The following is a 57,671-nucleotide window of genomic DNA, read 5'->3' as shown; positions in this document are numbered from 1 at the left end:
GTTCATGATCGGGACGACCTGGGAGTGGAATACCAGGAGGGCAGTGCAGGCGCAGTCATCGGTTCCCTGTGCGATATCTTTTTGGGGCAGCCCCTGCGTGGAGCGGTGGAGCTGATGCGCGATGACCCGGGTCGGGTCTGCGCGCTTCTCCAAAGAACTACTGGATTCTTGAAGGCGAAATCATGAGCCGACTCCTCATTCCACGATTGTCCACCGGACAGGCGAGCGAGCTGCTCGTGAATCACGCCCGTGCTCTCGAGGAAGGGGCGTCGCCCGAGACACTGGTCAGACTCGACGTATCGGGTACGCCGAATCCGACCGGCGGCTCTCCTGCCCCCATTGAGGACATCGAGCACTGGCGTCGGGAGATCATCGACCGGATCGATGGGGTCGATACGCGTTCCCGAGCCGGCCGCGATGCGCTCGGTGTCGCGTTGGGACAGGCGATCGAGGAGGTGATCCATCCGATTCCAGCGGATGCTGCGCATGACGGCATATGGTCGTACCTGTCCTTGGCGGTCTTCCCCGATGTCGTCAACAGGCGCTGGCCGGGGGAGCGGAAGGACGGTCAGTTCATCCTGCCCGCCGAGCAGTGGATCGGTCACCAGACGACGACCCGTGACCGCAACTACCTGAAGCTCTCCTGGCGCCGGTGGATCATTCTGGGTGAGGTCATGGAAGAGGCCAGGCCGCGACTGGGCGAGAATGAGTTCGGGGCGATCCTCGAGGAACGCACTGCGGTGGCCAGGAACCGACGGCTGGTTGTGGCCGCGGCGCGCACGATCATCCAGCGCGGTTCGAAATACCCGGGTGGACGTACGGAGTTCTCCCGTCAGCTCATGAAGCGGATCGCTGAGCGAACAGGACCACTGCTGCTCGATATCCGATCGGATGAGGAGATCCTCTCGGTCGTGGATGCCGAGGCCGATGCCTGCTTCAGGTCCGTCCAGTACAGGGGAGCGCGGCGGGCAGTTGTCTGAGGGGTTCGAGGGAGCCCTCTTCCGGGGTGGGGCATGGGTGCCGAATCCGGAGGTTCATGCAGAACCGGGCGGCGCCAAGTAAAATCCCCGGATGGAAGAAGGGCCGTGGAGTTGGGTGCGCACAAACCTCTGGAGGGGGGGGCGGTGCACCTCGGAAGATTCCTTCCCCCGTCTGGGTTCTTCCGACCTGGCTCGTGCCATTTCAGCGTGAGGGCCAGCTGAGGTAGAGGGTGTCGAGGATGGTTTGGGCTGCGGGTGCGATCCCGTCGTGGACGTGCAGAATTTTCCCGACGATATTGACGTTCATTTCGTGGAGCAGTCCAAGCGTTTCGATGACTTCTGCGATGAATTTCCTGTTGATTATTTGCAGGCGCTGGGCGCTGGCGGGTGCGGCCATCATGGTGGTGAGGCGGGCTTCGATCACCTCGTGGCTGCGATGAAAGATCGGGCGGGCTTCAGGTCGCTCCTCGATATCCCGAACGACTTCTCGACCCGCCAGAGCTCGTGATAGTCGCCAATGACTTCCGTCGCGGAGATTCGGGTGGCTGGCATGTTCATGACACGGCTTTTCAACCCGACCAGCCGACAAGCCGGGTCGAGGGCCTCCGCGGCGAGGGCCTTCTTGCCGTTCAGGGTTTTCACGAACCGCGGGCTCTTGACCGCCTCGATGCCGTTGATGACAGCAACAGCCCTGCTGGTCGTCTTCGCGGGTTGCTGGTGTCTTTGGCGGCCCGCTTCCGGTCCGTCCCGGGGCTCGTGTCGAGGGGAGGCGCGCGCCGACCACGGCAGGCGGTGCTCTCTCTGCGCGCAGAAACGGGGGCGCCGACCGGCCGGCGCCCCCGTGACGGACCCCGCCTCGCGGCGGGACGCCGTCGGCTCAGTCGATCCTCGTCTCCGAGCGGTCGGCCGTCCACTCGATGTGGAAGTGGCCCTCGTCGTCGACGCGCTCGTAGGTGTGCGAGCCGAAGAAGTCGCGCTGGGCCTGCGTGAGGGCGGCGTTCACGCGCGGGGCGCGGGCCATGTCGTAGTAGGCCAGGGTTGCGCTGAACACCGGGGCCGGGACGCCCGACTCCGCCGCCGTGGCCACGACGCGCCGCCACGCGTCCTGGTTGGCGGCCATCTCGGGGGCCACCGAGGAGGCGCACATGAGCGAGACGAGGCCCGGGTCGGCGGTGTACTCCCTGCGGATGCGCTCCAGCAGGGCGGCGCGGATGATGCAGCCGTCGCGCCAGATCCTCGCGGCCTCGGCCACGTCGATGTCCCAGCCGAACTCCCTGCCGCCGGTGCGGATCTCGTCGAAGCCCTGCGAGTAGCTGACGACCTTCGAGCACCACAGCGCCCTGTGGACGTCCTCGATGAAGGCCTCCCGGTCGTCCACGCGGACGGCGCCGTCGGGGCCCTGGAGGGCGGCCCGGCCGGCGGCGCGCAGCTCGTCGTGGCTGGACTCGGCGCGGGCGAACACGGCCTCGGCGATGCCGTTGGCGGGCACGCCGAGCTCGAGGGCGGTCTGGACGGTCCACGTGCCGGTGCCCTTCATCCGGGCCCGGTCCTTGATGATCTCGACCAGGTCCCTGCCGGTGCGCGGGTCCTTGGCGCGCAGCACCTCGGCGGTGATCTCGATGAGATAGCTCGACAGGTCGCCGGTGTTCCAGCGCGCGAAGACGTCGGCGCACTGCGCGTTCGACAGGCCGGCGCCGCGCAGCAGCTGGTAGGCCTCGCCGATGACCTGCATGTCGGAGTACTCGATGCCGTTGTGGATCATCTTGACGAAGTGGCCGGCTCCGTCGGGGCCCATCCAGGCGCAGCAGGGCTCGCCCTCGTAGTGCGCCGAGATCGTCTCGAGCATCGGGCCGATGATCCGGTACGACTCGGGCGTGCCGCCGGGCATGATGGCCGGGCCGGTCAGGGCGCCGTGCTCGCCGCCAGAGATGCCGGCGCCGACGAAGTGGAAGCCCTTGGCCGAGATCTCCCTCTCCCGGCGGATGGTGTCGCGGAAGTACGCGTTGCCGCCGTCCATGATGATGTCGCCGGGCGACAGCAGCGGCAGCAGGGTCCCGATCGTGGCATCGGTCGGGGCGCCGGCCTTGACCATGAGGATGATCGAGCGGGGGGCGCGAAGCGAGGCCACGAACTCCTCGGGGGTCTCGGACGCGAGGAAACTCCCCTCCGAGCCGTGGTCCTCGACGAGGGCCCGGGTCTTGTCGCCGCTGCGGTTGTACACGGCCACGGTGTAGCCGTGGTGGGCGAGGTTGCGGGCCAGGTTCGAGCCCATCACCGCCATGCCGACGACGCCGATGTCCGCCTTGGTGGGCTGTTCCGTCATTGGACCTCCTTGTGTCGTGCGGGTCGCTTCCGGGGAGCGTCCCATACCCATGGTCATCCTGCCATCGTGCGTAGTCGCCGTGCGGGGGTTGCCATGCCCTTGCCGGCGTGCCGGTCATTGTCAACGCCCCGTCCGAACCGTAAGGTTCATCCGTGAGCGACGTGCGCGGTGACGGCGGATCCTTCGAGCTTCCCAAGCAGACGACGATCTACGACGTCGCGAAGGCGGCCGGGGTGAGCCCGTCCACGGTCTCGCGCACGTTCAGCCGTCCCGGACGGGTCTCGAACCGCACCGCCGCGCACATCCGCAGGGTCGCCGCCGAGCTCGGCTACCGCACCGACCGCGTCCACCAGCAGGCCGCGCCGACCCACACGCACATGATCGGCCTGGCCGTCACCGACGTCACGAACCCCTTCTTCTTCCCGCTGCTGCGCGGCGCCGAGCAGGTCTGCACCGAGCACGGCTATGCGCTCATGCTCTTCGACGCCCAGGAGTCCGGTTCCCGCGAGCGCGAGATCTTCGAGCGCGCGCTGCCCGTCCTGGACGGTGTCGTCATCGCCAGTTCGCGCCTGTCCGACACCGCCCTGCGGGGCTTCGCCAAGAAGGCGCCCACCGTCATCCTCAACCGCGTCGTCACCGGTCTGCCCTGCGTCGTGAGCGACTACGAGCGCGGCGTGCGCAGGGCCCTCGAGCACCTGGCCGGGCTGGGCCACCGCCGCGTCGCCTACATCGCCGGGCCGCCCGCCTCGTGGGCGGACGGGGCCCGGTGGCGGGCCTTCCACGAGGCGGCCGCCGAGCTGGGCATGGTCGACTGCCGCCTCGGCCCCGTCATGCCGACAGTGCGCGGCGGGGAGCAGGTGCTGCCCCAGGTCCACGAGCACAAGGTGAGCGCCGTCATCGCCTACAACGACCTCATCGCCATCGGCATCCTGCGCGGCACGGCCGCCGCCGGGGTGCGTGTGCCCGACCGCCTCAGCGTCATCGGCTTCGACAACATCTTCGCCTCCGACCTGGTCACCCCGCGCCTCACCTCGATCGCCTCGCCGCTCGGCCTCGTCGGCGAGAAGGCGGCCCGCAGCGTCATCTCACTCATCGAGCACCACGACGAGTCGGCCGACTTCGTGGAGCCGCTCGTCATGCCGATGCGGCTCATCGAGCGCTCCTCCACCGGGCCCGCCCGCGCCTGAGGGCCCCGCTCAGGCCGGCCAGGCGCTCGTGACCGTGAAGGGCCCGTCGGCGCCGTCGATCCGCCCCGAGCGCAGCCGGTAGAGCACCTCGCCGGCGTCGGGGATCACCGTGACGCCCTCGCGCCCCGCCCACTCGGCCGGGTCGATCGTGTCCGGGTCGCGGTAGCCCAGGTTGACCGACTCGCAGACCCGCCGGGGGATGCCGGTGGCCAGCGTGACCCGCACCCGGTCGGCCTCGACGCCCGCGGCGGGGTCGTAGGAGCCCAGGCCGCGCAGATGGGTCGAGTGGGCCAGGACGCCCCACGGCAGCCCGGAGAAGCGGTCCCACTGCTTCACGAAGTAGTCGCGGCAGTGGTAGCCGATCTCGCCGATCTCGTGGTGCACCTGGCTGATCTCGGTGATGTGGGGGCGTGGAGGACGACCTCGCCGCCGGCCGCGACGGCCGGCTCCACCTTGTAGAAGCCCTTGGCCGCGGTCCAGATGTCGTGGTAGCGGTCGGGGATGAGGCTCAGCACCGTGCGCATCGGCTCGTCCACGTACTCCACGTGGGTCCTGGCGCCGACCCCGGCCTGGACGCCCCAGGCCTCCTCTGGCGTACCGAACGAGACCGACTCCAGGTCGGTGGTGTGCGAGCGGACGACGAAGGCGATGCAGCGGCGCTGCCCGGGGATCATCGCGGCGCCCTCGTTGATCATGGCGCGCACCGGCGTGACGGCCGGGGTGCCGATGATGTGCGAGCTCGTGATGAGCGCCCCCACCCAGTGGGTGCGCGAGATGAAGCCCTCCTGGGCGACGCCGGGGATGAAGTACTTGTTGCCGCCCGACATGCCGACGACCTCGTGGGGCAGGACGGGGCCGATGACGATCTTCACGTCGGCGTCGACGACGCGACGGTTGATGAGCACGTCGCAGCCGGTCGACAGGAGGCCGTCGCTCAGCTCGGCGATGCGCGCGCCGCCGATGCGCCCGACCCGCACGAGCATCGAGGGGTCCCGCCACTCGTGGTTGACGATCGTCATCCGCGGGTAGACCTCGGCCGGGTCGGCGTCCGGATCGCCGGTGGTCCACTCGGCGATCGCCGCCGGGCCCATGTACTCGTGGGTGCCCAGCGCGATGACGCAGACCAGCTCCCGGGCGCGGTCGACGAGCTCCCGGTGGACGATCCGCAGCAGCCGGGGCAGCGGGCACGAGCGGGTGTCGTCGGGGGTGACGAGGGCGACCGACCGGCCGTCGACGTCGAGCCCGGCGAGCTGCTCGGAGAGGAAGGCCTCGAGCTCCTCGTCGCCGACCGTGCAGCCGGCCCCACCGATCGTCCGACACCCCATCGTCCCGCTCCTCCTCGTGCGCTCCTCCCGGGCGGTCGGCCCGTGCGGGACCCGCGGACGGCGCCGGCCCGTCCTCACGCTAACCCCGGGCCGGGGCCGGGCGCGAGCCGGCGGGCCCCGCCGCGCATCCGGCGAGCAACCGCTGGCAACGTCTCGACGCAATCCGGGGCAACACGGGGCGGCGACGGAGCCGCGGGCGGCAGCATGGCCGCATGGCCTCACCGTTGACCCTCAATGACGACCGTCTCCTCCCGCCCGACCCCGGGACGCGCGGGATCGCGCGCCGGATCTACGCGACCACCCGCGAACTGCCGATCATCTCGCCCCACGGCCACGTCCCGCCGCGCTGGATCGCCCGCGACGAGCACTTCGGCAACCCCGCCAGGCTGCTGATCACACCCGACCACTACATCAACCGCGTCCTCCACGCGAACGGCGTGGAGCTGTCCGAGCTCGGCGTGGGCCGCGGCGAGGAGATGACCGAGGCCGACAACCGCAGGGCCTTCCGTCTGCTGTGCGAGCACTGGACCGACCTCAACGGCACCGCGATGCGCTACTGGCTGACCGACCAGCTCGTGGGCATCTTCGGCGTCCGCGTGCGCCCCGCCGCAGAGACCGCCGACGCCATCTACGACACGATCGCCGCCCGGCTCGACGAGCCGGGCTTCCGGCCCCGCCGGCTCATGGACGCCTTCCGGATCCGCTTCCTCGCCACCACCGACGACCCCTGCGACGACCTCGGGATGCACGCCGAGATCGCCGCCGACGAGGAGTTCTCCGCGAGGCACCGCGTCGTGCCGACCTTCCGCCCCGACCGCTACCTCGAGCCGGCTCGCCCGGACTGGAACGAGCTCGTCGACGCCCTCGGCGGCGCCGCCGGCGTCGACGTCGGCACCCTGGACGGCTACACGCGGGCCATGGCAGAGCGCCGCCGCTACTTCAAGGAGCACGGCGCCGTGAGCTCCGACCACTCGCACGCCGACCTGGGCACGCTCATCCTGCCCGCCGACGAGGCGGCCCGGCTCTACGACCGGGCCCGCCGCGGCCTGGCCACCGCCGACGAGGCCCTCGCCCTGCGCCGCCACCTGTTCACCGACCAGGCCCGGATGGCCTGCGAGGACGGCCTCGTGATGACCGTGCACCCGGCCGTCGCCCGCAACCACGACGCCGACGCCCTCGCCCGCTACGGCGCCGACGTCGGGGGCGACATCCCCCTCGCCCTCGAGGCGACCCGCGCACTGGGGCCGCTGCTGAACGCCTACGGCAACCACCCCGGCCTCCACCTCGTCCTCTTCACCCTCGACGAGGACGTCTACAGCCGCGAGTTCGCGCCGCTGGCCGCTTGGTACCGCAGCGTCCACCTCGGCGTGCCGTGGTGGTTCGTCGACGCGCCGGAGTCGATCATGCGCTTCAAGCGCGGCGTCACCGAGATGGCCGGCTTCAGCCGCATCAGCGGCATGGTCGACGACACCCGCGCCTTCTGCTCCATCCCGGCCCGCCACGACATGAGCCGCCGGCTGGACGCCGCGCACCTGGCCGACCTCGTCGCCACCCACCGCTTGGACGAGGACGAGGCGATCGAGCAGGCCGGGGCCCTGGTCGTCGACAACCAGGTGCGGATCTTCAAGCTGGACCGCTGAGCGCCGCCCGCGCCCCCTCGGCCGTCCCCCGACGGCGTCCCGCGGGTCCGGGGGCCGCCGCTGCCGGCGGCGCCGGGGCGGGCCGGCCCCGCGCCCGGTCAGGAGCGGGCGCCGAACTCCTGCGCGGCCAGCGCCCGCAGCGCCGCGTCCCGGCGCTCGGAGATCGTGCGGCGCACCGACTCGGACGGCCGCGTCGCATCGGTCCACTCGTCGACGCGGGCGATGAACTCGCGGGTGGCCAGCGGCGCCGGCCACAGCCAGGTGAGCACGGCGTTCGAGACGGCGTGGCCCCGCCCGGCCCAGATGCCCGACCTCGCGCCGATCAGCTCGGCCACCTCGAGGTACTTCTCGGCGTAGGGGGCGAGCAGCTCGTCCTGGCCGTACTGCATGAACTGGCGGCAGATGTGCAGGTGCGTGGCGTTCGGCACGTCCTCGACCGCCGTCGCGAGCTCCCAGGCCCGGGCCTTGGCGCCGGCGTCGGCCATCGCCGCCCGGGCGCCGGCGGCGCGCTCGGCCCCGGAGATCGTCCGGTCGGCGGCGGTCTCCGCCTCGATGCGCGCGTCGTCGACGGCGCCCATCCGGGCCAGGCTCGTGAGGATCGCCCAGCGGCGGTCCTGGTCGACGGCCAGCCCCAGCGGCAGCTCCTCGTTGGCGAGCCATCCGGCGATGAGATCGGCGCCCTGCGGGGTGCTCACCGCCGACACGAGGGCGTCGGCGAGGGCCAGCTGGTGCTCGCCGCCGGGGGACGCCTCCTTCAGCCGGGCGGCGATGCCGGCCACGAGCGCCTCCCCGTTGACCTCCCGCTGGGCCGGCGCCGTGTAGGCGGTCGCCGCGATGCCGGCCCGGGACAGCGCCGTGGTGACGGCCGTCATGTCGGACTCCGCGCCCGCGCCGTCGACGACCATCGCGATGAACTCGGCCGCGGCCAGCTGCGCGTCGCGCGTCATGTCCCAGACCGTGTTCCACACGAGGGCGCGGGCCAGCGGATCGGCGATGCGGGCGACCCCTCCGAGGGCCGTGGCCAGCGACTCGTCGTCGAGGCGCACCTTGGCGTAGTCGAGGTCGCGGTCGTTGAGCAGCACGAGCGCGGGGCGCCGGCGCCCGACGAGCGCGGCGATCGGCGTGCTCGGGCCGTGCACGTCCGTCTCGGGGGAGTCGACGGCCACGAGCGCCCCGTCGGAGAACTCGTAGCAGCCGATCGCCAGGTGGTGGGTGCGCAGCGTCCCGTGCCCGTCCGGGGCGCTCTGCTCGACGGCGAAGGAGGTGATGGTCCCGTCGTCGACGGTGATCCCGCTCGACAGCGTGTTGACCCCGCTCGTGGACAGCCACTGCTCGGAGAACGACGACAGGTCCTTGCCGCCGGCACGCTCCAGCGCCTCCAGCAGGTCGGAGAGGCTCGCGTTGTCGAAGGCGTGATCGGCCAGGTACTGGCGCACCCCGGCCAGGAAGGCGTCCTCGCCGACGTAGGCGACGAGCTGCTTGAGCACCGAGGCGCCCTTGGCGTAGGTGATGCCGTCGAAGTTCTGCTCGACGGCCTCCAGGTCGACCATGTCGGCGGCGATCGGGTGCGTCGTGGGCAGCTGGTCGGCGGTGTAGGCCCAGGCCTTGCGGGCGTTGGCGAAGCTCACCCACGGGTCGGTGCCGCCGTGGCGCTGCGCGATGCGCTCCTGGCAGTGGTAGGCGCTCCACTCGGCGAAGCTCTCGTTGAGCCACAGGTCGTCCCACCAGCGCATGGTCACGAGGTCGCCGAACCACATGTGGGCCAGCTCGTGCAGGAGCGTGTTGTCGCGCGTCTCGTACGAGGCGCTCGTCACCTTCGAGCGGAACAGGTACTCGTCGCGGATCGTCACGGCGCCCGCGTTCTCCATGGCGCCGGCGTTGTACTCGGGGACGAACAGCTGGTCGTACTTGTCGAAGGCGTACGGGCGGCCGAAGTCCTGCTCGTAGACCTCGAAGCCGCGCTGGACCGTCTCGCGGATGCGCTCGGCGTCCAGGTGGGGCGCCATCGAGGCGCGGCAGACGATGTCGGCGTCCAGCGTGCCCTTGGCCGACTCGATCGTGCCGTGGTCGACGTGGTACTCGCCGGCGATGAGCGCCGTGATGTACGTGGAGATGCGCGGGGTCGGGGGGAAGTCCCAGATCATCGCGCCGATCGGGTCGGGGCCGAAGGGCTCGGGCGCGGGGGAGTTGGACCTCACCGTCCAGCCGGCCGGGGCGCGCACGACGAGCCGGAAGGTCGCCTTGAGGTCCGGCTGCTCGAAGCAGGCGTACATGCGGCGGGCGTCGGCCGTCTCGAACTGCGTGTAGAGGTAGACCCTGCCGTCGGCCGGGTCGACGAAGCGGTGCAGGCCCTCGCCGGTGCGCGAGTAGCGGCAGATCGCCGTGACGGTCAGCTCGTGCTCGCCCGCCCCCGGCTCCAGGGGAAGGCGCGAGCCCGCGAAGTCCGCCGGGTCGAGGGCCTCGCCGTCCAGGGCGGCCGAGACGACCTCATCGGCGATGAGGTCGATCCACGTGCTCGTCCCGGTGCTCGTGAAGCGCACGGTGCTCGTCGACAGGAAGGTCTCCTCGGGCTCGGGCAGCTCCACGGCCCCGACCCCGTGGCCGGTGAGGTCGACGGTGACCTCGTACGACGTCGTCGACAGCGCAGCCGAGCGGGCGGCGGCCTCGTCCCTCGTGATGTTGGCGGGGTTCATCGGATGGCTCTCCCAACTGTCGGTGCGTGGCGGCGGCACGGCCCCGGCCGCACCGCCTGCTCCCACGAAGGCTAACGCGGCGCCCCGGCTCAGGGTCCGGTCAGGGGCGGTTGTCCGCGCTCGGCATGACGTGTCGCTTGCGCGCGGGACGCCGAGGCGGTTCAGTGGTGTCCATGACCGCCACGTCGACTCCCGCCCCCCAGACCATCGGCTTCTGGTTCGACCCCCTGTGCCCGTGGGCATGGCTGGCGAGTCGCTGGATGCTCGAGGTCGAGACGGTGCGGCCCGTGCGCACCGAGTTCCACGTGATGAGCCTGTCCGTCCTCAACGAGGGCCGCGACCTCGACCCCGCCGACCAGGACGAGATGGACCGCGGCTGGATCGGCGTGCGCGCCGCCATCGGCGTCGAGCGGATCCACGGCCAGGAGGGGCTGCGCGCCTTCTACACCGAGCTCGGCACCCGCTACCACCTCAAGGGGGAGACGAAGGGCGACGCCGCCGTCGTGCGCGGCGCGCTCGAGGCCCTCGACCTCGACGCCTCGATCGCCGAGCGGGCGACCACCGACGAGTGGGACGAGGCCCTGCGCGCGAGCCACCACGCGGGCATGGACCCGGTCGGCTCCGACGTCGGCACCCCGGTGCTCCACATCAATGGCAAGGCCATGTTCGGGCCCGTCATCAGCCCCGCCCCCCGCGGCGAGGAGGCCGGCCGCCTCTTCGACGGCGTGAACCTCATGACCGCCTACGACGGCTTCTTCGAGCTCAAGCGCAGCCGCACCGTCGGCCCGATCCTCGACTGACGGCCCCGGGCGGGTGCGCGCCCGATCCCGTGAGGAAGCTGTGCACCGGCCATGGAATGGCCGTGGCACGCGCCGGGCCGGGCGAGCCTGACGCGATGAACCACATCGGTGTGTTTTCATCTGAGCGAGCCGGACGGGGGATCGACGGGGGGTTTCCTCCGCCGGGCTTGCTTGACCGATTCCTCCCACCGATGGAACAGGTGACTCGAGTGAGCAGTGCGACTCTGACGTACGGGCCCGCCCGACGGGCGATCGAGCCGTTCGACGAGGCCTTCATCGAGGCCACCCACGGCTACACGGCGCGCCGGGCCATGCCGAATCCCGAGACGCGCGACGAATGGGACGCCTTCCTGGCGCAGTTGCGGGTCGACGAGGACGACTACGCGGCCCGCCGCAACACCCGCGGCCTGCAGGCGGTGCTCGACCGCATCCTCGGCTTCGGCCGGGGCGGACGCGCCCAGCGCCTCGAGGTGGACGCCGACGAGCTGCTCGCCTCCGAGCTCGTGCGGCTCGCCGCGCTGGATCCCCGCTGGGGCTTCCTGCAGATGTCCCGCACCGCGAGCGGCGTCGTCGTCCCGCAGCACATGGTCGTCGGCCCCGGCGGCGTCTTCCTCCTCAACGCCAAGAACCATCCAGGCGCCAAGCTCTTCGTCGAGGGCGACGTCTTCCGCGTCAACGGCCAGGACCGCCCCTACATCTCGACGAGCCGCCAGAACGCCTCGCGCGCCATGGACCTCATGAGCCGCGACTCGGGCATCGACTTGGGCGTCACCGGCGTCCTCGTCCCGGTCAAGGACCGCCGCCTCGTCATCCAGCAGGCCCCCGACGACGTCGCCGTCATCGAGCGCAACGGCCTCGCCGAGTGGCTGCTCAACAAGCCCGAGGAGCTGTCCGAGCACCGGGTCATCACCAGCTACACGATCGTCAGCGAGGTCACCGGCTGGGGCGTCCTCGGCGACCGCTGAGCGCCCGGGCCGGAGCCGGTGGGCATGATTGTCCCCATGGACACCGACGAAGAGCCCGACGCCGTCCCCGCCGACGGCACCGTCCCCGCCCCGGCCCAGGCCGGCCCCGCCCGTCAGCGCCGGCACGCCGAGCTCGTCGGCCTCATCGACGACGCCCAGCAGGCCTACTACGGCCGCGACGCCCCCGTGCTCACCGATGCCGCCTACGACGCGATGATGGTCGAGCTCGAGCGCCTCGAGAACGAGTTCCCCGAACTGCGCACGCCCGACAGCCCCACCCAGCGCGTCGGCGCCCCCCATGAGGTCACCGACTTCGCCCCCGTCGAGCATCCCCAGCAGATGCTCAGCCTCGACGACGTCTTCAGCGTCGACGAGCTGCGCGAGTGGATGGCGCGTACCGTCGAGGCCCTCGGCGCCGAGCCCGTCTGGCTGTGCGAGGTGAAGATCGACGGCCTGGCCGTCGACCTCCAGTACGTCGACGGCGCGCTCGCCACGGCCGCCACCCGCGGCGACGGGCGCGTCGGTGAGGACATCACGCCGAACGCCCGCACCATCGAGGCGATCCCGCGCCGCCTCGACGCCTCCGCGCCGGCGCCCCCGCCGGCCCTCCTCGAGGCCCGCGGCGAGGTCTTCTTCCCGGTCGAGGACTTCACCGCCCTCAACGCCGAACTGGAGCGGGCCGGCAAGCAGGTCTTCGCCAACCCGCGCAACGCAGCCGCCGGCTCGCTGCGTCAGAAGGACCCCTCGGTCACCGCCCGCCGCCCGCTCTCGATGATCTGCCACGGCGTCGGCGCCCACACCGGGCTCGACGTCGATCGCCAGAGCCGGGTCTACGAGGCCTTCCGGGCCTGGGGGCTGCCGGTGAGCCCCTACTACGAGTGCGTCGCCGGCACCGACGCGGTGCTCGAGTTCATCGCCCACTTCGGCGAGCACCGCCACGACCTGCTCCACGAGATCGACGGCGTCGTCGTCAAGGTCGACGACCTTGCCGCCCAGGCCCGGCTCGGGGCCACGAGCCGGGCCCCCCGCTGGGCGATCGCCTACAAGTACCCGCCCGAGGAGGTCAACACCCGGCTGCGCGACATCCGCGTCAACGTCGGGCGCACCGGCCGCGTCACGCCCTACGGCGTCATGGACCCGGTGCGCGTCGCCGGGTCGACGGTGGCCATGGCCACCCTGCACAACGCCTTCGAGGTGCGCCGCAAGGGCGTGCTCATCGGCGACATGGTCGTCCTGCGCAAGGCCGGCGACGTCATCCCCGAGATCGTCGGGCCCGTCGTCGAGCTGCGCACCGGCGCCGAGACCGAGTTCGTCATGCCGACGCACTGCCCCGAGTGCGGCGTCGAGCTGCGCCCCGAGCAGGAGTCCGACAAGGACATCCGCTGCCCCAATCAACGGTCCTGCCCGGCCCAGCTGCGCGAGCGCCTCAGCGCGGCCGCCTCTCGCAATGCCCTCGACATCGAGGGGCTGGGCGACGAGGGCGCCGCAGCCCTCCTCGCGGCCGGGGTGCTCGACGACGAGTCCCGCCTGTTCGACCTCACCGCCGACGACCTGGTGCGGGTCGAGGTCTTCACCCGCGCTGCGACGCGCAAGGAGCTGACCGGCGAGAGGGCCGCCCCGGCCCCCGGCGTCGTCGACGGGAGGGTGCTGTCGGCCGTCGGCGTCAAGCTCCTCGCCAACCTCGAGGCCGCCAAGGGGCAGCCGCTGTGGCGGGTGCTCGTGGCCCTGTCCATCCGCCACGTCGGGCCCGCCGCCGCCCGCGCGCTGGCCGCCCGCTTCGGCTCGATGGCGGCCATCCGCGCCGCGAGCGCCGAGGAGCTGGCCGACACCGAGGGCGTCGGCGCGGTCATCGCCGCCTCACTGCGCGCCTGGTTCGAGGTCGACTGGCACCGGCGGATCGTCGAGGCCTGGGCAGCCGCCGGCGTGCGCATGGCCGACGAGGAGCCCGGCCGGCCCGTCGACGACCGGACGCTCTCCGGGCTCACCGTCGTCGTCACCGGCACGCTCGAGGGCTTCACCCGCGAGGGGGCCAAGGAGGCGATCGTCGCCCGCGGCGGCCGGGCCGCCGGCTCGGTCAGCAGGAGGACCGACTTCGTCGTCGTCGGCGCCGGCGCCGGGTCGAAGGCCGCCAGGGCCGCCGAGCTGGGCCGGCCCGTCCTCGACGAGGCGGGCTTCCGCACGCTGCTCGAGAAGGGGCCGGCGGGGCTGGCGGGGAAGGGGCCGTCGGCTCAGAAGTAGGTGATGTTGTACGGGGCCCGGTCGGTGGCGAACAGGACGCGCAGCGCCGCGACCCGCTCCGGGTCGCCCTCGATGAGACCGGCGGCGGCCATCGCCACCGGATCGGCCAGCCCGAGGTAGAGGCTGCCCAGCGTCGCGATGCCCAGGCTCACCTCGGGCCGGGCCCCGGTCGGGGCCGCCTCGGCGCCCTCGGGCGAGACGTCGAGCGCGAAGACGCCCCCGCTGAGGCCGAGCGGATCGCGCACCTCCATCGTGAGACGCCCGCAGCCGTCCCAGCCGCGCGCCCTCAGGGCCCCGGGCACGTCGAGGATGCGCAGCCACGTGAGGTCCTCGCGGCTCGTCCGGGCCAGCCGCCGCGGGTCGTCCAGCGCCCACGGCAGCGGCGAGTTCGGGTTCAGGTGGGGCGCGCTCACCGAGCGCGCCAGGTCGATGGACGCCAGGTAGCGCCACAGGGCCAGCTCGGCGCTCTCGTGCGCGGCGATCATCTCGACCACCTCGACGTCGAGGGCGTAGTCGCCGTGCCCGCCGGCGGGACCCCGCCGGAGCGTGAAGGTGACGACGCCGTCGGGCGCGCCCCGCCCGTCCCAGTGCGCCGCGGCGTGGACGCCCTCGATGCGGCCGTTGGTCAGCGCCGACCAGACGCCGGTGGCGTGGTCGTTGCACCAGGCCGGACGTGAGTGCGAGCCCCGCGAGGCGGCGTGGAAGAGGGCGAAGACCCGGTCCATGACCTCCGGCGCCGCGTCGAGGTCGAGCTCGTGCACGGCGCCGGGCCGTGCCGGCGCGCGCAGCCCGTGGCCGGGGCCCGTGCGCAGGGTGGCGCCGACCGTCTCGGTCGCCGGCCCGAAGCCGAACCGCCGGTAGATGGTCGCCTCGGTTGCGGTGAGCGCCGCCAGGGTCAGGCCCCGCCCGGCCGCCTCGGTGAGGTCGGCGCGCATGAGGGCGGTGAGCAGGCCGTTGCGGCGCGCGCTCGGGCGCACCGTCACGTCGGTGATGAGATCGGCTCGCTCCAAGTGCCCGCGGCCGGTGTTGATCGTCCCGTCGAAGCTCGCGAAGGTGGCGTAGGGGGTGCGGCGCGCCACGCCGGGCTCGGGCCCGGTGGGCCATGCGCCGCGCAGTCGGGCCCCGTCGGCGCACAGGCCCCGCCACCAGCGCCGCGCGCCGTCCTCGTCGACGGGCGGATTGCCGAAGGCCCGGCTCATGACGTGCTCCCAGCGCCGGGCGTCGTCGGTCAGCGCGCCGGTCGCCGCCATGGTCTCGATGGTGCAGTCGATCACCCGGACAGGGTACCGGCCCCGGCTCGGACGGGCGCTCAGCCCCAGAGCAGCCAGGCCAGCGTCGTGTCGTCGGGCCCGGCCGCGCACAGCCAGGCGCGGGTCGCGCCGACCAGTTCCGGCAGCGGCCAGGGCATCCGCGCGCCGATGTCCCAGCCCGCGGGCGCCAGGCCCAGGGCCGCGCAGCACAGGGCGGCGTCGGCGGCGCGCCCGGGGTCCAGCGACCAGGGAAGGCCGCTGTGCAGGCGGGGGAGCACCTGCCACAGCTGCGGCGGGGCGTCCGGCTCGCGGGCCGCGGCCGCCGAGAGCATCCGGCAGAGATCGTCGTCGCGGTCCAGCGGAGGGGGAGGCGCCGCGACGCCGGCACGGGCCAGCACCGGGGCGGCCCCCAGCCAGGCCAGCAGCGGGCCGGGCGCGGGCGGCAGCGCGGAGAGCCGCTCGGCCACCGCGCCGAGCCGGTCCGGGTCGGACCCTGCGGCGGCCAGCAGGGGGACGATTCCGAGCGCCTCGGCGGGGGAGCCGGGCCGGTCCAGCCGCTCGTCGGCCCACGCCCGGAGGAAGCCGACGGCCCGGTCGTGGTGGAGCCCGTGACGGGCGTCGGCCCATGCGACGATCATCGCCTGCGCGGCGCCGGCCGTGCGCGCCTCGGAGCCGACGAGCCGGCGCGCCCGGCGCGTCGCGGTCGCGTCGACCGACCGCGCCCAGGCGAGCCGCAGCCGGGCGTCGACCCCGGGCCCGGCGACGGTGAAGCGGTGCACTCCGGGCGCGGCCTCGAGGAGGCTGCCCTCCTCGTCGGCCGAGATCGTGCCGGGCCCGCTCACCGCGGCGTCGGGCAGCCCGATCCGCACCGGCTCGCCCTCGGCCACGTCGAGCCGGTGGGGCAGCCAGGCGGGCAGGGCGGCCAGCGCGCCGGCGCGGTGCGGGTGCACGTCGATCGTCCAGGCGCTCACCCAGGACCGGCCGGCGGCCAGCTCGAGGCCCGCCGGCGTCAGCGCCAGGCCGGGGCCCGCCGCGCGGACCTGCCCGCGCGTCTGGACGGCCGCGACGACGAGCCCGTCGGAGGGGCGCTCGTCCAGCAGGGCGAGGCCGGTGCCCCCGCCCGGCCAGGCCGGGCAGGCGAAGGCGCCGCGCCAGCCGACGACCGGCCCCTCCACCGCGGCGTCGGCGCCGCGGGCGGTGATCGTGAGGCGGGCGCTGAGCGTCCGGTCGGCCGTCAGACGGAGCCGTGCGTCGGCGTCCGGCGAGCTCCAGCGCCAGGTCGCCTCGTCGGCGTCCACGACGAGCCCTCCGGGGCGCCATGGCGGGCCTATCGTGAGGGTCGCCGTGCCGACGGGGCGGTCCTGCTCGCGATCCGTGACGCGCACCCGGGCGGTCGTGCAGTCCAGACGCAGGTGCTCCCAGTCCAGCGCCCCCGCCGCCGTTCCCGGTGCTCTCGTCGCGTTCATCACCTCACCCTATGCGCGGCGCCCCCGCGCGAGCGGCGTCGCACGAAGTAGACGATGGACACGAAGTAGACGATGAACGAGTCGGCGGTGACGCCCGCGCTTCCCGCGCGAGCGGCGTCGCGGGGCGGGACGGGGAGCGCGGTGCCCCCAGGGCCCGTGGACCCGCGCCGAGGTGGGCGCCGGCCCGCGCCGGGACGGCCCGTGGGCCCCGTCGGCGCCCGGGCCCGGGCGGCGTCGTGCGGTAGTCTTCTGCTGTGCGCGCACCGGGGGCGCGACCGCGCGCCCGCCGGACGAGGAGCACCGCGACGGGGCACGGAGCGCACCGGCACGGGTGCGGCCGCGGGGTGCGGCGCAGACGGGGTGTGGCGCAGTTGGCAGCGCGCCTGCTTTGGGAGCAGGAAGTCGCCGGTTCGAGTCCGGTCACCCCGACGGGGCCGTCGGGCCCGCCCCGGGCGGCGGATCCCCGGCGCGTCGAGCCGGGCCGGCGCCGACGGGTGCCCGGCGGTCTGCGCCCGCACCCGGTTCGAGCCGTTGCCCCGCGCCGTTCGGGTCGTGCCCCGTGTCGTCGTGCCCGTGCTGTTGTCCCGTGCGGTCCGGGCCCTGCCCGGGCCGCGGGAGGGTCGGCGCCTCGGAGGATGCGGCGCGCGTCGCCGCAGGCCGGGACGCGTCGGCTACGATAGACCCGTCGGCTCGGACTCGGCCGGGTCGACGACCGGCCCCACGGGGCCACGCGAACGTAGCTCAATGGCAGAGCCCCAGTCCTCCAAACTGGCTACGCGGGTTCGATTCCCGTCGTTCGCTCGTACACGGCCCGCCCGGCCGCGCCCTCCACGGGCGGCTGACCTGCACGCACAACGGATCCGGGCGCGGCGCCCCGCGGCGCATCCGTCGCGATCCCCGTCCCCGAGCGGATTCTTGGTGCTCATCGCCCCTCTGGCTAAGATTGGCGGGCGTCCGTGCGCACGCCCACGAGCATGTCCGCGCCATGGCGCGCACATACGTCCCATGTATCAGGAGTCCCCAGTGCCGAGCACCGTCGAGCAATTGAACCCGACCCGGGTGAAGCTCACCATCGAACTGCCCTTCGCCGATCTCCAGCCGAGGATCGACGAGGCCTACAGGCAGATCGCCCAGCAGATCAACCTGCCCGGCTTCCGCCGCGGCAAGGTGCCGCCGCGCCTGATCGATCAGCGCTTCGGCCGCGGCACGGTGCTCCAGGAGGCCGTCAACAACGCCATTCCCGACGCCTACTCGGCCGCCGTCGCCGAGCACGAGATCGCCCCGCTGGGCAACCCGCAGATCGAGCTGACCAGGCTCGACGACGGTGATGTCGCGGAGATCACCGCCGAGGTCGACGTGCGTCCCGAGTTCGACATGCCCGACTTCGCGACGGTCTCGGTCGAGATCGAGCCCGTCGAGGTCACCGACGCCGACGTCGACGAGCGCGTCGAGCTGCTGCGTCAGCGCTTCGGCACCCTCAAGGTCGTCGACCGGGCCGCCGCCGACGGCGACGTCGTCCTCATCGACCTGTCCGCGACCCGCGACGGCGAGGCCATCGCTGACGCCGAGACGAAGGGCATGCAATACCGCATCGGCGCCGGCGGCATGGTCGAGGGCCTCGACGAGGCCCTCGTCGGCCTGTCCGCCGGCGAGAGCAGGACCTTCTCCTCGAGGCTCGTCGGAGGTCCCCACCGCGACGAGGACGCCGATGTCACGGTGACCGTGACGAAGGTCAACGAGCAGGAGCTGCCCGAGCTCGACGACGACTTCGCCCAGCTCGTCTCCGAGTTCGACACCGTCGACGAGATGGTCGCCGACGTCCGCGAGAACCTCGTGCGCCTCGCCCGTCTCGACCAGGCCAGCACGGCCCGCGACAAGGTTCTCGAGGCCGTCATCGGCGGGCTCGACTTCGAGCTTCCGCCCGCCGTCCTCGAGAACGACGTCAAGGCCTACCACGAGCAGATCGAGGGCCAGCTCAACGCCGCCGGCCTGACCGTCGAGCAGTACCTCGCCGACGCCGAGGACGAGGACGCGGAGAACGCCGAGGAGTTCTGGAGGCAGATCGACGAGCGCGCCGAGCAGGGCCTGCGCGCCCAGATCGTCCTCGACAGGCTCGCCGAGGACCGCCAGATCGGCGTCTCCCAGGAGGAGTTCACCCAGCTGCTCTTCCAGAAGGCGCAGCAGAACGGCACGTCTCCCGAGCAGGAGATCAAGCACATGACCGAGCACAACCACATGCCGGAGTGGATGGCCGAGGTCCGTCGCGGCAAGGCCCTCGGCATGATCGTCGACGAGGCCTCCATCACCGACACCAACGGTGAGAAGGTCGAGATCTCCCGCCTGCAGAACGACGGAACCCTCGCCGACGAGGAGGAGACCGACGAGGACGCCGGCGCAGGCGACGGGGATGCCACCGAGGAGGCGGCCGTCCCGGCGGACGCCGGGAAGGACGGCGACGCCGGGGACGAGGCCTGATCGGCCCGTCCTCGGGGCCACGAGTTCCGAACGCACGGGGCGCCGGCGCCCCGTGCGTTGTGCCGTCCGTGCGTTGTGCCGCTCCGGCCCGGCGCCGGTGACGGCCCGCCTCCACGGGGTCCGGCCCGGGTCCCCGGCGTGGACCGCCCGGCCGGGACGCCGCGGCGTTGCTAGGCTGAGCGCTCGTCCGATGAGGGGGAGCATGCGATGAACGACACGGATGGCGTCACCGGGGCGCGGACCCCGGCGGGCGGGCTGCCGAGGCCCCTGCAGATCGCGCTGGGCGTCGTCCTCGTGCTCGCCGCGCTCATGCTGCTGAGGAGCTACTCGGGCATCTTCGGCCCGGTCTTCCTGGCGCTCAACCTCATGGTGACGGTCTACCCGTTCCACACCTGGCTCGTGCGTAGGGGCTGCCCCTCGGCCCTGTCGGCCATCATCGTCGCACTCGTGGTCTTCGTCCTGCTCCTCCTGATGCTGGCGGGCTTCATCTGGGCGGTCAACGAGATCATCGGCATGATCCCGCAGTACACCGGTCAGTTCGTCGCCCTGTACGACCGGCTCATCTCCTTCGCCTCGGACCTGGGCCTGGACCACGCCTCGCTCACGGGGGCGCTGGGCAAGATCGACCCGAACTCCCTGCTCAACGCGGCCACCTCGCTCCTGTCCGCCTCGACCGGCTTCCTCGGCGGCCTGTCCGTCCTCGTGTGCGCCCTCGTCTTCATGGCCATGGACACCGCCGGCTTCGCCCAGCGCCTGGCGATCGCCGCCTCGACCCACTCGCGGATCGTCGCGGGCTTCCGCTCCTTCAGCCAGGGCGTCCGGTCCTACTGGATCGTCACCACCGTGTTCGGCCTCATCGTGGCCGTGCTCGACGTCGTCCTCCTCCAGGTCATGGGCGTGCCCGGCGTCATCATCTGGGGGCTGCTGAGCTTCCTCACCAACTACATCCCGAACGTCGGCTTCATCGTCGGCCTCGTCCCGCCCGCCCTCGTCGCGCTCGTCTCCCTCGGATGGAAGCAGGCGCTCGTCGTCGTCGCCGCCTACTGCGTGGTCAACTTCGTCCTCCAGACGATCATCCAGCCGCGCTTCGCCGGCGACGCCGTCGGCGTGACCCCCACCGTCTCGTTCGTCTCCCTGCTCGTGTGGGGCGCCGTGCTCGGCGCCCTCGGCACCCTGCTGGCGCTGCCGATGACCCTGCTCGTCAAGGCGCTCGTCGTCGACGCCGACCCCAGCGCCCGCTGGATCAACGCGCTCATCGCCTCGGACCCGCACGACGCCGACGGGGCCGTCCGGCAGCGCTCCTGACCCCCGGCTGGCCGAGGACCCCGGAGTTGAGCCGGATCGGCTCAATCCTTCCGGCCGGCAGTGAAAAACATGCGGGTCCCGCTCCGGTTTGCCGGTGCCCCCAGGTAGGTTCGACGATGTGAATGACATGGTCAAGAACCCCGTGCTGCCCGCGATGGCCGCCGGTACCGGCGGCGTCGGCCTGACCGACAACGTGTATCAGTCCCTGCTGGCCAACCGCATCGTCTTCCTCGGCTCCGAGGTGAAGGACGAGAACTCCAACGCGATCTGCGCGCAGATGCTGCTGCTCAACGCCGAGGACCCCCACAAGGACATCTACCTCTACATCAACTCGCCCGGCGGTTCGATCGACTCCGGCATGGCGATCTACGACACCATGCAGTGGATCAGCAACGACGTGGCCACGGTCGCCCTCGGGCTGGCCGCCTCGATGAGCCAGTTCCTGCTGTCCGGCGGCACGCCGGGCAAGCGCTACGCGCTGCCGCACGCCCGCATCCTCATGCACCAGCCCTCGGGCGGCATCGGCGGCACGGCCTCCGACATCAAGATCCAGGCGGAGCAGTCCATCCACCTCAAGCACGAGATGGCCGGGCTCATCGCCCGGCACACCGGGCAGACCGTCGAGCAGATCACCAAGGACTCCGACCGCGACCGGTGGTTCACCGCGACCGAGGCCCTGGAGTACGGCTTCATCGATCACGTCTACGATCGCGCGTCGAAGATCTCCATGAGCGACGCGCCGAACCAGTGAGGACTCCCATGACTGACGACTTCAGCGCGGCGATGCCCCCGGCCCCCGGCGGCGTGGTCGTCCCGCCCAGCGCCGAGTACTACATCCCCCAGTGGGAGGAGCGCACCAGCTACGGCGTGCGCCGGGTCGACCCTTACACCAAGCTGTTCGAGGACCGCATCATCTTCCTCGGCACGCCGATCACCGACGACATCGCCAATGCGGTCATGGCCCAGCTGCTGTGCCTGCAGTCGATGGACGCCGACCGCCCGATCTCGATCTACATCAACTCGCCCGGCGGCTCGTTCACCGCGCTGACCGCCATCTACGACACGATGCGCTACATCAAGCCCGCCGTGCAGACCATCTGCCTCGGCCAGGCCGCCTCGGCGTCCGCCGTGCTGCTGGCGGCCGGCACGAAGGGCCAGCGCCTGGCGCTGCCGAACAGCCGCATCCTGATCCACCAGCCGTCCATGGGCGGCGAGGGCAGCTACGGTCAGTCCAGCGACCTGGAGATCCAGGCCAACGAGATCCTGCGCATCCGCGAGCTCATGGAGACGATGCTCGCCGACGCCACGGGCCAGCCCAAGGAGAAGATCAGCCTCGACGTCGAGCGGGACAAGTTCCTCACCGCCGAGGAGGCCGTCGAGTACGGCCTCGTCGACGACATCCTCACCTCGCTGAAGGACTGACGAGGCCGGATGACCGGGGTGAGGGCCGCGGTCCTGTCCGCATTCCGGTCGCGGGGCGCCCGCCCGGCGGACCGGGCTCCGATGGACCGTGTCGAGTCCGTCGGGCGGGGGCGTGCTTGAATGGACCCGACGGGGCTGACCGGCCCGGCCCGATGCGCGGGGGCGCGTGGGCGTCGTGCAGCAAGGAGGTGGCCATGCCGCGCATTGGGGAGAGCAGCGATCTGTTCAAGTGTTCGTTCTGCGGCAAGAGCCAGAAGCAGGTCAAGAAGCTCATCGCCGGGCCGGGGGTCTACATCTGCGACGAGTGCATCGACCTGTGCAACGAGATCATCGAGGAGGAGTTCTCCCAGAGCGAGGAGACCGAGGCCCCCTCGAAACTGCCCAAACCGGTCGAGATCCGCGAATTCCTCGACCAGTACATCATCGGCCAGGACGACGCCAAGAAGGCGCTCGCGGTGGCCGTCTACAACCACTACAAGCGCCTCAACGCCGGCACGGGCGTCGAGGGCGCCAAGCACGCCGCCTCCGAGGACGTCGAGCTCGGCAAGTCGAACATCCTGCTCATCGGGCCCACCGGCTGCGGCAAGACCTATCTGGCGCAGACCCTCGCCCGCATGCTCAACGTGCCTTTCGCCATGGCCGACGCCACGGCCCTCACCGAGGCCGGCTACGTGGGCGAGGACGTCGAGAACATCCTGCTCAAGCTCATCCAGGCCGCCGACTTCGACGTGAAGAAGGCCGAGACGGGCATCATCTACATCGACGAGATCGACAAGGTGGCGCGCAAGTCCGAGAACCCCTCGATCACCCGGGACGTCTCGGGCGAGGGCGTCCAGCAGGCGCTGCTGAAGATCCTCGAGGGCACCGTCGCCTCGGTCCCGCCCCAGGGCGGGCGCAAGCACCCGCACCAGGAGTTCATCCAGATCGACACCACCAACGTGCTGTTCATCGTGGGCGGCGCCTTCGCCGGGCTCGAGGACATCATCGCCGAGCGCGTCGGCAGGCGGTCGGTCGGCTTCACCAATGACGACGTGAAGCGCCGCCCGAGCGGCGTCGACCCCTTCACCGGCGTGCGGCCCGAGGACCTGCACGCCTTCGGGCTGATCCCCGAGTTCATCGGCCGGCTGCCGGTCGTCGCCACGGTGCCCCGGCTCGACGAGACGGCTCTGCGCCGCATCCTCACCGAGCCGCGCAACGCCCTCGTCAAGCAGTTCACCAAGCTCTTCGAGCTCGACGGGGTCTGCCTGGAGTTCGCGCCGGACGCCATCGCCGCCGTGGCCGAGAAGGCCATCGAGCGGGGCACCGGGGCGCGCGGGCTGCGCGCCATCCTCGAGGAGACCCTCGGCGACGTCATGTTCGAGGTGCCCAGTCGCGACGACATCGCCCAGGTCGTCATCACCGGCGACGCGGTGCGCGGCGAGGCGCCGCCGCGGCTCGTCACGCGGGCCCGGGCCGGCGAGCCGGCGGCCTGACCGGCCGACGCGGACGGGCCCGGGGGTGCGGCACAGCGGCGACCGGTAGCCTGCACCTGTGCGTTATCTCTCGACCCGCGCCGTGGGCGCCGACGATGCCAAGCCGTTCTGCGACATCCTGCTCGAAGGCCTCGCCGCTGACGGCGGCCTCTTCCTGCCCGAGGAGTACCCGCGGCTGGACGCCGGGACGCTCGAGCAGTGGCGCGGGCTGCTCGCCGCCGAGGGCTACGCGGCCCTGGCGGCCCGGATGATCGGCCTGTTCCTCGACGACATCCCCGCGTCCGACCTCGAGCGCCTCACCACCGCGGCCTACACCGGCGGGAAGTTCTCCGATCCGCGGATCGTCCCGGTCAGCCGCATCGGCGACGGTCCGCTGTGGCTCGGCCACCTGTCCAACGGCCCGACGGCGGCCTTCAAGGACATGGCGATGCAGCTGCTCGGCGAGCTCTTCGAGTACGAGCTCGCGCGCCGCGGCTCATGGATGACGATCGTCGGCGCGACAAGCGGCGACACCGGCAGCTCGGCCGAGTACGCGATGCGCGGGCGCGAGGGCATCGCCGTCGTCATGCTCACCCCGGCGGGACGCATGACGCCCTTCCAGCAGGCCCAGATGTTCTCCCTCACCGACGCGAACATCGTCAACGTCGCCGTCGACGGCGTCTTCGACGACTGCCAGGACCTCGTCAAGGCCCTCAACGCCGACGCCGCCTTCAAGGCCGAGTACCACCTGGGCGCCGTCAACTCGATCAACTGGGCCCGCCTGGTGGCCCAGGTCGTCTACTACGTCAGCTGCTGGCTGCGCGTCACCGACGGGCCGGGGCAGGAGATCAGCTTCGCCGTGCCGACCGGCAACTTCGGCGACATCTGCGCCGGCCACGTCGCCCGCTCCATGGGGCTGCCGATCCGTCGCCTCATCCTCGCCACCAACGAGAACGACGTCCTCGACGAGTTCTTCCGCACCGGCGTCTACCGTCCGCGCAGCTCCGAGCAGACCTGGGCGACCAGTTCGCCGAGCATGGACATCTCGAAGGCCTCCAACTTCGAGCGTTTCATCGCCGACCTGTACGGCCGCGACGGCGCCAGGGTCCGGGAACTCTTCGACGCGGTCGCCGAGGGCGGCTCCTTCGACATCTCCGGGACCCCCGAGTTCGAGGCGGTGCGCACCAGCTATGGTTTCGTCTCCGGTTCGTCGACCCACGCCGACCGGGTCGCCACCATCGGCCGTCTCTGGCGCGAGCACGGCGTCCTCGTCGACCCGCACACCGCCGACGCCGTCACGGTCGCCGAGCAGTACGTGGCGGATGAACCCGTCGTCGTTCTCGAGACCGCCCTGCCGGTGAAGTTCGCCGCGACGATCGAGGAGGCCATCGGCTGCCGGCCGCCCGTCCCCGAGCGCTTCGCCGGCGTCGAGGAGGGGCCGCGCCGGGTCGTCGACCTGCCGAACGACGTCGAGGCCCTCAGGCGGCTCGTCGTGGACACCGTCGGGTCCCTGCCGAACCTGGTCCGTTGAACGGGCCGCCACCCACCGAGAAAGGAGACGATCATGACGATGCGTGTCGGGATCCTCACCGCCGGAGGCGACAGCCCCGGCCTGAACGCCGCCATCCGCGGCTTCGGCAAGGCCGCCATCGGCACCCACGGCATGGAGCTCATCGGCTTCCGCGACGGCATGCGCGGCCTGGCCGAGAACCGCTTCATCGAGCTCGACTCGGCGGCCCTGTCGGGCATCCTCACCGTCGGCGGCACGATCCTGGGCACCAGCCGCGACAAGGTCCACAAGATGATGGTGGACGGCAAACCGCGCAGCATGATCGACACGATCAGGAAGAACTACGAGAAGGACGAGCTCGACGCGCTCGTCTGCCTCGGCGGGGGCGGCACGGCCAAGAACGCCAAGCGCCTGTCCGACGCCGGGATGAACGTCATGACGCTGCCCAAGACGATCGACAACGACCTCGTCGGCACCGACCGGACCTTCGGCTTCGCGACGGCCCTCGAGATCGCCACCGACGCCATCGACCGGCTGCACTCCACCGCGCACAGCCACCACCGCATCATCCTCACGGAGATCATGGGCCACCGGGCTGGATGGCTCGCGCTCGGCGCCGGGATCGCCGGGGGCGCCGACGTCATCCTGCTGCCCGAGGTGCCCTACAACGTCGAGTCGATCGCCGAGACGATCAAGCGCCGACGCGCGGGTGGCAGCAACTTCTCGGTCATCGCGGTCGCCGAGGGCGCGCGCTCCGTGGCCGACGCCGCCGAGCTGGCCGCCGCCGAGGCGCTGGTCAAGGAGGCCGACTCGCCGGAGGGCCGCGACGCCGCCAAGCAGCACCGCCGGGCCGTCGAGGCCTCACACCGCGCCCACACCTTCGCCCTGGCCTCCCAGCTGGAGGCCGCCACCGGCCTGGAGTCGAGGGTCTCGATTCTCGGCTACGTCCAGCGCGGCGGCATCCCGTGCGGCCGCGACCGCCAGCTGGCCACCCTGCTCGGCACCGCCGGCGCCGACCTCGTCAGCCAGGGGGTCTTCGGCGTCATGGTCGCCGCGAAGGGCGAGCAGGCCGTCCCCGTCCCGCTCGAGGAGGTCGCCGGGAGGGTCCGTTACGTGCCCACCGATCATCCGTGGATCCGGGCGGCCAAGGAGGTCAACACCGGCTTCGGCGACTGAGCCCGGAGGGCGGGGCGTCCTCAGCCCATGACCACGACCGAGCGCAGCACCTGCCCGGTGCCCATCCGAGCGAGGGCCTCGTTCACCTCGTCGAGGCCGATCGTCTCGGAGACGAAGGCGTCGAGGTCGAGGCGGCCCTGTGCGTGGAGGTCGAGCAGCATCGGCACGTCACGTTCGGGAAGGCAGTCGCCGTACCAGCTCGACCGGAGCGAACCGCCGTGGCTGAGGACGTCGGCGAGCGGGATGTCGATCCGCGCGTCGGGGTCGGGCACGCCGACCAACACGAGGCGGCCGGCCAGGTCCCGCGCGTAGAGGGCCTGCGTCCAGGTCGTCGGGGTGCCCAGCGCGTCGATGACGACATCGACGACGTCGGTGCTGCTGGCGTCGATCGTCGCGGTGGCGCCGAGACCGGAGGCCAGCGCCAACCTCCGCGGGTCCGTGTCGACGGCGATGGGCCCGGTGGCGCCGGCCAGTCTGGCGCCGAGCAGGGCGGCCATGCCGACCCGCCCAGGCCGATGACGGCCACCTGCTCGCCGCGGCGCACGGCGGCGGTGCCGAGGGCCGCCCCGAGTCCGGCCATGACGCCGCAGCCGAGCAGGCCGGCGACCTCGGGGCGCACGGACGGGTCCACCCGCGTGCACTGGCCCTGCGCGACGGGCGTCCGGGGCGTCAGCGCGCCGATGCCGAGGGCGGCGGTGAGCCCGGTGCCCTCGGCGAGCCTCATCGGACGGGCCGCATTGGCGGTGTCGAAGCAGTACCACGGCTCGCCCCGGCGGCAGGCCCGGCACTGGCCCGCAGACGGCCCGCCAGTTGAGGATGACGTGGTCGCCCACCCGTACGTGCGTGACGCCCTCGCCGACGGCGGCGACGGTGCCGGCCGCCTCGTGGCCGAGGAGGAACGGGTAGTCGTCGCCGACGGCGCCCGACGCGTAGTGCAGGTCGGTGCGGCAGACGCCGCAGGCGGCGACGTCGACGACGACCTCGCCCGGGCCCGGGTCGGGGACGACGACGTCGAGCAGTTCGACCGGCGCGCCCCTGGTTCGTGAGACGACTCCTTGGACTGTCGTGGGCATGTGGGGACTCCTTGATCGCGGCCCTGATGAGGGAGGACGTCTCCGACGCTAGCGTGGCCGGCCGGCATCGCGCCGGACCGTCCACGGTCACGCCGGCCCTCCGGGCGGGACCGTCCCCCTATGCTGAGGGGCGTGACAGAGAGCACCGCACCGCCCGAGAGCGCCGCACCGCAGTCGTGCTCCGTGACGCTCACCGTGAGCGCCCTCGTCCTCGACATGGACGACACCATCAACAGGACGGGCCCGGCCATGCGCACCGGCCTGTGGCGGGCGACGGAGGAGCTGTGGCCGCAGCTGGACGATGAGGAGCGCGGGCGCCGTATCGAGGACTACGTGGCCGACCGCGCCGGATGGTTCGACCGCTTCTCGAGTGGGCACATCGACTTCGAGACGATGCGCCGCGGGCGCCTGGGCGACATGGCGGCGGGTCTGGGCGAGCGGCTCGACGACGAGCGTCTGCACCGCTTCGAATCGGTCTACCGGGCGGCCTTCGCCGCGGCGTGCGCGCCCTGGCCCGACGCCCTGGGCCTCATCGACCGGGCCGACGCGGCCGGCGTCCCGGTCGCCGTGCTGTCGAACTCGGCCCAGCGGATGACCCTCATGAAGGTCGACCGGCTCGGACTGGCGGGCCGCTTCGCCCTCGTGCTCTCGTCCGACCGGCTCGGCTCCGGCAAACCGGACCCGGCCGCCTACCGCGCGGCCTGCGAGCGGCTGGGCGCCGAGCCGGCGCTGACCGGGTACGTCGACGACTCCCTGCGCGACGCCGGGGGAGCGGCCCTGGCCGGTCTGCAGTCCTGCTGGCTCGACCGGGCCCGGCGCGGCGGGGCCCCGGCCGGTCAACGGGTCGTCACCGACCTCGACCGGCTGCTCATCGAGCGCGCCGGCCGCTGAGCGGGCCGGTGTCGCCGATCCAATAGACTTCCCGCGTCCGGTCCCGATCCCCTGGGAGGAACGATGTCGGCGAGCAGGGTCAGCGCGACGGTCGACGCGCTGTTCGACATGGTCGTGAGCGGTCGAGCCCCCGTGGGCGAGGCACTGCCCGCCGAAGCCGCGCTGGCGCGCACCCTCGACGTCTCGCGCCTGACGCTGCGCGAGGCCGTGCGCGTGCTGACGGGTAGGGGAGTGCTCCGGCCCGTCCACGGCCGCGGCACCTTCGTCAACCCGCCGGGCAGGTGGACAGACCTGGGCAGCATCGTCGCTCTCCGCTCGCGCACCTCGAGCTGGAGCGAGATCGCCGGGCAGCTCGTCGAGATCCGTCGGATGATCGAGGTGGGCTCCGCGGGCCTCGCCGCCGAACGGCGCTCCCGCACCGACGTGGACCGCCTCGGACGCGATCTCGAGGACTTCCGTGCCCACCACGAGGCCGGGGACGCCGAGAGGGCCACGACGGCCGACCTCGACTTCCACGATCACATCCTCCAGGCTGCGGGGAACCCCTTCCTCTTCACCGTCTACGAGCCGCTGCGCGGCCTGCTCGAACGGGGTCGCGCCGAGACCTCGGCGAGCAGCGAGGTGCGCGAGCGCGCCATGGGCCATCATCGCGCCATCCTCGACGCCATCGCCGCCGGGGACCCGCGGGCGGCCGAGCGGGCCATGAGAGCCCACATGGACCAGACGGCGCGCGACGCCGTCGCCCGGGCCGACGCCGGCTGATCGGTCCTTCCGTTGGGCCCGGCCGAAGGGGCCCGCAAGGCCGTCGCGCCCCGGACGGGTTCTCTCCGTCCGGCTTCGTCCTCGTCGGGGGCTTCCTCACCACCGCATTCGCGAGTGGGTCATGCGACGGACCCCGTCCCTGATCGGCAGGGCCCTTGCCATCGCGTTCGTGAGTGGGTTAGTGTCGGAACAACTCATCAGAGGTCTGAGCGCAAAGGGGTGTCTGCCGTGAGCATCTCGTGGGACGAATTGATCAGGGGCCTGCCGGACGGGCCCGCCATCTCCGCCGAGGACGTCGCCCGGGCAGGCTGCCCGGCGTTCGTCGTCCTCGATGACGACCCGACCGGCACCCAGTCGGTGTCCGATCTTCCCGTCATCACCTCGTGGGGGATCGAGGACCTCGAGTGGGGCCTGGCGACGGATGCGCTCGCCGTCTACGTCATGACGAATTCCCGCAGCCTCGACCCGGCCGACGCGGAGCGGGTCAACCGGGAGGCCGTCGCCAACGGTCTCGAGGCAGCCCGGCTCACCGGACGCGAGGCGGCCTTCGTCTCGCGCTCGGACTCGACGCTGCGCGGCCACTACCCCCTCGAGCCCGACACCATCGCGGCCGTCCTGTCCGAGCACGGCCGGCGTACCGACGGCGTCGTCATCGTGCCGGCCTTCCCCGAAGCCGGCCGCGTCACCATCGACTCCGTGCACTACGCGGGCGGCGTCGCCACAGGCTTCGTGCCGGTCGGCGACAGCGAGTTCGCCGCCGACGCGACCTTCGGATACCGGGCGTCCGACCTCGCCGAGTGGGTCGAGGAGAAGTCCGGCGGACGCCGCAGGGCCGCCGATGTCATCCGCATCCGCATCGGTGAGCTGCGCACCGACCCCGATGCCGTCGTGGTCGCGCTGACCGGCGCGCACGACGGCCAGCCGATCGTCGTCGACTGCCTCGAGGAGAACGACCTACGGCTCCTGGCCCTCGATCTGGCGCGCGCCGAGGACCTCGGGCACCGCTTCATCTACCGCGTCGGCCCGCCCTTCGTGAGAGCTCGCATCGGCCAGGCCACGAGAGCGCCGCTCGGCCCCGCCGAGTGCCGGCCCGCGCCCGGCGCCGTGGCCTCCGACACCACCGGGGGGCTCGTCGTCGTCGGCTCCCATGTCGGCCTCACCCGGCGTCAGGTCGACGCCCTGCGCGAGCGCGACGCGATCCCCGAGACGGTCGTCGAGGTGCCCGAGGTGCTCGACGGGGCGACCCGGGTCGCGCACCTGGACGGGGTCGTCGCCTCGGCCGTCGAGGACCTGAGGCGGGGCACCGTCGTCGTGCGCTGCAGCGGACGGCTCGTCACCGGCGCCGATCCGGACGACTCGCTGCGCATCGCCCGAGCCGTCTCCGACGCCGTCGTCGAGGTCGTGAGCCGCGTGCTCGAGGCGAGGGCCCCGCGCTTCGTCATCGCCAAGGGCGGCATCACCTCCTCGGACGTCGCCTCCCGCGGCCTGGGCATCCGCAGGGCCATCGCCCGGGGGCAGATGCTGCCGGGCATCGTCTCGCTGTGGGAGCCCGTCGACGGGCCGGCCCGCGGCATCCCCTACATCGTCTTCCCGGGCAATGTCGGCGACGATCGGTCGCTGGCTGACGTCGTCGACACGTTGCAGGCATCCCTGTGACGTGCACCCGGTGAACCTGAACACATCCACGAACCGATCGAAGGGGATCACAATGACCACCACCGTTGCCGTGCTCGGGCTCGGCGCCATGGGCCTGCCGATGGCGACCAACCTCGCCCGCGAGTTCGCCGTCACCGGATTCGACATCAGCCCCGAGCGCACCGCGCTGGCCGCCGAGGCCGGCCTCCGGGGCGCCGCCGACGCCGGGGAGGCGGTGCGGGACGCCGACGTCGTGCTCATCGCCGTGCGCAACCCCGCCCAGCTCGAGGAGGTCCTCTTCTCGGACGCCGGCGTCGCGTCCGTCATGCGGCGCGGTTCCGCCGTCGTCCTCACCTCGACCGTGGGGCGCGAGCCCGTGAGAGAGGCGGCCGCCCGGCTGGACGGGCTCGGCCTGCGACTCGTCGACGCCCCGGTCTCGGGTGGCTCCGCCCGAGCCGGCACCGGGGACCTGCTCGTCGTCGTCGGCGCCGACGAGCAGGCGTGGGACGCCGTGCACGACGTGCTCGAGCTCATGAGCTCCACCCTCGTGAGGGTCGGCGGAGCGCCCGGCGACGGCCAGGCGATGAAGACCGTCAACCAGCTGCTGTGCGGCGTGCACATCGCCGCTGCCGGCGAGGCGCTCGCCCTGGCCCGCGCCATGGGCCTGGACCTCGACCGGACGATGGTCGCCCTCATGGGCGGCGCGGCCGAGTCCTTCATGCTGGGCGACCGCGGCCCCCGCATGCTTCGCGCCTACGACGAGGAGACCGTCGAGGTGCGCAGCCGTCTGGACATCTTCGTCAAGGACATGGGCATCGTCACCTCGGCCGCCCGGTCCGTCGGGCTGTCGACGCCCGTGGCGGCAGCCGCCGAGCAGCTCTACATCCAGGGCGGGGCCCGCGGCCTGGGCGCCTGCGACGACTCCTCGGTGATCAGGGTGATCGCCCCGTCGGCGGACCGGTGACATGCCCTCGGCAGTCCTCCTCGTCCTCGCCCTGGCCGCCATTGCGCTCCTCCTGCTGCTCGTCATCGGACTGAGGATGAGCGCCTTCATGGCTCTCATGACGGTCTCCGTCCTGCTGGCCATCGCCACCCGCGTGCCGTTGACGAGCATCGCCGACACGATGACGACGGGCATGGGCAACGCGCTCGGCTCGGTGGCCACGGTCGTGGCGCTGGGCGCCATGCTCGGTTCGCTCATCGAGCGGGCCGACGGCGCCGACACGCTGGCCCGCCGGTTCGTCCGAGTGCTCGGCGAGCACCGGGTCGCCATCGCCGTGACGATCGTCGCCTTCCTCGTGGGCATTCCGATCTTCTTCGAGGTCGCCTTCATCGTCCTGGCGCCCATCGTCTTCGCCCTGGCCCGCGTCACCCGGACGAGGCTGCTGAGTATCGCCCTGCCGGTCGGCACGGCGGCCCTCACCGTGCACGTCGCCGTGCCGCCGCACCCCGGGCCGACGGCCGCCGCGAGGATCCTCGGCCCGGACCGGACTCATGCTCATGATCGGGCTGCCCGTCTGCGCGGTCGTTGCCGCCGTCGGCTACCTCGCCTCGCGGCGGGTCCGGACCGACGACATCGTTCTGGGCGCCACGCCGCTCGGCGACCCGCCCGACGGCACCGAGGAGCCGTCCGACGAGGAGCTCATGGTCGGGGCCGACCCGACGGGGCCGGGCACCGTCCTGTTCCTCATCCTCGCCCCGGTCATCCAGATCGTCATCGGCACGGTCGGCAGGATGCTCGTGCCGGACCCGTCGAAGGCCGACTCCGTGCTGAGCCTGGTCGGCGCGCCCCTCGTGGCGCTGCTCACCGCGGCACTGCTCGCCTGTGTCGTCCTGGGCTGCCAGCAGCACTGGTCCCTCGACCAGCCCGGACGGACCGTCGACCACGCCCTGCCCGACGTGGCCGTCGTCCTCGTCGCCGGCGCAGGCGGCGTGTTCGCCTCGATCCTCGTCGCCAGTGGCGCCGGGGCGGCGCTGTCACGGGCGCTCATGGCGGTGCACATGCCCGTCCTGCTCGCCGGCTTCGTCATCTGCCTGGCCCTGCGCGCCAGCCAGGGCTCGGCCACGGTGGCGATCCTCACGACGGCCGGTCTGCTCGTCGACAACGTCGCGGCGGGCGGCTACGACGCTCTGCACATCGCGCTCATCGCCCTGGCGATCGGCTTCGGCGCGCTCGGCCTCTCGCACGTCAACGACGGCGGCTTCTGGATCTTCACCACGTGCACGGGCCTGAGTGTTCAGGACGGCCTGCGGGCCTGGACGGTGCTGACGACCGTCCGCGGCTTGGCCGGCTTCCTGCTCACCGCCCTCGTCTGGTTGCTGGCCTGAGGCGGTTCGGGGCCGCGACGGACGCCTCCCGGTGCCGCTCCACGGCGTCCCGACGGTCTCGGGCTCTGTGATCCCTGCGGCGGACGGTGGCCCCGGGTCAGCCCCGCGGCCTCTTGACCGGGGGCTCGCCCAGGACGATGTCGGCCGTGACGGACTCGCCGCCCTCGACGAAGTCGATCGGGCACTCGATGTGGCCGACGGCCGACAGGTCGTCGGCGACGAGGCGCAGGTTGGCGATCGACGCCGCCGGGGCGGTCACCGCGATGGCCTCGACGGGCGTCTTCATGGAGACCTTGGCGTCCGACTTGGCGCCGCGCACGAGGACGAGCGCCGCGGCCGTGTCGGCCACGAGGGAGGTGTCGCCGTCGGAGGGCAGCTCGTCGACGGTCGGCCAAGCGGAGGTGTGCACCGAGCCGGGCCGCCACCAGCTCCAGACCTCCTCGGTGACGAACGGCATGAACGGGGCCAGCAGGCGCAGGAGCACCGACAGGGCCAGTTGGAGGCTCGCATTGGCCGAGGCGGCGGCCCGTTCGCCGCGGGCCCCGTAGGCGCGCTCCTTGACGAGCTCCAGGTAGTCGTCGCAGAAGCTCCAGAAGAAGGTCTCGGTGGCCTCCAGGGCGCTCGTGTAGTCGAACGCGGCGAGCGCCGCGCCGGCCCTCCCGACGATCTCGCGCAGGGCGGCCAGCTCGGCCAGGTCGACGGCCTCGCAGATGGCCTCCCGCCCGGTCGGGGCGCCCATGCCGAGCACGAACCGGCTGGCGTTGAGCACTTTCATCGCCAGGCGCCGGCCGACCTTCATCTGGCGCTCGTCGAAGGGGGAGTCCATGCCCGGACGGGCCATGGCGGCGCGCCAGCGCACGGCGTCGGCGCCGTACTTGTCGATGATGTCGGTGGGCACGATCGCATTGCCCTTGGACTTGCTCATCTTCTTGCGGTCGGGGTCGACGACGAAGCCCGAGACGGTGGCCCGCCGCCACGGCACGGCGCCGAACTCGAAGTTGGCGCGCACGACGCGGCTGAACAGCCAGGTGCGGATGATGTCGTGGGCTTGCGGGGCGAGGTCCATGGGGAAGGTCAGGTCGAACAGTTGCCGGTCGCGCTCCCAGCCGCAGACGATCTCGGGGGTCAGCGAGCTCGTCGCCCACGTGTCCATGACATCGGGCTCGGCCATGAAGCCGCCGGGGGCGCCGCGCTGGGCGGGCTCGTAGCCGGGCGGGCAGTCCGAGCTCGGGTCGACGGGCAGCGTCTCGGCCGCCGCCATGATCGGCTCCCCGTAGTCGGGGTCGCCGTTGGCGTCGAGCCGGTACCAGACGGGGAGGGGGATGCCGAAGAAGCGCTGCCGGCTGATGAGCCAGTCGCCGTTGAGCCCCTCGACCCAGTTCGTGTAGCGGTGGCGCATGTGCTCGGGCACGAAGTCGATCTGCTCGCCGCGGGCCAGCAGCGCGGCCTTGAGCTCCTCGTCGCGGCCGCCGTTGGCGATGTACCACTGGCGGGTGGAGACGATCTCGAGGGGCTTGTCGCCCTTCTCGTAGAAGTTGGCCATGCGCTGGGTGGCCTTCGGCTCGCCGTCCATCTCGCCGGTGGTGCGGAGCTTGTCGACCATGGCCGCGCGGGCGCTGAAGACGGTCCTGCCGGCCAGCTCGGCCTCGTAGAAGGAGGCGTCGGGAAGCCACTCGGGGCGCTCGCGCGACAGCCGGCCGTCGCGGCCGATCACCGTGCGCGTGGGCAGCTCGAGCTCGCGCCACCACTGGACGTCGGTGAGGTCGCCGAAGGTGCAGCACATGGCGATGCCGGCGCCCTTGTCCATCTCGGCGGCCGGGTGGGCCAGAACGGGCACCTCGACGCCGAAGACGGGCGTGGTCACCGTCGTGCCGAACAGCTCCCGGTAGCGCTCGTCGTCCGGGTGGGCGATGAGGGCGCAGCAGGACACGAGCAGCTCGGGGCGGGTCGTCTCGATGAAGACGTCGGAGCCGTCGGGCCGGTGGAAGGCCAGGCGGTGGTAGGCGCCGGGGTAGTCGCGGGCCTCGAGCTCGGCCTGGGCGACGGCGGTCTGGAAGGTGACGTCCCACATGGTGGGGGCCTCGCTCATGTAGGCTTCGCCCCGCTCGTGGTTGCGCAGGAAGGCGAGCTGCGAGATGCGCTGCGTCTCGGCCCCGATCGTCGTGTACAGCTGGTCCCAGTCGACCGACAGGCCGACCTTGTGCCACAGCTCGGCGAAGGCCCGCTCGTCCACCTGCGTGAGGCGGTGGCACAGCTCGACGAAGTTGCGGCGGCTGATCGGCACCTGCTTCTTCGGGTTCGGCCTGGCCGGGGGCTCGAAGTCGGGGTCGTAGGGGATCGACGGGTCGCAGCGCACGCCGAAGTGGTTCTGGACGCGGCGCTCGGTGGGCAGGCCGTTGTCGTCCCAGCCCATCGGGTAGAAGACCTGCTTGCCCAGCATGCGCTGGTAGCGGGCCACGACGTCGGTGTGGGTGTAGCTGAACACGTGGCCCACGTGCAGCGAGCCCGAGACGGTGGGAGGCGGGGTGTCGATGCTGAACACCTGGTGACGGGCCTGCGGACGGTGGAAGGCGTAGAGCTGCTCGGCCTCCCAGGCGGCCGACCACTTGTCCTCGAGGCCCTCGAGCACCGGCCTCTCCGGTACCCGCCAGCCCGAGGGGGTCGTCGCGGGTGTCGTCGTGGCGGGTGTCTCAGTCATGGGGGACATCCTACTAACGCGCCCGCCACCCGGCCGTTCGGTTCCGCGCCCGGCCGGGCGCGGAGGAGCCCCGGCGAGGGCGGCAGGCGCGGGGCGTCCCCGTTCGGGCCCGGCGGCGCGGAGGACCACCTATCCCCGCCGACGGCTACGACCGGATCCGGCTGTTCGGTCTCGGCGGCGCTCAGGGGCCCCGGGGCGCGGCGCGCGACCGCGGCGGTTCAGGCCGGGGCGGCGCTGGTGATGACGTCGAGGACGGCCTGCTCGTCGGTCGGGTCGACGTTCTGGAACGAGACCTGCTTGCCGTTGACCATGAAGGTCGGGGTCGAGTTGACCTGGGCGTCCACGCCGGCCTGCTCGACGTTCTCGACGAAGGTCTGGGTCTGGTTCTGGTCGACGCAGCCCTGGAAGGTCGTGAGGTCGTCGCCGGTGATGCCGGCGTCGGCTGCGATCTCGTCGCGCAGCTTCTGCACGGAGTAGCCGTCGCCCTCCTCCTCGGGGGCCTTGGCGTAGGCGGCGTCATGATACTCCTGGAACCTCCCGACCTGGTCGGCGCAGGCCGCGGCGATGGCGGCGCGCTTGGAGGACTCGGGAACGCCCTTCGAGTCGTTGAGCGACTTGAGGTTCCTGTCGAGGAAGGTGCGGGTGCGGTACTCGATGCGGAGCCGGCCGCTGGAGGCCAGCGAGTCGAAGGTCTTGCCGTAGTGGCTCTCGTAGGTCTGGCAGATCGGGCACTGGTAGTCCTCGTAGACGACGAGGGTCGGCGCCGAGTCGTTCGTGCCGATCGGCGAGACGATCCCGGTGCCGTCCGCGTTGGCGTGCGGCGGGGTGATCTGCTCGCCCAGGCCCGTCACGACGGCGGTGGGCTCGTCCTTGCCGGAGCCGAGCCTCCCGGTGGCGGCGAGCACCACGACGACGATGATCGCCAGCGCGACGACCGAGGACACCGCGACGAGGATCGTGCGCATGCGCCGCTGGTGCGCGGCCTGCGCGGCCTGCGCCTGGCGCAGCGCCTCGCGACGGTTCGTCCCCGCCCCGCCGGCGGGGCCCTGCTTCCCTGGGTTCTTCGAGGCCATGTCAACCTTCCGGCTCGAGCGTGCTGGTCCGTCGTTCTGGCTCGGCGCTCAGAACACGCAGGCAGTCTACCCGGGCGGGCCCCGCGGCGTCGGACAACTAGTCTGGGGCCCGATGAGCAGCACACGTGAGCACAGCGACCCCTCGTCCGAGCACGCCCGCACCGTCGCGTCGATCACCTCGCGATGGCCGGAGCACCGCGTCGGCCCCTCGTTGGCGCGCATCGGGGCGCTGTGCGAGCTGCTCGGCGACCCGCAGGACGCCTGCCCGGTCATCGCCGTCACCGGCACGAACGGCAAGGGCAGCACGGCCATCATGATCGACGCGATCCTGCGCTCGATGGGGCTGCGCACCGGCCGCTTCAGCTCGCCGCACCTGGAGGACATCACCGAGCGCATCTGCATCGACGGCGCGCCCGTCGAGGCGGGGCGCCTCGACGAGCTGTGGACGCAGATCGGCCCCATGGTCGACATGGTCGACGCCCGCCGCCTCGATGGCATCGTCATGACCTTCTTCGAGGTCATGACGGCCCTGGCCTACGCCGCCTTCGCCGACGCGCCCGTCGACGTGGCGATCATGGAGGTCGGCATGGGCGGGCGCTGGGACGCCACGAATGTGGCCGACGCCCGGGTCGCCGTCGTCGGGCCGGTCGCCATGGACCACATGCAGTACCTCGGCGACACGCTCGGCGCCATCGCCCGCGAGAAGGCGGGCATCATCAAGCCCGGTGCGACCGCCGTCCTGGCGGGCCAGGGCCCCGAGGCCGCCGCCGTCCTGGCCGAGCACTGCGCCGAGGTCGGTGCGACGATGGTGCGCGAGGGCCCGGACTTCGCGCTGCTCGACCGCCGGGTCGCGGTCGGCGGCCAGCTGCTGCGCCTGGAGGGCGCCGGCGGGCCGATCGGCGATCTCTTCCTGCCCCTGCACGGGGCGCACATGGCCCACAACGCCGCCGTGGCCACCGCCGCCGTCGAGGCGTTCTGCGGGGGCCGCGCCGTCGAGCCGACGGTGCTCGCCGAGGGCCTGGCCGCCGTCCGGGCGCCGGCCCGGCTCGAGGCCGTCCACCACGACCCGCTCGTCGTGCTCGACACGGCCCACAACCCGCACGGCGTGCGCGCCACGCTGGCCGGGCTGCGCGAGGCCTTCGTCATGCGCCCCGCCATCGGGGTGCTCGCCATGATGGCCGACAAGCAGGTCGACGCCGTGCTCGAGCTGCTCGCCGACGAGCTCGACGAGGTCGTCGTCACCGCCGTCCGCGACAACCCGCGCGCCCTGGGCGTCGAGGAGCTCGCCGAGGCCGCCGCCGGGGCGTTCGGCCCGGCACGCGTGCATGCCGCGACGGACACCGCCGAGGCGCTCGGGCGGGCCATGGCGCTCGCCGGCGCCTCGGGCGAGGAGGCCGGCGTGCTCGTCATCGGCTCGGTGTTCCTCGCCGGGGAGGCCCGCGGCATCCTGGCCGACGACGGGCCGGGCTCCGGCGGCGGACCGCTCACCGTGACGGTGCCGACCGGCCCGTAGGGCGTGCGGCGTCCCGGCCGTGGAACGGACCCCGGCTCCTTGTGACGGCCCGTTAGGGTGGGGCGTCATGAGCACTGCCCGCCCTCCGATGGGCCCCGCGTATCCTCCTGCCGGCCCAGCGCACCCTCCCACGGCCCCGGCGTATCCGTTCCAGCAGTCGCACGAGTCGGCGCTGCCGGTGCTGCCGACCCGCTACCACGGACTGTGGCACTCGCCGCGCTGGCGGGTGTGGCGCCCGGTCGTCGGCGCCCTCGTCGGCGGCGTGCTGTGGTTCGCCGCCTCGACCGTCGCCTTCGTCGTCGCGATGGTCATCGACGTGGCGAGCGGCCGCTCCACGGCCGAGGAGTACTACCCCTCGCTCGCCGGCGGTGGCGGCTTCACCCCGGCGCTCTTCATCGCGAACAACGTCGGGCTGGCCTGCTCCATCCCGATCGTCTGGCTCGTGGCGCGCCTCCACGGCCAGCCGATCGGTTTCGTCCACTCGGTCATCGGGCGCTTCCGCTGGCGCTGGTTCGGCTGGTGCCTGGCCGTGCTCCTGCCGATCTGGATCGTCTTCACCGTCGCCGACGCCTTCCTCGAGGGCGGCGGTCTGGACGGCCTGGCCGTCAACGGCGACACCGTCGTGCTCATCCTCGGCATCCTCCTCACGACGCCCCTCCAGTGCGCCGGCGAGGAGTGGTTCTTCCGCGGCGGCATCAACCGCTTGGTCGCCGGCTGCTTCCCGCAGCGCACGAAGACGCTCGGCATCGTCTCGGCGCTCGTCGGCGGCGCCGTCAGCTCCTTCTGCTTCATGCTCGCCCACATGGCCCAGGACCCGTGGCTCAACATCGGCTACTTCTGCTTCGGCGCCGCGGCCTGCCTCCTGTGCTACTGCACCGGCGGCCTCGAGGCCTCGACGGCCATGCACATCATCAACAACATGACGGCCATGGCCCTCATGCCGTTCAGCGACATCAGCCACATGATGGACCGCTCCGAGGGCACCGGCAGCCCGTGGAGCCTGCTCCAGCTGGCCGTCATCGCCATCGCCGCGGCCCTCATCTGTCGGCGGGCCAGGGCCAGGGGTCTGGACGTGGTCAGCGGGCCCGAGCCGGCTCCGGCGCCCGGCCCCTGGCCGCAGGCCGTCATGACGGGCGCCTGGCCGTCCCCGGACCCCGCCTCGTTCCCGCCGCCGGCCGCGTACCCGCCGCCGGCGCCGTCCCCGCTCCAGGGGGTCCCGCCCGTCCCGCCGACCGTCGACGGCGCGGGGGCGCCGCAGGTCGAGCCCCCTCGTTGACCCTCGGCGGATCATGGAGGGGGAGCGGTCGAGGGGCGGGCCGCCCCGGCAGGAGGAACGGATGAGCGAGCAGCCGCGGCCCGAGCCGGCCGGGCTCTTCGACGAGCTGAGCCCGCTGCTGGCCCAGGTCGTCACCCCCGTGCAGTACGTGGGCGGTGAGATCAACGCGCGGCTGCGCCCCTGGGGGGACTCCCAGGTGCACTGGGTGCTCATGTACCCCGACACCTACGGCGTCGGCCAGCCCAACCAGGGCTTGGCCATCCTCTACGAGGTCATCAACGAGCTCGGCTGGGCGAGCGCCGAGCGCAGCTTCAGCGTCTGGCCCGACCTCGAGGCGCTCATGCGCGCCCACGGCCTGCCGCAGTTCACGCTCGAGAGCCACCGGCCGGTCCGGGCCTACGACGTGCTCGGCGTCGGCCTGAGCACCGAGCTCGGCTGCACCAATCTGCTCAACGCACTCGACCTGGCGGGCGTCCCCCTCCACAGCGACGAGCGCACCATGGACGATCCACTCGTGCTCATCGGGGGACACTGCGCGTTCAACCCCGAGCCGGTCGCCGACTTCATCGATGTCGCCGTCCTCGGCGACGGGGAGGAGGCGTCCGTCGAGCTCTCGCGCATCGTCCGCGACTGGCGCCTGGCCGGTTGCCCCGGCGGGCGCGACGGCGTCCTGGAGGTCCTGGCCGCCACCGGAGGGTTCTACGTGCCGCGCTTCTACGACGTCGAGTACGGCGACGACGGCGCCATCGCGCGCATCAGCCCGAACCGGGACGGCGTGCCCGCCGAGGTCGAGCGCTGGGTGCTCACCGACCTGGACGCCTGGCCCTACCCGAAGGAGCCGATCGTCCCGCTCGCCGAGACCGTGCACGAGCGCTACTCGGCGGAGATCTTCCGCGGCTGCACCCGCGGCTGCCGCTTCTGCCAGGCGGGCATGATCACCCGCCCCGTGCGCGAGCGCTCCCTGGCCGCCATCGGCGCCATGGTCGACCACGGACTGCGCGCCACGGGCCTCGAGGAGGTCGGCCTGCTCAGCCTGTCGAGCGCCGACCACACCGAGATCACCGAGATCGCCCACCAGCTGGCCGACCGCTACGAGGGCGACAACGTCTCCCTGTCGATCCCCAGCACCCGGGTCGACGCCTTCACCGTCGACCTGGCCCGCGAGCTCTCGCGCGGCGGGCGCCGCTCGGGCCTCACGATCGCCCCCGAGGCCGGCTCGGAGCGCCTGCGCGCGGTCATCAACAAGAACGTCAGCGAGGACGACCTCATGGCGACCGTCTCCGCGGCGTTCGGCCAGGGCTGGCGCTCGGTGAAGATGTACTTCATGTGCGGCCTGCCCACCGAGACGGACGAGGACATGCTGGCCATCGCCCGCCTGGCCCACCGCGTCGTCGAGACCGGACGCCGGATCACCGGGCGCCGCGACATCGCGTGCACCGTCTCGATCGGGGGCTTCGTGCCCAAGGCGCACACCCCGTTCCAGTGGGCCCCGCAGGCCGGCCCCGAGCTCGTCGACCACCGCATCGGCGTGCTCCGCGAGGCCGTGCGGGCCGACCGCGGCTTCCACCGCGCCATCACGGTCCGCTGGTCCGACGGCGCGCCCGGCCAGATCGAGGGCCTGCTGGCCCGAGGCGACCGCCGGGTCGGGCGCGTCATCGAGGCCGTCTGGCTCGACGGCGGGCGCTTCGACGGCTGGCGGGAGCACTACGACCACCAGCGGTGGGTCGACTGCGCCGCCATCGAGCTCGAGCCCCTCGGCGTCGACCTGGACTGGTACACCACCCGCGAGCGCGACGAGCTCGAGGTGCTGCCCTGGGACCACCTCGACGCCGGGCTGGACCGCGGCTGGCTGTGGCAGGAGTACCTCGCCGGGCGCGCCGCCCGTCAGCTCGCCGACTGCCGGTGGGACGGCTGCGAGGACTGCGGCGTCTGCCCCCGCCTCGGCGTCGACATCGAGATGGGCCCCTCGGGCACGACGCTGCTGCCGCTCGAGCCCCCTCCGCCGCGGAGGGCCGGCGCGGACGCCTGACCGGCCCCCGGCCGCCGGTTCGCGTCCCCGTCGTCGGGCGCCTACCATGCGTGGGTGCCCCGTCGAGAACCCCCGCGCCAGCCGCCGCCCGTGCAGCATTTGCGCCTGTGCTACTCGAAGCTCGGCGCAGCCCGCTTCGCGTCTCACCGCGACTTCTCGCGGGCCTTCGAGCGCGCGCTGCGCCGGGCGGGCGTCCCGATGGCCCACTCCTCGGGCTTCTCGCCGCATCCGTGCATCAGCTACGCCAATTCGGCGCCCACCTCGGCGGCCTCCCACGCCGAGTACGCCGACATCGCCGTCCTCGAGGTGCTCGACCCCGAGCGGGTGCGCGAGGAGCTCAACGCCGCCCTGCCGGCCGGCTTCCGCGTGCTGCGCGTCGTCGAGCGGCGCCGGCCCCCGCTGTCGGAGCTGCTCCAGGTCTCCGACTGGGTGATCGACCTCGGCGAGGACCGGACGCTGCGACTCGGGCGGGCGGTCGACGAGCTGCTCGCGGCCCGGTCCGTCGAGGTGAGCCGCGTCACCCGCAAGGGGGAGCGGACCTTCGACGCGCGCCCGGCCGTCCGGTCCGCGCACGTGGACGAGGACGGCCGCGTGCAGGTGCGCCTCGTCCACGGGGCCCCGCTCGTACGCCCCGACGACGTCCTCCGGGCGCTGCGCCGGCTGGAGCCCGGACTGGGCGGGGACCACCCCGGCCTGTTCACCCGCCTGCGCCAGGGCCCGCTGCTTCCGGACGGCGCGATCGGGGACCCGCTCGACGTGCCGGACCCGACGAGCGGGCCGCCGGCCCCGTGAGCCGGTCCCGCGGGCCGGAGCCCGGTTCCCGCCCGGCCCGGCCCGGTCCGGGCGTGCGCGCGTCCTCACGCGTCCGTGTCGGTGCGTGTGCCATACTTGAAACCAGGTAAGGGCCGCCAAGCGCCCGTACCCGCGAGCCGGAGGCATCCTCACCGCGACGCGCGAGCAGACCGCGGGGGATCCCGGCGACAGCGGGAGCCGCCAGCTTTCGTCGCACCCGTGCGACTGATCCGCGCCTGCACGGCGCAAGAGGAGCACTTCATGCTCGATGACGTGACGTCCACCGCATCCCACGCCGACGACGACCTGCCGCGCCCCCCGCGCGGTCGCCGCGCGAAGACGCGCCCGGCGGGCCCGCCCGAGGAGGCCCCCGCCGCGGCCCCGGAACCGGCGCCCTCCGAGCCGGCCGCCGCCGGGCCCGCGGACGACGCGACCACGGCCGGCGACGGCCAGGGGCATGGTGGGGCCCCGGCCGACGAGCCCCCCTCGGCCGGGGAACGGCCCGCTGCGCGGAGCAGGACCAAGCGGCCCGACCCGGTCGACATCGCCATCGCCGCCGTCCTCGACGAGGCCGTCGCCCAGCGCGAGGCCGAACGGGCCGAGCTGGCGGGCCTTCCCGAGCCCGGGCCCGTCGAGGTCCCGACCGGCGGCTCGGACGACCGGCCCGATGCGGAGGCCGAGGAGACCCCGGCCCCGGCGCGCAGGCCGGCCCGGCGCCGCTCCTCCCGGGCCCGCGCCGCGGAGTCCGAGCCCGCCGCCGACGGCGAGCAGGACGACTCCGGGAGCAGATCCCGCGGCCGCAGCAGGGCTGCTGCCGACGCCGACGACTCCGCCGCCCAGCGGGTCGGCGCGCTCCTGTCCGAGGCCGAGCGCGAGGCGGCGGGCCGGGACCGTCGCGCCGAGGGCGGCGCGGACGAGCAGGTCGACAAGCAGGCCGTCCTCGACTCCCTCACCGCCGCGATCGCCGGCGGCGAGCAGGCGCCCGCCGAGCCCGCCGCCGAGAAGGAGACGGCGCCCGAGGACGAGGGCGGGGAGAACGCCGCGGACGAGCAGGGCACGCGCCGTCGCCGTCGGCGTCGCGGCGGCCGTCGTCGTCACCGCGGCGAGCAGTCCGACGAGACCGAGGACGGCGCCGGGGGCGAGTCCGGCGGCTCCGACGAGGACGTCGACAAGGACGGCTCCAAGGACTCCGGCGCCGAGTCGTCCGAGGCCGGTCAGGGCCAGCACCGTCGCCGTCGCCGTCGCCGCCGCCGCGGCGAGGACACCGGCGGCTCCGACGACGACCCGAGCGACGTTGTCGTGCGGGTGCGCGAGCCCCGCCACAGCGCCGTCGACGAGGTCACCGGCATCGAGGGCTCCACCCGGCTCGAGGCCAAGCGCCAGCGCCGCAAGGAGGGCCGTGCGGCGGGCCGCCGCCGCGCGCCGATCCTGTCCGAGGCCGAGTTCCTGGCCCGCCGCGAGTCCGTCAACCGGAAGATGGTCATCCGCCAGCGCGAGGAGTACACCCAGCTGGCCGTGCTCGAGGACGACGTCCTCGTCGAGCACTACGTCGACCGCAAGGCCTCGACCTCGCTCATCGGCAACATCTACCTCGGCAAGGTGCAGAACGTCCTGCCGAGCATGGAGGCCGCGTTCATCGACATCGGCCGGGGTCGCAACGCCGTGCTCTACGCCGGCGAGGTCGACTGGGACCTCATGCCCGACAAGAACGCCCCCCACGCCATCGAGGAGGCGCTCAAGCCCGGCCAGACCGTGCTCGTCCAGGTGAGCAAGGACCCGGTCGGAGCCAAGGGGGCCCGTCTCACCGGGCACGTCTCGCTGCCGGGCCGCTACGTCGTCTACTCACCGGACGGCCATCTGTCCGGCATCAGCCGCAAGCTGCCCGACACCGAGCGCCACCGCCTCAAGGGGATCGTCAACGAGGCGGTCGACGAGTCCGGCTCGGTCATCGTCCGCACCGCGGCCGAGGGGGTCTCCGCCGACGACCTGCGCCACGACGTCACACGGCTCAAGGCCCAGTGGGAGGTCATCGAGAAGAAGGTCGCCACCGGCAACGCGCCGCAGCAGCTCTACGCCGAGCCCGACCTGACCCTGCGCATCGTGCGCGATCTGTTCACCGAGGACTTCTCCGAGCTCGTCATCGCCGGCAGCGGCGGTCCGGGCGACGCCTTCGACACGATCGACGCCTACGTCGAGCACATCGCGCCGCGGCTGCGCGACCGCCTCCGGCACTGGGACGACGAGAAGGGCGATCCCTTCACCGCCCACCGCATCGACGAGCAGATCTCCAAGGCCCTCGAGCGCAAGGTCTTCCTGCCGTCGGGCGGCTCGCTCGTCATCGACCGCACCGAGGCCATGACGGTCATCGACGTCAACACCGGAAAGTTCACCGGCACCGGCGGCAACCTCGAGGAGACCGTCACGAAGAACAACCTCGAGGCGGCCGAGGAGATCGTCCGCCAGCTGCGGCTGCGCGACCTCGGCGGCATCATCGTCGTCGACTTCATCGACATGGTGCTGCCGGCCAACCGTGAGCTGCTGCTGCGCCGGCTCGTCGAGTGCCTGGGTCGGGACCGCACCCGCCATCAGGTGAGCGAGGTCACGAGCCTGGGCCTGGTCCAGATGACGCGCAAGCGCATCGGCACGGGCCTCGCCGAGGCCTTCACCGTCGAGTGCGACAAGTGCGGCGGGCGGGGCTACATCCGCCATGACGAGCCCGTCGCGAGCCAGGCTCCGGCCGACGGCGGCGAGCGGCATCGCCGCGGGCGCCGCGGCGGGAGGAGGAGCGGCTCCTGAGCGGATCCGGGCCGGAACCGCCGGGACGCGACGCGCAGGGGATCGCGGGCCGCACGGCCCGAGTCCCTGCGCGCACCATCCCGGTCCGGCGACCGATCACGACGGGCGCGCCCGGTCCCCGCTGCCCCCTGTGCGCCGTCCCGACGCGCAGACCGGGCAGTCCCGCCGCGCCTCGGGGGCCTGCGCCGCGTTTTTGCCTGCCGGGCGGCCGAGGAGGAGGCCGCCAGCTCGGGCCTGCGGTTGGACGACGAGCTCGGTCGCGTGCGGCGGCACGGCCGCCCCCGCGCCCCGGGCCTGCGGGCTCTTCGGGCCGACCCGGCCCGGCCCACGGGTTCAGGCCACCATGCCGGCCGCCAGTGTGTTGCCGGCCTGCGGGTGGACGAGGATGAACGAGCCCGTCGTCCGCGAGTCGCCGTAACGGTCGGGGCACAGCGGTTCGGCCAGCGTCAGCCCGATCCGTCCGATGTCGTTGAGGGCCAGCTCGTCGGCCTGCTCCTCGTCGAGTGCGGCGAGGTCGAGGCGCCCGTCGATGGCGGTGACGATGGCGGTGACCGTCCGCGTCGTGTGCTTGACGAGCAGGCGGTCCCCGACGTGCAGCGCCCGGTCGCCCAGCCAGCACACCGTCGCGTCGAGGGTGCTGACGGGCTCGGGGCCGGGATCGGCGGCGATGAGATCCCCGCGCGCGACGTCGATCTCGTCGCCCAGCCGCAGCGTCGCCGACCGTCCGGCCCCGGCGCGCTCGGCCCGTCCGCCCCCCGGGAGGTCGATGCCGACGATCCGCGTGCGCTGCCCGCCGGGCAGCACACGCACCTCGTCCCCGACCCGGAAGGAGCCCCGCTCCACCCGGCCCGCGTAGCCGCGGTAGTCGCGGAAGCGCTCGCCCGCGCCGGACCCGGGGCGGAGCACGTATTGCACTGGGAAGCGCCCCGGCTCGTCATCCTGGGGCTGCTCGACGGGCACCCGCTCGAGGTGCTCCATGAGGCTGGGCCCCTCGTACCAGGGCGTCCGCCCGGAGCGCTCCACGACGTTGTCGCCGAGCAGCGCGCTCACGGGGATGACGGTGAGCTCGGCGATGCCGAGCCGGGCGCCCAGCTCGCGGACCCGCTCGGCGAGCTCCTCGACGACCCGGCGGTCGTAGTCGACCAGGTCGATCTTGTTGAGGGCCACCACCACGTGGGGCACGCGCAGCAGCGCCGCGACGGCCAGGTGGCGACGGGTCTGCTCCAGGATGCCGTGGCGCACGTCGACGAGGGCGACGATGAGCTGGGCGGTGGAGGCGCCGGTGACGGTGTTGCGCGTGTACTGCACGTGGCCGGGGCAGTCGGCCAGGATGAACGAGCGTCGCGGGGTGGCGAAGTAGCGGTGGGCGACGTCGATGGTGATGCCCTGCTCGCGCTCGGCGCGCAGCCCGTCGGTGAGCAGGGCGAGATCGGTCTGGTCCAGGCCGCGGTCGGCGGAGGCCCGCTCCACCGCGGAGTACTGGTCGATCATGATGTTCTTCGTGTCGTGGAGCAGCCGGCCCACGAGGGTGGACTTGCCGTCGTCGACGCTGCCCGCGGTGGCGAGACGCAGCAGTTCACTCATCAGAAGTAGCCCTCCTTCTTGCGGTCCTCCATGGCGGCCTCGGAGAGCCTGTCGTCGGCGCGGGTGGCCCCGCGCTCGGTCAGCGTCGTCGCGGCGACCTCGGCGAGCACCGCCGCGGCGTCGCCGGCCGTCGACTCGACGGCCCCGGTGCACGACATGTCGCCCACGGTGCGGTAGCGCACGGTCCGCGTGACGACCCGCTCGTCGTCGCGGGGGCGGGTGACGGGGCCCAGCGGCATCCACATGCCGTTCCGCCGGAAGACCCGGCGCTCGTGGGCGTAGTACAGGGAGGGCAGCTCGATGCCCTCGCGCACGATGTAGCTCCACACGTCGAGCTCGGTCCAGTTCGACAGCGGGAAGACCCGCACGTGCTCCCCGGGCAGGTGCCGCGTGTTGTACAGGCCCCACAGTTCGGGGCGCTGGTTGCGCGGGTTCCACTGGCCGAAGGCGTCGCGCAGCGAGACGATCCGCTCCTTGGCGCGGGCCTTCTCCTCGTCGCGGCGGCCCCCGCCGTAGACCGCGTCGAAGCCGCCCGCGGTGATGGCGTGCAGCAGCGGCTGGGTCTGCAGGGGATTGCGCGTCCCGTCGGGGCGCTCGACGAGGCGCCCGTCGTCGATCCAGTCCTGCACCCTCTCGACGGTCAGCCGCAGCCCGTGGCGGGCCACGACGTCGTCGCGGAAGGCGAGGACCTCGGGGAAGTTGTGCCCGGTGTCGACGTGGAGCAGGCCGAACGGCAGCGGGGCCGGCCAGAAGGCCTTGCGGGCGATGTGCAGCATGACGACCGAGTCCTTGCCGCCGGAGAACAGCAGGACGGGCCTCTCGGCCTCGGCGGTGACCTCCCGGATGATGTGGACCGACTCGTTCTCGAGCGCGTCGAGGTGGTCGTCGCCGGGCGCTCCCGCCGGGGACGCCGGCCCGGTGGTGCTCGTGGTGGTGCTCATAGGTGGATCCCGCATTCCGTCTTGGTGAGGCCGGCCCAGCGGCCGGACCTGGGGTCCTGTCCGGGGGCGACCCTGCGCGTGCAGGTCGCGCACCCGATGGATGGATAGCCCTGCCCGAGCAGGGGGTTGACCGGCACGTCGTGGGCGTCGACGTAGGCGAAGAGCTCGTCGGCGCTCCAGGCCGCGATGGGGTTGAGTTTGACCATCCGGTGGCTCTCGTCCCATTCGACGAGTCCGGCGTGGGCGCGCAGCGCGTTGTCCTCGCGGCGGATCCCGGTGACCCAGGCCTCGTAGCCGGCCAGCGCCCGGTTGAGCGGGACCACCTTGCGCAGACGGCAGCAGGCGTTGGGATCGCGCTCGTACAGCCGGGGGCCGTACTGCGCGTCCTGCTCGGCCACGCTCTGGTCGGGCCGCAGCTCCACCAGGGTGATGTCCTGGAGGATCGGCAGGTCGTCCCGCAGGTCCTCGGTCTCGGGGAAGTGGTAGCCGGTCTCGAGGAAGAGCACGTCGACCCCCGGCAGGGCCCTGGAGGCCAGGTCGGTGACCGCCGTGTCCGCCGCCATCGAGCAGGCGACCGCCATCGAGCGGCCGAAGGTCCGCGCCGCCCAGGCCATGAGCTCGGCGGCGTCGTCGTCGGCGTGCTCGCGGGACGCCCGCTCGGCGATGGCGCGCAGCTCGTCCTCGGTTCTCGTTCTCGTCATGGCAGGGTCCTTCCTCGTCCGTCCGGTCCGTGTCGGCCGCTCATGAGATCTCCTCGAGGGAGCGTCCCCCGGTGCGCCGGCCCGCCGCGGCGACGAGGGCCGCCGCGGGGAGCAGGCCGACGGCGATGGCGGTGAAGACGCCGGTGAAGCCGGCCGAGGCGAACAGGCCGGGCACGAGGGGCTGGGTCGCGGCGACCATGGAGCGTCCGACCGCGTTGTGCGCGCCGTCGGCGCTGTTGCGCAGCCGGGTCGGGTAGTTCTCGGTGGCGTAGGTGCAGCTGATGAGGCCGACCGCCATGCCGCTCGCGGTGAGCAGGAAGCCGACGACGATGAGGGCCCAGTGCCCGCGGACGTGCCCGAAGGACACCGCGAGGGCGGACTCGGCCAGCAGCAGCGCCACGATGGGCCACTTGCGCCCGCCCAGGTCGGAGACGCGCGAGGAGACCCAGCAGCCGAAGGGCACGCCGATCTGCATGCAGAAGGTGGCGACGAGGGCCAGGCGCATGCTCATGCCCTGGGCGTCGAGGAGGGTGGTGATCCAGGTGCGGACGATGAAGCTCGCCGGCGTCTCGAGGGCGAAGAGCACGAGCAGGACGGCGGTGGGTCGCGCGTTGGCCCGCGAGAAGATCGTCCGCAGGCTGGTCAGCGGGCCGGGAGGGCGCCCGGTGCGGGCGGCCGCCTGCGAGAGGTCCACGTCGTGGCCGGTCAGCGCGCGGACCGTCGCCTCGGCCTCGGCGACGCGCCTCCGGGAGACGAGCCAGCGCGGCGACTCCGGCAGGGAGCGCCAGGCCAGGGCCAGCGGGATGATGCCGAGCCCGCCGAGGATGAACAGCGCCCGCCAGGCCTGCGCCCCGAGGGGGATGATGAGGTTCGCGGCGATGCCGATGACCGGCACGGCGCAGTAGCCGACCGCGGCCACCCGGCCCTGCCAGCGCCCGCGGGACTCCCCCGGGGAGATCTCGGCCAGATAGGTGTGGGAGCAGACCATCATGGCGAACAGGCCGACGCCCGTCAGCGCGCGGGCGGCGACGAACAGCCCGAAGCCGCCGGCCAGGCCGTTGACGACCGAGGCCGTGCTGAACAGCGCCATGCCGTGCAGGAAGACCCTGCGGCGCCCGAAGCGGTCCGAGCAGAAGCCGCCGAGCAGGCCCCCCACGGTCATGCCGACGAAGTAGGCGCTGTTGATCGTCGCGATCCGTTCCAGGCCCAGCCCCCAGGAGCTGCGCAGGGCCGGTGCGATGTACCCGAAGTTCCAGTTGTCGAGCTGGTCGAAGAAGTAGGCGATCATCACGAGGACGAAGACGCGCCGGTGGGCGGCCCGCACGGGCAGCCCGTCGAAGTAGTGGGTGGCCCGTCGGGGGCCGGTCGGCCCCGGTCTGGCCGGGGCCGCGGCTCGGCGGTCCGAGGTGAGGAGTGTCATGTCTGTCCAGAGATGCGTGCGGCCGCTGCGCGCCGGCCGGACGGAGCGGCGCGGTGCTGCCGGGGAGCGGAGTGCGGGTGCGACGGCCCGCCGGTGAGAGGGGACGGGGCGTGAGGGCGCAGGGGCAGCCCTCAGCCGTCCGTGGTGATGCGTGCGGGGGAGAGGAGGGCCGGGATCAACAGGCCGCGGCGACGACGAGCATGAGGTCGATGTGCTGGCGGCAGGAGAGCAGGGCGCCGAGGGCGGTGCTGCCGTCGACTGCGCTCATGGATCGGCTCCTCGTACTGGGACACTCCTGCTGGGATAAGGCCCGTGACAGGGCATGCCGATCGTAACGGAGAGGTCGGGGCGGATCAAACCGCGTCGCGTCGGCGGAGGCCGTACCGGCATGCCCGCCGGTCGCGCCCGCCGATCCGGCGTTTGACCCCGCAATGCGGCACCGGGTAATCTGTCCCCTCGGTGCTCTGGCTCCGCCTTCGTCGAGCCGAGCAGGAATGACCGTCACGGTGGGCGGTCGTGCACTGAACCGAGGGCCACCGGATCCGATGGCCGAAGAGCGAGAGCCGCCCGCGGGTGGCGCGACACAGGAAGTGGGTCAGGCGTGTACGCGATCGTGCGCAGTGGCGGCCGTCAGCACAAGGTGGCGGTGGGCGATGTCGTCGAGATCGACAGGGTCGCCGAGGAGGTGGGCGCGAGCGTCGAGCTCCAGCCCCTGCTCGTCGTGGACGGCGGCGCCGTCACCTCCGACGCGAAGTCCCTCGGCAGGGTGAGCGTCACCGCCGAGGTGCTCGGCGAGACCAAGGGCCCCAAGCTCCACATCCTCCACTACAAGAACAAGACCGGTTACAAGCGCCACCAGGGCCACCGTCAGCACTACACCCGGGTCAGGGTCACCGGGATCAACGCCTGAGGAGGCAGACATGGCACACAAGAAGGCTGGTTCCAGCTCTCGCAACGGCCGCGACTCCAACGCCCAGCGCCTCGGCGTGAAGCGCTTCGGCGGCCAGCTCGTCAACGCCGGCGAGATCATCGTGCGGCAGCGCGGCACCCACTTCCACCCCGGCGAGGGCGTCGGCCGCGGCGGCGACGACACGCTCTTCGCACTGGTGCCGGGCACCGTCCAGTTCGGCACCCGTCGCGGACGCCGTGTCGTCACCATTGAGCCGGTCGAGGCCGCCGTCTGAGCGGGCGGCACGCAGACCTCTCGCAGGGGCCGGTCCTTCGGGGCCGGCCCCTGCGCCGTGCCCCGTCCGCGCGGCGGGTCCGTCCGCGGGGCGTCGGATCGTAGACTGGCTCGGCCAGCCACCACAGGAGTTCCGTCATGGCCATCCCCTCATTCGTCGACCGCGTCCGGCTGACCGTGCGCGCCGGTGACGGCGGCAACGGCTGCGCCTCGGTGCACCGCGAGAAGTTCAAGCCGCTCGGCGGTCCGGACGGCGGCAACGGCGGGCGCGGCGGCTCGGTCGTCATCCGCGTCGACCCGCAGGTCGACTCCCTGGTCGAGTACCACCGCCAGTCCAGGCGCTGCGCCGGCAACGGCCAGCCGGGCATGGGGGAGCACCGCAACGGGGCCAACGGCGCCGACGTCGTCCTGCCGGTGCCCGAGGGCACCGTCGTGTCCGACGCCGACACCGGCGAGGTCCTGGCCGACCTGACCGGCGGGCTGACCGAGTGCGTCGTGGCCGAGGGCGGGCGTGGCGGCCTGGGCAACGAGGCGCTGGCCTCCCGCGCGCGCAAGGCCCCCGGCTTCGCCCTGCTGGGCACCGAGGGCGAGGAGCGCACCATCGACCTCGAGCTCAAGGTCGTCGCCGACGTCGGCCTGGTGGGCTTCCCGTCGGCGGGCAAGTCCAGCATCATCGGCGCGATCAGCTCCGCGAAGCCGCGCATCGCCGACTACCCGTTCACGACGCTCGTGCCGAACCTCGGCGTCGTGCGGGCCGGCGACCACACCATCACGGTGGCCGACGTGCCCGGCCTCATCCCCGGGGCCGGCCTGGGCAAGGGTCTGGGCCACGACTTCCTGCGCCACATCGAGCGCTGCCAGGCGATCGTCCACGTCATCGACGCGGCCACCTACGAGCCCGGCCGCGACCCACTGAGCGACCTGGACGCCATCGAGACCGAGCTCGCGGCCCACGGCGGTCTGGAGGACCGCCCGCGCATCGTCGTCGTCAACAAGGTCGACGTGCCCGACGGCAGGCTCATCGCCGATCTGGTCGTCCCCGAGCTCGAGGCGCGCGGGCTGCGCGTCATCGAGGCCTCGGCGGCCACCGGCGAGGGCCTCCAGGAGCTCGTCTTCGCGATGGGCGAGCTCGTGCGCGCCCGCCGGGCCGAGCGCGCCGCGGCCCCCGCCCGGCGCGTCGTCGTCCGCCCGAGGCCCGTCGACGAGGGCGAGGAGTTCACCATAAGGCGCCAGGGCGACGGCGAGGGCGGCCTCGTCTGGCGGGTGCGCGGCGCCAAGCCGGAGCGCTGGGTGCGCCAGACCGACTTCGGCAACGACGAGGCCGTCGGCTATCTGGCCGACCGCCTCAACCGGCTCGGCGTCGAGGACGGGCTCCTGGCCGCCGGCGCGCAGCCCCACGACGCCGTCGCGATCGGCGCCGGCGAGCACCCCGTCATCTTCGACTTCGCGCCGCAGGTCGAGGCGGGCGCGGAGATCCTCTCGCGGCGCGGCGAGGACCAGCGCCTCGCCGACGCCCGGGGCGCCGTCCGGCGCCGCCGCGAGCGCGACGCCGCCTACCGCGCCGAGCGCGAGGCCCTCATGGGGTCCGCCCGCGGCGCCGACTGGCGCCGGGTGCGCGGCGCACGGCTCGACGAGATCCGCGCCGAGGCCGCCGACGGCGGCGACGTCGAGGTCGAGGTCGAGTGGGCCGAGGGCGACCCCTCCCGCGACGTGCGGTCCTGGACGGGGCCGGACGATGACTGAGCCGGGCGCGTCCGTCTCCCGGGGCGAGGACGAGGCGGAGCTGCGCACTGCCATTGCCGACGCCCGCCGCGTCGTCGTCAAGGTCGGCTCCTCGTCGATCTCCAGCGCCGAGAACGGGGTGGACACGATGCGGCTCGCCGGGCTCGTGAGGGCCCTGGCCGACGCCCACGACGCCGGCCGCGACATCGTCCTCGTGAGTTCCGGCGCCATCGCCGCCGGCATGAGCCCGCTCGGTCTGGCCCGGCGACCCCGCGACCTCGCCCACCAGCAGGCGGCCGCGGCCGTCGGCCAGGGCCTGCTCATGGAGCGCTACGCCGAGCTCTTCGCGGCGCGCGGGCTGCTCGCCGGCCAGCTCCTGCTCACCGTCGAGGACATCACCCGTCAGGCCAGCTACCGCAACGCCTCCCGCACGCTGGGCACGCTGCTGCGCATGGGTGCGGTCCCGATCGTCAACGAGAACGACACCGTCGCCACCGGCGAGATCCGCTTCGGCGACAACGACCGGCTCGCCGCGCTCGTCGCCCAGGTGGTGCGCGCCGACGCGCTCGTCATGCTCTCCGACGTCGACGCCCTCTACACGGGCCACCCCGACGAGCCCGACTCCGAACGCGTCGGCTACGTCGCCGACGTCGACGCCCTCACGGTCGACACCCACCGCTCCGGCGCCGCCGGCGTCGGCACCGGCGGCATGGCGACGAAGGTGCAGGCCGCCCAGATCGCCACGAGCTCGGGCATCCCGGTGCTCCTCACCGACGCGGCCAGCGCCGGGAGGGCGCTGGTCGGCAGCACCGGCACCGTCTTCGCGCCGGTCGACCACCGGCGCCCGCGCCGCCTCATGTGGCTGGCCTACGCCTCGCAGAGCCGCGGCCGCCTCGCCCTCGACGCCGGGGCCGTCCGCGCGCTCACGGCGGGCAAGGCGTCCCTGCTCGCCGCCGGCGTCACGGGCGTCAGCGGTGATTTCCTGGCCGGCGACCCGGTCGAGCTCGTCGGGCCGGACGGCGAGGTCGTCGCCCGCGGCCTGGTCAACTTCTCCAGCGAGGAGCTGCCCGGGATGCTCGGGCGCAGCTCGGGCGAGCTGGCCGCCGAGCTGGGCGCGCAGTACGAGCGCGAGGTCGTGCACCGCGACATGCTCGTCCTCATGCACCACGACCATGCGGACTGACGGCGTGCGGGCTGACGGCGCGGAACCCCGGGCCGCGCCGCGGCGCGCGGACTGACGGCGGGTGGGCGCCGCGCCGTCCGGCGCGGCCCGGTGTTGTGGTGCCGTCCGGCGCGGCCCGTTACTGTGGTGTGGTGCAGATCAGCGAACAGGCCGAGCGCGCGAAGGCCGCCTCCCGCGTGCTCGCCACGGCGAACCGGCAGCGCAAGGACGCGGCGCTGGCGGCCATGGCGGCGGCCCTCGAAGCGGCGACCGACGAGATCCTCGAGGCCAACGCCGGCGACGTCGGGGCGGCCCGCGCCGGGGGCACCGGCGAGTCGCTCGTCGACCGCCTCGCCCTCACGCCCGCGCGCCTGGCCGACATGGCCCGGGGCCTGCGCGAGCTGGCGGCGCTGCCCGACCCGGTCGGCGAGACGGTCCGCGGCTGGCGGCTCCCCAACGGGGTGCGCGTCGAGCAGGTGCGCGTGCCCTTCGGGGTCATCGGCATGATCTACGAGGCCCGCCCCAACGTCACCGCCGACGCCGCCGGCATCTGCCTCAAGTCCGGCAATGCGAGCCTGCTGCGCGGCTCGGCCGGCTGCCTGCGCACGAACCGGGTCGTCGTGGCGGCCCTGCGCGCCGGCCTCGAGGCCGCCGGGCTGCCCGCCGACTGCGTCAACCTCGTCGAGGGCGGACACGAGGTCACCGGCGAGCTGATGCGCGCCCGCGGGCTCGTCGACCTGCTCGTCCCGCGCGGGGGCGCGGGCCTGATCCGCGCCGTCGTCGAGGGCGCCACCGTGCCTGTCATCGAGACGGGCACCGGCAACTGCCATCTGTTCGTCGACGCCTCGGCCGACCAGGACATGGCCCTCGCGATCATCCTCAACGCCAAGATCCAGCGTCCCAGCGTCTGCAACGCGCTCGAGACGCTGCTCGTGCACCGCGCGATCGCCGACGACTTCCTGCCGAAGGCCCTCGACGCCCTCACCGGGGCGGGCGTCACCGTCCACGGCGACGGGCCGAGCCGCGCCGCCGACGCCCGGATCGTGCCGGCGGGCGAGCACGAGTACGAGGCCGAGTACCTCGGCCTCGACCTGGCCTGCGCCGTCGTCGACGACCTCGACGCGGCGGTGGCCCACATCCGCCGTTACAGCACCGGCCATTCCGAGACGATCGTCACCGCCGACGCCGCCGCCCAGCGGCGCTTCACCGACGAGGTCGACGCGGCGGTCGTGCTGGTCAACGCCTCGAGCCGGTTCACCGACGGCGGCCAGTTCGGCTTCGGGGCCGAGATCGGCATCTCCACCCAGAAGCTGCACGCCCGCGGCCCGATGGGGCTGACCGAGATGACGACCACGAAGTACCTCCTGCTCGGCGAGGGGCAGACGCGTGCCTGAGGGCCCGACGAGCGCGGACGCCTGCGAGCCGGGCCCGGCCACCGTGGCAGGGGAGCGTCCGGGGCCGGCGGCCGCCGATCCGGCGTCCCCCGGCGACGAGCAGGGGAGCAGTCTGGGGCTGCCGCGGGCGAGCATGGCCCGCCGCTACCGGCTCGGCATCATGGGCGGCACCTTCGACCCCATCCACCACGGCCACCTCGTGGCGGCAAGCGAGGTCGCGGCCCGCTTCGGGCTCGACGAGGTCGTCTTCGTGCCCACCGGGGTGCCGTGGCAGAAGGCGGGCCGGCGCGTCTCCAAGAGCGAGGACCGCTACCTCATGACGGTGGTGGCCACCGCCTCGAACCCGCAGTTCACCGTCAGCCGCGTCGACATCGACCGGCCGGGCAACACGTACACGATCGACACGATCAAGGACATCCGCGCCGAACGCGGCGGCAACCTGGAGCTCTTCTTCATCACCGGCGCCGACGCCCTGCGCTCGATCCTCACCTGGCGGGGCGGCGACGAGCTCTTCGGCCAGGCCCACTTCGTCGGCGTGACCCGCCCCGGCGTCGAGATGGCGCGGCGAGACATCAGCCATCTGCCGTCCGACAAGGTCACGCTCCTCGAGGTGCCGGCGCTGGCCATCTCGTCCACCGAGTGCCGCGAGCGCGTCGCCTCCGGCCTGCCCCTGTGGTACCTCGTGCCCGACGGCGTCGTCCAGTACGTCGCCAAGCGCGGCCTGTACACCGGGGCCAACGAGTCCGAGATCCTCGTCGCCGACCCGGTGCCCGACGAGCCCGCGGAGGCCGTCCGACCGACGGGGGAGGGGTCCCGATGAGCGCCACGGAGCGGGCCCTGGAGATCACCCGGGCCGCGGCCCTGGCCGCAGCCGACAAGCTCGCCACCGATCCCGTGGCCTTCGACGTGAGCGAGCAGCTGGCGATCGCCGATGTCTTCCTCATCGTCTCGGGGCGCACCGAGCGCCAGGTCGGCGCCATCGTCGACGCCGTGGAGGACCGGCTCGTCGAGCTGCGCGAGCGGCCCCTGCGCCGCGAGGGCCACGGGACGAACCGCTGGGTGCTGCTCGACTACGGCGATCTCGTCGTGCACGTCATGCACGCCGACGACCGCGCCGCGTACGGCCTGGAGCGGCTGTGGCGCGACTGCCCGACCATCGACCTCGCGCTCGGGAACGCCGGCGTCACTCGTGCCGCCGGGGACGGGCGGGACGCCCGGGCCCCCGGCTCCGCGGCGGTGGGCGACGGGTGAGCGGGCCGGGCACCAGGCTGGTCCTGTGGCGCCACGGGCGGACCGGCTTCAATGCGCAGCACCGCTTCCAGGGCCGGCGTGACGTGCCGCTCGACGAGATCGGCCTCGCGCAGGCCCGCGCGGCCGCCCCGCACCTGGCGGCGCTGGGCCCCGCGGCGATCATCAGCTCGCCGCTGAGCCGCGCACTCGGCACGGCGGAGGCGTTGGCCGGGCTCACCGGGCTGCCGGTGGAGCGGGACGGCCGGCTCGTCGAGGTCGACGTGGGCGACTGGGCGGGGCTCACCCCGGCCGAGGCGGGCGTCGCCCGGGCCGACGGCCGGGCGCCGTGGGGCGAGGACGACGACTTCCGCTTCTCGCCGAGCGGCGAGACGAACGCCGAGGTGAGTGAGCGCGTCGGCCGGGCCCTGCGCGAGATCGCGGAGCGCCACCGGGGCCGTACCGCCGTCGTCGTGACCCACTGGGTCGCCATCCGGGCCGGAGTGCAGGCGCTGTGCGGGCCCGGTTTCCGCGCCGACGAGCACTCGGCGCCGGGCAACTGCTCGTGGACGGTGCTGGTGTCGGCCGACGGCGGCTGGCGAGTGGACCTGTGGGGCGCGAGCGCGGGCTGAGCGGTTCGACGGGCACGCGCCACCGAGCGGGGTCGTGGGGGTCGGACGATTCACCGGGATCGGCAGGCCAGGGGGCTTGGAGGTCACGCCGATCGTGCACGATGGGCGGAATCTCGCGGCACGACGCCGATCGACGAGCCGGGGAACTTGAAGGTCACGCCGACAGGCCATGATCGGCGGGTTGCTCGGATGTCCGACGGTTGGGCGGTCCGGTTCGTCCGCCGGCGCATGGATCGGAAGAGACAAGGAGACTTATTCAAAATCCTTGTCGAACCCACGCCTGACTTAGGGTCTTTCCTTGACAACGATGAAGCTTATTCATAGGGATGATCTAAGCTGTTGTCGATGGTTTCGTGGAGGCGTGTCGCAGAAGACGAAGGGCGGCCTGCCCCGAGATAATTAATGCGTGACAAGAAACTATCAAGGAACAGGCCGCAGGCCCCATGCTATCACACGACTGACCCGAACCCAGATGCACGACCTGTGCCGGAGAATCCACGCGGCAACCGGCGGTGATCTGCCGTCGGCCGGTTCACGGCGGCTCGGCCCCCACCAGAGCGTCCGGCTCGTTCTGGCCAGTCTGCGTCACAATCTTGAACAGGAGCTCCTCGCTGAACTGTTCGGGATCTCCCA

46 protein-coding genes, 2 tRNA genes and 2 pseudogenes (1 of these 50 running past the window's edge) are annotated in these 57,671 nt (G+C 72.8%); 34 read left to right on the top strand and 16 right to left on the bottom strand.

Annotation, left to right across the window (positions count from 1 at the left end; all coding sequences use genetic code 11):
• Positions 1 to 186 carry the end of a hypothetical protein gene (locus K336_RS18500; protein WP_123826343.1) on the top strand. 576 nt of this gene lie to the left of the window's left edge, so the window shows 186 of its 762 coding nt (coding positions 577-762); its start codon lies off the left edge, out of view; its stop codon occupies positions 184 to 186.
• A complete protein-coding gene (locus K336_RS0106275; protein ID WP_021798375.1) occupies positions 183 to 980 on the top strand; it encodes a hypothetical protein in 798 nt (265 codons plus the stop codon). The genes K336_RS18500 and K336_RS0106275 overlap by 4 nt, the downstream gene beginning before the upstream one ends.
• Positions 981 to 1,182: 202 nt before the next feature.
• Here the strand turns inward: K336_RS0106275 and K336_RS0106270 are convergent, their stop codons facing one another.
• The 3 genes from K336_RS0106270 to gndA all read right to left on the bottom strand — a co-directional run bounded on the left by K336_RS0106270 (position 1,183) and on the right by gndA (position 3,303).
• Positions 1,183 to 1,404: a hypothetical protein gene (locus tag K336_RS0106270; RefSeq protein WP_028706567.1), complete on the bottom strand. Its 222-nt coding sequence runs from the start codon at positions 1,402 to 1,404 to the stop codon at positions 1,183 to 1,185.
• A complete protein-coding gene (locus tag K336_RS18495; RefSeq protein WP_028706566.1) occupies positions 1,401 to 1,622 on the bottom strand; it encodes a hypothetical protein in 222 nt (73 codons plus the stop codon). Before K336_RS18495 ends, K336_RS0106270 begins: the two co-directional genes overlap by 4 nt.
• A gap of 235 nt (positions 1,623 to 1,857) precedes the next feature.
• On the bottom strand, positions 1,858 to 3,303 hold the full coding sequence (gene gndA / locus K336_RS0106260; protein WP_021798376.1) for an NADP-dependent phosphogluconate dehydrogenase: 1,446 nt from the start codon (positions 3,301 to 3,303) through the stop codon (positions 1,858 to 1,860).
• A 152-nt stretch (positions 3,304 to 3,455) separates the two neighbouring features.
• On the opposite strand from gndA, the gene K336_RS0106255 reads away from it, so the two are divergent.
• Complete coding sequence (locus tag K336_RS0106255) at positions 3,456 to 4,490, top strand: LacI family DNA-binding transcriptional regulator (RefSeq protein ID WP_021798377.1); 1,035 nt, start codon at positions 3,456 to 3,458, stop codon at positions 4,488 to 4,490.
• Positions 4,491 to 4,499: 9 nt separating this feature from the next.
• Here K336_RS0106255 and K336_RS19715 read toward each other — a convergent pair whose 3' ends face one another.
• Positions 4,500 to 4,874: a hypothetical protein gene (locus tag K336_RS19715; RefSeq protein WP_233418735.1), complete on the bottom strand. Its 375-nt coding sequence runs from the start codon at positions 4,872 to 4,874 to the stop codon at positions 4,500 to 4,502.
• Positions 4,823 to 5,815, bottom strand: coding sequence for a lactate racemase domain-containing protein (locus tag K336_RS14920; protein WP_233418734.1), 993 nt, complete (start codon positions 5,813 to 5,815; stop codon positions 4,823 to 4,825). The genes K336_RS19715 and K336_RS14920 overlap by 52 nt, the downstream gene beginning before the upstream one ends.
• 212 nt (positions 5,816 to 6,027) lie before the next feature.
• On the opposite strand from K336_RS14920, the gene uxaC reads away from it, so the two are divergent.
• Positions 6,028 to 7,455 (top strand): glucuronate isomerase, encoded by a 1,428-nt coding sequence (gene uxaC, locus K336_RS0106245; RefSeq protein WP_028706564.1) that lies wholly within the window; start codon positions 6,028 to 6,030, stop codon positions 7,453 to 7,455.
• 98 nt (positions 7,456 to 7,553) lie between these two features.
• Here the strand turns inward: uxaC and pepN are convergent, their stop codons facing one another.
• Positions 7,554 to 10,148, bottom strand: coding sequence for an aminopeptidase N (pepN, locus tag K336_RS0106240; protein WP_028706563.1), 2,595 nt, complete (start codon positions 10,146 to 10,148; stop codon positions 7,554 to 7,556).
• 173 nt (positions 10,149 to 10,321) lie between these two features.
• Here pepN and K336_RS0106235 point away from each other — a divergent pair, with 173 nt between their 5' ends.
• The 3 genes from K336_RS0106235 (at position 10,322) to ligA (ending at position 14,151) form a co-directional block, all read left to right on the top strand.
• On the top strand, positions 10,322 to 10,948 hold the full coding sequence (locus K336_RS0106235) for a mycothiol-dependent nitroreductase Rv2466c family protein (RefSeq protein WP_028706562.1): 627 nt from the start codon (positions 10,322 to 10,324) through the stop codon (positions 10,946 to 10,948).
• Between the two features lie 209 nt (positions 10,949 to 11,157).
• Positions 11,158 to 11,913 carry a hypothetical protein gene (locus K336_RS16920; RefSeq protein ID WP_021798767.1) on the top strand — a complete coding sequence of 252 codons (756 nt, stop codon included), beginning with the start codon at positions 11,158 to 11,160 and terminating at the stop codon, positions 11,911 to 11,913.
• A gap of 36 nt (positions 11,914 to 11,949) precedes the next feature.
• The gene (ligA, locus tag K336_RS14910; protein WP_021798771.1) at positions 11,950 to 14,151 is read left to right on the top strand and encodes an NAD-dependent DNA ligase LigA; all 2,202 of its coding nucleotides are present in this window, start codon (positions 11,950 to 11,952) and stop codon (positions 14,149 to 14,151) included.
• On the opposite strand, the gene K336_RS14905 is transcribed toward ligA, so the two are convergent.
• Together K336_RS14905 and K336_RS18490 are read right to left on the bottom strand one after the other, a co-directional pair.
• The gene (locus tag K336_RS14905) at positions 14,142 to 15,425 is read right to left on the bottom strand and encodes a GNAT family N-acetyltransferase (RefSeq protein ID WP_051245466.1); all 1,284 of its coding nucleotides are present in this window, start codon (positions 15,423 to 15,425) and stop codon (positions 14,142 to 14,144) included. The genes ligA and K336_RS14905 overlap by 10 nt on opposite strands.
• A 35-nt stretch (positions 15,426 to 15,460) precedes the next feature.
• Positions 15,461 to 16,867, bottom strand: coding sequence for a hypothetical protein (locus K336_RS18490; protein ID WP_028706561.1), 1,407 nt, complete (start codon positions 16,865 to 16,867; stop codon positions 15,461 to 15,463).
• 356 nt (positions 16,868 to 17,223) lie between these two features.
• Between K336_RS18490 and K336_RS0106210 the strand changes: the two genes are divergently transcribed.
• The 9 genes from K336_RS0106210 to K336_RS0106170 all read left to right on the top strand — a co-directional run bounded on the left by K336_RS0106210 (position 17,224) and on the right by K336_RS0106170 (position 26,206).
• Positions 17,224 to 17,296, top strand: a tRNA-Pro gene (locus K336_RS0106210).
• 301 nt (positions 17,297 to 17,597) lie between these two features.
• Positions 17,598 to 17,668 (top strand) — tRNA-Gly (locus tag K336_RS0106205).
• A gap of 222 nt (positions 17,669 to 17,890) precedes the next feature.
• Positions 17,891 to 19,342 (top strand): trigger factor, encoded by a 1,452-nt coding sequence (tig, locus tag K336_RS0106200; RefSeq protein ID WP_021797203.1) that lies wholly within the window; start codon positions 17,891 to 17,893, stop codon positions 19,340 to 19,342.
• 207 nt (positions 19,343 to 19,549) lie between these two features.
• The gene (locus K336_RS14900) at positions 19,550 to 20,647 is read left to right on the top strand and encodes an AI-2E family transporter (protein ID WP_021797201.1); all 1,098 of its coding nucleotides are present in this window, start codon (positions 19,550 to 19,552) and stop codon (positions 20,645 to 20,647) included.
• Positions 20,648 to 20,792: 145 nt separating this feature from the next.
• Complete coding sequence (locus tag K336_RS0106190) at positions 20,793 to 21,398, top strand: ClpP family protease (RefSeq protein WP_028706560.1); 606 nt, start codon at positions 20,793 to 20,795, stop codon at positions 21,396 to 21,398.
• An 8-nt stretch (positions 21,399 to 21,406) separates the two neighbouring features.
• Complete coding sequence (locus tag K336_RS0106185) at positions 21,407 to 22,069, top strand: ATP-dependent Clp protease proteolytic subunit (RefSeq protein ID WP_021797202.1); 663 nt, start codon at positions 21,407 to 21,409, stop codon at positions 22,067 to 22,069.
• Between the two features lie 194 nt (positions 22,070 to 22,263).
• Entirely contained in the window at positions 22,264 to 23,541 is a 1,278-nt protein-coding gene (clpX, locus tag K336_RS0106180) for an ATP-dependent Clp protease ATP-binding subunit ClpX (RefSeq protein WP_028706559.1), read from the top strand.
• A 58-nt stretch (positions 23,542 to 23,599) separates the two neighbouring features.
• On the top strand, positions 23,600 to 25,051 hold the full coding sequence (gene thrC, locus K336_RS0106175) for a threonine synthase (protein WP_021798223.1): 1,452 nt from the start codon (positions 23,600 to 23,602) through the stop codon (positions 25,049 to 25,051).
• A gap of 33 nt (positions 25,052 to 25,084) precedes the next feature.
• The gene (locus tag K336_RS0106170; RefSeq protein WP_028706558.1) at positions 25,085 to 26,206 is read left to right on the top strand and encodes a 6-phosphofructokinase; all 1,122 of its coding nucleotides are present in this window, start codon (positions 25,085 to 25,087) and stop codon (positions 26,204 to 26,206) included.
• A 20-nt stretch (positions 26,207 to 26,226) separates the two neighbouring features.
• Here K336_RS0106170 and K336_RS19985 read toward each other — a convergent pair whose 3' ends face one another.
• Both K336_RS19985 and K336_RS19980 read right to left on the bottom strand, forming a co-directional pair.
• Positions 26,227 to 26,703 (bottom strand): zinc-binding dehydrogenase, encoded by a 477-nt coding sequence (locus K336_RS19985; protein WP_314711733.1) that lies wholly within the window; start codon positions 26,701 to 26,703, stop codon positions 26,227 to 26,229.
• A 354-nt stretch (positions 26,704 to 27,057) separates the two neighbouring features.
• Positions 27,058 to 27,279 (bottom strand): annotated as a pseudogene (locus tag K336_RS19980) (zinc finger domain-containing protein); the annotation flags it as partial.
• 132 nt (positions 27,280 to 27,411) lie between these two features.
• On the opposite strand from K336_RS19980, the gene K336_RS14890 reads away from it, so the two are divergent.
• The 5 genes and pseudogenes from K336_RS14890 (at position 27,412) to K336_RS14885 (ending at position 32,895) form a co-directional block, all read left to right on the top strand.
• The gene (locus K336_RS14890) at positions 27,412 to 28,170 is read left to right on the top strand and encodes an HAD family hydrolase (protein ID WP_162142571.1); all 759 of its coding nucleotides are present in this window, start codon (positions 27,412 to 27,414) and stop codon (positions 28,168 to 28,170) included.
• A gap of 63 nt (positions 28,171 to 28,233) precedes the next feature.
• Positions 28,234 to 28,932 carry a FadR/GntR family transcriptional regulator gene (locus K336_RS0106155; protein WP_028706557.1) on the top strand — a complete coding sequence of 233 codons (699 nt, stop codon included), beginning with the start codon at positions 28,234 to 28,236 and terminating at the stop codon, positions 28,930 to 28,932.
• A gap of 228 nt (positions 28,933 to 29,160) precedes the next feature.
• Entirely contained in the window at positions 29,161 to 30,588 is a 1,428-nt protein-coding gene (locus K336_RS0106150; protein ID WP_028706556.1) for a four-carbon acid sugar kinase family protein, read from the top strand.
• Positions 30,589 to 30,640: 52 nt separating this feature from the next.
• Positions 30,641 to 31,531, top strand: a complete 891-nt coding sequence (locus K336_RS0106145) for an NAD(P)-dependent oxidoreductase (protein WP_028706555.1) — start codon at positions 30,641 to 30,643, stop codon at positions 31,529 to 31,531.
• A gap of 1 nt (position 31,532) precedes the next feature.
• A pseudogene (locus K336_RS14885) lies at positions 31,533 to 32,895 on the top strand (GntT/GntP/DsdX family permease).
• A 97-nt stretch (positions 32,896 to 32,992) separates the two neighbouring features.
• Here K336_RS14885 and valS read toward each other — a convergent pair.
• Positions 32,993 to 35,593: a valine--tRNA ligase gene (gene valS, locus K336_RS0106135; RefSeq protein WP_028706554.1), complete on the bottom strand. Its 2,601-nt coding sequence runs from the start codon at positions 35,591 to 35,593 to the stop codon at positions 32,993 to 32,995.
• Between the two features lie 218 nt (positions 35,594 to 35,811).
• Positions 35,812 to 36,666: a DsbA family protein gene (locus K336_RS0106130; RefSeq protein WP_021798217.1), complete on the bottom strand. Its 855-nt coding sequence runs from the start codon at positions 36,664 to 36,666 to the stop codon at positions 35,812 to 35,814.
• A 112-nt stretch (positions 36,667 to 36,778) separates the two neighbouring features.
• Between K336_RS0106130 and K336_RS14880 the strand changes: the two genes are divergently transcribed.
• The 5 genes from K336_RS14880 (at position 36,779) to K336_RS0106105 (ending at position 45,072) form a co-directional block, all read left to right on the top strand.
• Positions 36,779 to 38,179, top strand: a complete 1,401-nt coding sequence (locus tag K336_RS14880; RefSeq protein ID WP_051245465.1) for a bifunctional folylpolyglutamate synthase/dihydrofolate synthase — start codon at positions 36,779 to 36,781, stop codon at positions 38,177 to 38,179.
• A gap of 67 nt (positions 38,180 to 38,246) precedes the next feature.
• Positions 38,247 to 39,455 carry a CPBP family intramembrane glutamic endopeptidase gene (locus tag K336_RS14875; RefSeq protein WP_081660630.1) on the top strand — a complete coding sequence of 403 codons (1,209 nt, stop codon included), beginning with the start codon at positions 38,247 to 38,249 and terminating at the stop codon, positions 39,453 to 39,455.
• Positions 39,456 to 39,516: 61 nt separating this feature from the next.
• Positions 39,517 to 41,484, top strand: a complete 1,968-nt coding sequence (locus K336_RS0106115) for a TIGR03960 family B12-binding radical SAM protein (RefSeq protein ID WP_021797003.1) — start codon at positions 39,517 to 39,519, stop codon at positions 41,482 to 41,484.
• Between the two features lie 90 nt (positions 41,485 to 41,574).
• On the top strand, positions 41,575 to 42,276 hold the full coding sequence (locus K336_RS0106110; RefSeq protein WP_081660629.1) for a TIGR03936 family radical SAM-associated protein: 702 nt from the start codon (positions 41,575 to 41,577) through the stop codon (positions 42,274 to 42,276).
• 261 nt (positions 42,277 to 42,537) lie between these two features.
• Positions 42,538 to 45,072 (top strand): Rne/Rng family ribonuclease, encoded by a 2,535-nt coding sequence (locus K336_RS0106105; RefSeq protein ID WP_028706551.1) that lies wholly within the window; start codon positions 42,538 to 42,540, stop codon positions 45,070 to 45,072.
• Positions 45,073 to 45,405: 333 nt separating this feature from the next.
• Here the strand turns inward: K336_RS0106105 and K336_RS0106100 are convergent, their stop codons facing one another.
• From K336_RS0106100 to K336_RS14870, 4 genes are read right to left on the bottom strand one after another with little or no spacing between them, the layout of a single operon-like run.
• Complete coding sequence (locus K336_RS0106100; protein WP_021796520.1) at positions 45,406 to 46,656, bottom strand: sulfate adenylyltransferase subunit 1; 1,251 nt, start codon at positions 46,654 to 46,656, stop codon at positions 45,406 to 45,408.
• Positions 46,656 to 47,597, bottom strand: coding sequence for a sulfate adenylyltransferase subunit CysD (gene cysD, locus K336_RS0106095; protein ID WP_021796516.1), 942 nt, complete (start codon positions 47,595 to 47,597; stop codon positions 46,656 to 46,658). The genes K336_RS0106100 and cysD overlap by 1 nt, the downstream gene beginning before the upstream one ends.
• The gene (locus tag K336_RS0106090; protein ID WP_021796517.1) at positions 47,594 to 48,298 is read right to left on the bottom strand and encodes a phosphoadenylyl-sulfate reductase; all 705 of its coding nucleotides are present in this window, start codon (positions 48,296 to 48,298) and stop codon (positions 47,594 to 47,596) included. Before K336_RS0106090 ends, cysD begins: the two co-directional genes overlap by 4 nt.
• 40 nt (positions 48,299 to 48,338) lie before the next feature.
• Positions 48,339 to 49,718 (bottom strand): MFS transporter, encoded by a 1,380-nt coding sequence (locus K336_RS14870; RefSeq protein WP_051245464.1) that lies wholly within the window; start codon positions 49,716 to 49,718, stop codon positions 48,339 to 48,341.
• Positions 49,719 to 50,319: 601 nt separating this feature from the next.
• Between K336_RS14870 and rplU the strand changes: the two genes are divergently transcribed.
• The 8 genes from rplU (at position 50,320) to K336_RS14860 (ending at position 57,038) form a co-directional block, all read left to right on the top strand.
• Positions 50,320 to 50,628 carry a 50S ribosomal protein L21 gene (gene rplU, locus K336_RS0106075; RefSeq protein WP_021796514.1) on the top strand — a complete coding sequence of 103 codons (309 nt, stop codon included), beginning with the start codon at positions 50,320 to 50,322 and terminating at the stop codon, positions 50,626 to 50,628.
• 10 nt (positions 50,629 to 50,638) lie between these two features.
• Positions 50,639 to 50,902, top strand: coding sequence for a 50S ribosomal protein L27 (gene rpmA / locus K336_RS0106070; protein ID WP_021796518.1), 264 nt, complete (start codon positions 50,639 to 50,641; stop codon positions 50,900 to 50,902).
• 137 nt (positions 50,903 to 51,039) lie between these two features.
• Positions 51,040 to 52,644, top strand: a complete 1,605-nt coding sequence (gene obgE, locus K336_RS0106065; RefSeq protein WP_028706549.1) for a GTPase ObgE — start codon at positions 51,040 to 51,042, stop codon at positions 52,642 to 52,644.
• A complete protein-coding gene (proB, locus tag K336_RS0106060) occupies positions 52,637 to 53,806 on the top strand; it encodes a glutamate 5-kinase (protein WP_051245463.1) in 1,170 nt (389 codons plus the stop codon). Before obgE ends, proB begins: the two co-directional genes overlap by 8 nt.
• 128 nt (positions 53,807 to 53,934) lie before the next feature.
• Positions 53,935 to 55,179, top strand: a complete 1,245-nt coding sequence (locus tag K336_RS0106055) for a glutamate-5-semialdehyde dehydrogenase (protein WP_028706547.1) — start codon at positions 53,935 to 53,937, stop codon at positions 55,177 to 55,179.
• A 133-nt stretch (positions 55,180 to 55,312) separates the two neighbouring features.
• Complete coding sequence (gene nadD / locus K336_RS14865) at positions 55,313 to 55,999, top strand: nicotinate-nucleotide adenylyltransferase (protein WP_051245468.1); 687 nt, start codon at positions 55,313 to 55,315, stop codon at positions 55,997 to 55,999.
• Complete coding sequence (gene rsfS, locus K336_RS0106045; protein WP_021797343.1) at positions 55,996 to 56,430, top strand: ribosome silencing factor; 435 nt, start codon at positions 55,996 to 55,998, stop codon at positions 56,428 to 56,430. Before nadD ends, rsfS begins: the two co-directional genes overlap by 4 nt.
• Complete coding sequence (locus K336_RS14860; RefSeq protein ID WP_021797350.1) at positions 56,427 to 57,038, top strand: histidine phosphatase family protein; 612 nt, start codon at positions 56,427 to 56,429, stop codon at positions 57,036 to 57,038. The genes rsfS and K336_RS14860 overlap by 4 nt, the downstream gene beginning before the upstream one ends.
• The last annotated feature ends 633 nt before the right edge of the window (positions 57,039 to 57,671 follow it).

Source organism: Propionibacterium acidifaciens DSM 21887 (assembly GCF_000426605.1).
In the GTDB taxonomy this organism is placed as follows: Bacteria; Actinomycetota; Actinomycetes; order Propionibacteriales; family Propionibacteriaceae; genus Propionibacterium; species Propionibacterium acidifaciens.
This window is presented reverse-complemented; position numbering and strand designations above follow the sequence as displayed.

Coding starts and splice junctions, on each gene's coding strand:
- K336_RS0106275 (WP_021798375.1), top strand. CDS start 183: ATGAGCCGACTCCTCATTCCACGATTGTCCACCGGACAGGCGAGCGAG.
- gndA (WP_021798376.1), bottom strand. CDS start 3,303: ATGACGGAACAGCCCACCAAGGCGGACATCGGCGTCGTCGGCATGGCG.
- K336_RS14920 (WP_233418734.1), bottom strand. CDS start 5,815: ATGGGGTGTCGGACGATCGGTGGGGCCGGCTGCACGGTCGGCGACGAG.
- uxaC (WP_028706564.1), top strand. CDS start 6,028: ATGGCCTCACCGTTGACCCTCAATGACGACCGTCTCCTCCCGCCCGAC.
- pepN (WP_028706563.1), bottom strand. CDS start 10,148: ATGAACCCCGCCAACATCACGAGGGACGAGGCCGCCGCCCGCTCGGCT.
- K336_RS0106235 (WP_028706562.1), top strand. CDS start 10,322: ATGACCGCCACGTCGACTCCCGCCCCCCAGACCATCGGCTTCTGGTTC.
- ligA (WP_021798771.1), top strand. CDS start 11,950: ATGGACACCGACGAAGAGCCCGACGCCGTCCCCGCCGACGGCACCGTC.
- K336_RS18490 (WP_028706561.1), bottom strand. CDS start 16,867: ATGAACGCGACGAGAGCACCGGGAACGGCGGCGGGGGCGCTGGACTGG.
- K336_RS14900 (WP_021797201.1), top strand. CDS start 19,550: ATGAACGACACGGATGGCGTCACCGGGGCGCGGACCCCGGCGGGCGGG.
- K336_RS0106185 (WP_021797202.1), top strand. CDS start 21,407: ATGACTGACGACTTCAGCGCGGCGATGCCCCCGGCCCCCGGCGGCGTG.
- clpX (WP_028706559.1), top strand. CDS start 22,264: ATGCCGCGCATTGGGGAGAGCAGCGATCTGTTCAAGTGTTCGTTCTGC.
- K336_RS0106170 (WP_028706558.1), top strand. CDS start 25,085: ATGACGATGCGTGTCGGGATCCTCACCGCCGGAGGCGACAGCCCCGGC.
- K336_RS19985 (WP_314711733.1), bottom strand. CDS start 26,703: ATGGCCGCCCTGCTCGGCGCCAGACTGGCCGGCGCCACCGGGCCCATC.
- K336_RS0106155 (WP_028706557.1), top strand. CDS start 28,234: ATGTCGGCGAGCAGGGTCAGCGCGACGGTCGACGCGCTGTTCGACATG.
- K336_RS0106145 (WP_028706555.1), top strand. CDS start 30,641: ATGACCACCACCGTTGCCGTGCTCGGGCTCGGCGCCATGGGCCTGCCG.
- valS (WP_028706554.1), bottom strand. CDS start 35,593: ATGACTGAGACACCCGCCACGACGACACCCGCGACGACCCCCTCGGGC.
- K336_RS0106130 (WP_021798217.1), bottom strand. CDS start 36,666: ATGGCCTCGAAGAACCCAGGGAAGCAGGGCCCCGCCGGCGGGGCGGGG.
- K336_RS14880 (WP_051245465.1), top strand. CDS start 36,779: ATGAGCAGCACACGTGAGCACAGCGACCCCTCGTCCGAGCACGCCCGC.
- K336_RS14875 (WP_081660630.1), top strand. CDS start 38,247: ATGAGCACTGCCCGCCCTCCGATGGGCCCCGCGTATCCTCCTGCCGGC.
- K336_RS0106115 (WP_021797003.1), top strand. CDS start 39,517: ATGAGCGAGCAGCCGCGGCCCGAGCCGGCCGGGCTCTTCGACGAGCTG.
- K336_RS0106105 (WP_028706551.1), top strand. CDS start 42,538: ATGCTCGATGACGTGACGTCCACCGCATCCCACGCCGACGACGACCTG.
- K336_RS0106100 (WP_021796520.1), bottom strand. CDS start 46,656: ATGAGTGAACTGCTGCGTCTCGCCACCGCGGGCAGCGTCGACGACGGC.
- cysD (WP_021796516.1), bottom strand. CDS start 47,597: ATGAGCACCACCACGAGCACCACCGGGCCGGCGTCCCCGGCGGGAGCG.
- K336_RS0106090 (WP_021796517.1), bottom strand. CDS start 48,298: ATGACGAGAACGAGAACCGAGGACGAGCTGCGCGCCATCGCCGAGCGG.
- K336_RS14870 (WP_051245464.1), bottom strand. CDS start 49,718: ATGACACTCCTCACCTCGGACCGCCGAGCCGCGGCCCCGGCCAGACCG.
- rpmA (WP_021796518.1), top strand. CDS start 50,639: ATGGCACACAAGAAGGCTGGTTCCAGCTCTCGCAACGGCCGCGACTCC.
- obgE (WP_028706549.1), top strand. CDS start 51,040: ATGGCCATCCCCTCATTCGTCGACCGCGTCCGGCTGACCGTGCGCGCC.
- proB (WP_051245463.1), top strand. CDS start 52,637: ATGACTGAGCCGGGCGCGTCCGTCTCCCGGGGCGAGGACGAGGCGGAG.
- nadD (WP_051245468.1), top strand. CDS start 55,313: ATGGCCCGCCGCTACCGGCTCGGCATCATGGGCGGCACCTTCGACCCC.
- rsfS (WP_021797343.1), top strand. CDS start 55,996: ATGAGCGCCACGGAGCGGGCCCTGGAGATCACCCGGGCCGCGGCCCTG.